At 59.5% G+C, this 47,213-nt stretch carries 40 protein-coding genes, 5 tRNA genes and 3 pseudogenes; 18 read left to right on the top strand and 30 right to left on the bottom strand.

The window, feature by feature from the left end:
- From RIFP1SYM_RS03735 to RIFP1SYM_RS03670, 14 genes are all read right to left on the bottom strand, one after another.
- Positions 1 to 395 (bottom strand): putative Ig domain-containing protein (locus tag RIFP1SYM_RS03735; RefSeq protein ID WP_039959679.1); only part of this gene is annotated, 395 nt, incomplete at its 3' end.
- A gap of 372 nt (positions 396 to 767) precedes the next feature.
- Positions 768 to 977: a hypothetical protein gene (locus RIFP1SYM_RS03730; protein ID WP_005959787.1), complete on the bottom strand. Its 210-nt coding sequence runs from the start codon at positions 975 to 977 to the stop codon at positions 768 to 770.
- 132 nt (positions 978 to 1,109) lie between these two features.
- Positions 1,110 to 1,340 carry a BolA family protein gene (locus tag RIFP1SYM_RS03725; protein ID WP_005959786.1) on the bottom strand — a complete coding sequence of 77 codons (231 nt, stop codon included), beginning with the start codon at positions 1,338 to 1,340 and terminating at the stop codon, positions 1,110 to 1,112.
- A 103-nt stretch (positions 1,341 to 1,443) separates the two neighbouring features.
- Positions 1,444 to 3,027: a peptide chain release factor 3 gene (locus RIFP1SYM_RS03720; protein ID WP_005959785.1), complete on the bottom strand. Its 1,584-nt coding sequence runs from the start codon at positions 3,025 to 3,027 to the stop codon at positions 1,444 to 1,446.
- A 73-nt stretch (positions 3,028 to 3,100) separates the two neighbouring features.
- Positions 3,101 to 3,565 (bottom strand): ribosomal protein S18-alanine N-acetyltransferase, encoded by a 465-nt coding sequence (rimI, locus tag RIFP1SYM_RS03715; protein WP_005959784.1) that lies wholly within the window; start codon positions 3,563 to 3,565, stop codon positions 3,101 to 3,103.
- A complete protein-coding gene (locus RIFP1SYM_RS03710) occupies positions 3,562 to 4,431 on the bottom strand; it encodes a uracil-DNA glycosylase (RefSeq protein WP_005959783.1) in 870 nt (289 codons plus the stop codon). The genes rimI and RIFP1SYM_RS03710 overlap by 4 nt, the downstream gene beginning before the upstream one ends.
- 15 nt (positions 4,432 to 4,446) lie before the next feature.
- Positions 4,447 to 5,997, bottom strand: coding sequence for a 2-isopropylmalate synthase (locus tag RIFP1SYM_RS03705; RefSeq protein ID WP_005959782.1), 1,551 nt, complete (start codon positions 5,995 to 5,997; stop codon positions 4,447 to 4,449).
- Positions 5,998 to 6,332: 335 nt separating this feature from the next.
- Positions 6,333 to 7,127 carry a CDP-diacylglycerol--serine O-phosphatidyltransferase gene (gene pssA, locus RIFP1SYM_RS03700; RefSeq protein WP_005959780.1) on the bottom strand — a complete coding sequence of 265 codons (795 nt, stop codon included), beginning with the start codon at positions 7,125 to 7,127 and terminating at the stop codon, positions 6,333 to 6,335.
- 135 nt (positions 7,128 to 7,262) lie between these two features.
- The gene (locus tag RIFP1SYM_RS03695; protein WP_006474777.1) at positions 7,263 to 7,955 is read right to left on the bottom strand and encodes a rhodanese-like domain-containing protein; all 693 of its coding nucleotides are present in this window, start codon (positions 7,953 to 7,955) and stop codon (positions 7,263 to 7,265) included.
- Between the two features lie 51 nt (positions 7,956 to 8,006).
- Positions 8,007 to 8,720 carry an SDR family NAD(P)-dependent oxidoreductase gene (locus tag RIFP1SYM_RS03690; RefSeq protein ID WP_005959778.1) on the bottom strand — a complete coding sequence of 238 codons (714 nt, stop codon included), beginning with the start codon at positions 8,718 to 8,720 and terminating at the stop codon, positions 8,007 to 8,009.
- Positions 8,721 to 8,805: 85 nt separating this feature from the next.
- Positions 8,806 to 11,667 (bottom strand): bifunctional diguanylate cyclase/phosphodiesterase, encoded by a 2,862-nt coding sequence (locus RIFP1SYM_RS03685; RefSeq protein WP_005959777.1) that lies wholly within the window; start codon positions 11,665 to 11,667, stop codon positions 8,806 to 8,808.
- Positions 11,668 to 11,672: 5 nt separating this feature from the next.
- Positions 11,673 to 12,887 carry a TonB-dependent receptor gene (locus RIFP1SYM_RS03680; protein ID WP_139042053.1) on the bottom strand — a complete coding sequence of 405 codons (1,215 nt, stop codon included), beginning with the start codon at positions 12,885 to 12,887 and terminating at the stop codon, positions 11,673 to 11,675.
- Positions 12,874 to 13,296, bottom strand: coding sequence for a substrate-binding domain-containing protein (locus tag RIFP1SYM_RS17320; RefSeq protein ID WP_240992008.1), 423 nt, complete (start codon positions 13,294 to 13,296; stop codon positions 12,874 to 12,876). Before RIFP1SYM_RS17320 ends, RIFP1SYM_RS03680 begins: the two co-directional genes overlap by 14 nt.
- Positions 13,297 to 13,380: 84 nt before the next feature.
- Positions 13,381 to 13,884 carry a 2-thiouracil desulfurase family protein gene (locus RIFP1SYM_RS03670; protein ID WP_138921836.1) on the bottom strand — a complete coding sequence of 168 codons (504 nt, stop codon included), beginning with the start codon at positions 13,882 to 13,884 and terminating at the stop codon, positions 13,381 to 13,383.
- A 123-nt stretch (positions 13,885 to 14,007) separates the two neighbouring features.
- Here RIFP1SYM_RS03670 and RIFP1SYM_RS03665 point away from each other — a divergent pair, with 123 nt between their 5' ends.
- From RIFP1SYM_RS03665 to RIFP1SYM_RS03655, 3 genes are read left to right on the top strand one after another with little or no spacing between them, the layout of a single operon-like run.
- Positions 14,008 to 14,934 carry a hypothetical protein gene (locus RIFP1SYM_RS03665; protein WP_139042052.1) on the top strand — a complete coding sequence of 309 codons (927 nt, stop codon included), beginning with the start codon at positions 14,008 to 14,010 and terminating at the stop codon, positions 14,932 to 14,934.
- Between the two features lie 6 nt (positions 14,935 to 14,940).
- Entirely contained in the window at positions 14,941 to 15,993 is a 1,053-nt protein-coding gene (gene hemH / locus RIFP1SYM_RS03660) for a ferrochelatase (protein WP_005959772.1), read from the top strand.
- Positions 15,993 to 16,382 (top strand): gamma-butyrobetaine hydroxylase family protein, encoded by a 390-nt coding sequence (locus RIFP1SYM_RS03655; RefSeq protein WP_005959771.1) that lies wholly within the window; start codon positions 15,993 to 15,995, stop codon positions 16,380 to 16,382. Before hemH ends, RIFP1SYM_RS03655 begins: the two co-directional genes overlap by 1 nt.
- On the opposite strand, the gene RIFP1SYM_RS03650 is transcribed toward RIFP1SYM_RS03655, so the two are convergent.
- Positions 16,379 to 18,703 carry a putative bifunctional diguanylate cyclase/phosphodiesterase gene (locus RIFP1SYM_RS03650; protein ID WP_139042051.1) on the bottom strand — a complete coding sequence of 775 codons (2,325 nt, stop codon included), beginning with the start codon at positions 18,701 to 18,703 and terminating at the stop codon, positions 16,379 to 16,381. The genes RIFP1SYM_RS03655 and RIFP1SYM_RS03650 overlap by 4 nt on opposite strands.
- Positions 18,704 to 19,552: 849 nt before the next feature.
- Positions 19,553 to 20,773, bottom strand: a complete 1,221-nt coding sequence (locus tag RIFP1SYM_RS03640; protein ID WP_005959766.1) for an argininosuccinate synthase — start codon at positions 20,771 to 20,773, stop codon at positions 19,553 to 19,555.
- A 226-nt stretch (positions 20,774 to 20,999) separates the two neighbouring features.
- Here RIFP1SYM_RS03640 and RIFP1SYM_RS03635 point away from each other — a divergent pair, with 226 nt between their 5' ends.
- From RIFP1SYM_RS03635 to RIFP1SYM_RS03615, 5 genes are read left to right on the top strand one after another with little or no spacing between them, the layout of a single operon-like run.
- On the top strand, positions 21,000 to 23,789 hold the full coding sequence (locus RIFP1SYM_RS03635) for a sensor domain-containing protein (RefSeq protein WP_005959765.1): 2,790 nt from the start codon (positions 21,000 to 21,002) through the stop codon (positions 23,787 to 23,789).
- Complete coding sequence (locus tag RIFP1SYM_RS03630) at positions 23,786 to 25,054, top strand: urea ABC transporter substrate-binding protein (protein WP_005959764.1); 1,269 nt, start codon at positions 23,786 to 23,788, stop codon at positions 25,052 to 25,054. The genes RIFP1SYM_RS03635 and RIFP1SYM_RS03630 overlap by 4 nt, the downstream gene beginning before the upstream one ends.
- Positions 25,051 to 27,384, top strand: coding sequence for a PAS domain-containing sensor histidine kinase (locus tag RIFP1SYM_RS03625; RefSeq protein ID WP_240992007.1), 2,334 nt, complete (start codon positions 25,051 to 25,053; stop codon positions 27,382 to 27,384). The genes RIFP1SYM_RS03630 and RIFP1SYM_RS03625 overlap by 4 nt, the downstream gene beginning before the upstream one ends.
- Positions 27,385 to 27,435: 51 nt before the next feature.
- A complete protein-coding gene (locus tag RIFP1SYM_RS03620) occupies positions 27,436 to 27,822 on the top strand; it encodes a response regulator (protein WP_005959762.1) in 387 nt (128 codons plus the stop codon).
- Between the two features lie 12 nt (positions 27,823 to 27,834).
- Entirely contained in the window at positions 27,835 to 28,134 is a 300-nt protein-coding gene (locus RIFP1SYM_RS03615) for a circadian clock KaiB family protein (protein ID WP_005959761.1), read from the top strand.
- Here RIFP1SYM_RS03615 and RIFP1SYM_RS03610 read toward each other — a convergent pair.
- Genes RIFP1SYM_RS03610 through RIFP1SYM_RS03595 form a run of 4 tightly spaced genes read right to left on the bottom strand, consistent with a single transcriptional unit; the run spans position 28,131 to position 29,691 of the window.
- Positions 28,131 to 28,634 carry a DUF3106 domain-containing protein gene (locus RIFP1SYM_RS03610; protein ID WP_005959760.1) on the bottom strand — a complete coding sequence of 168 codons (504 nt, stop codon included), beginning with the start codon at positions 28,632 to 28,634 and terminating at the stop codon, positions 28,131 to 28,133. The genes RIFP1SYM_RS03615 and RIFP1SYM_RS03610 overlap by 4 nt on opposite strands.
- Positions 28,627 to 28,824, bottom strand: coding sequence for a hypothetical protein (locus tag RIFP1SYM_RS03605; RefSeq protein WP_006474765.1), 198 nt, complete (start codon positions 28,822 to 28,824; stop codon positions 28,627 to 28,629). Before RIFP1SYM_RS03605 ends, RIFP1SYM_RS03610 begins: the two co-directional genes overlap by 8 nt.
- On the bottom strand, positions 28,811 to 29,161 hold the full coding sequence (locus RIFP1SYM_RS03600; protein ID WP_005959759.1) for a hypothetical protein: 351 nt from the start codon (positions 29,159 to 29,161) through the stop codon (positions 28,811 to 28,813). The genes RIFP1SYM_RS03605 and RIFP1SYM_RS03600 overlap by 14 nt, the downstream gene beginning before the upstream one ends.
- The gene (locus tag RIFP1SYM_RS03595; RefSeq protein ID WP_005959758.1) at positions 29,158 to 29,691 is read right to left on the bottom strand and encodes an RNA polymerase sigma factor; all 534 of its coding nucleotides are present in this window, start codon (positions 29,689 to 29,691) and stop codon (positions 29,158 to 29,160) included. Before RIFP1SYM_RS03595 ends, RIFP1SYM_RS03600 begins: the two co-directional genes overlap by 4 nt.
- A gap of 247 nt (positions 29,692 to 29,938) precedes the next feature.
- On the opposite strand from RIFP1SYM_RS03595, the gene RIFP1SYM_RS03590 reads away from it, so the two are divergent.
- The 3 genes from RIFP1SYM_RS03590 to RIFP1SYM_RS18960 all read left to right on the top strand — a co-directional run bounded on the left by RIFP1SYM_RS03590 (position 29,939) and on the right by RIFP1SYM_RS18960 (position 32,142).
- Positions 29,939 to 30,265, top strand: coding sequence for a hypothetical protein (locus tag RIFP1SYM_RS03590; protein ID WP_139042050.1), 327 nt, complete (start codon positions 29,939 to 29,941; stop codon positions 30,263 to 30,265).
- Positions 30,266 to 30,956: 691 nt separating this feature from the next.
- Positions 30,957 to 31,640, top strand: a complete 684-nt coding sequence (locus RIFP1SYM_RS03585) for a hypothetical protein (protein ID WP_005959755.1) — start codon at positions 30,957 to 30,959, stop codon at positions 31,638 to 31,640.
- 202 nt (positions 31,641 to 31,842) lie between these two features.
- The gene (locus RIFP1SYM_RS18960; RefSeq protein ID WP_420887024.1) at positions 31,843 to 32,142 is read left to right on the top strand and encodes a hypothetical protein; all 300 of its coding nucleotides are present in this window, start codon (positions 31,843 to 31,845) and stop codon (positions 32,140 to 32,142) included.
- Here the strand turns inward: RIFP1SYM_RS18960 and RIFP1SYM_RS03580 are convergent.
- The 4 genes from RIFP1SYM_RS03580 to RIFP1SYM_RS03565 form a co-directional block, all read right to left on the bottom strand.
- Positions 32,101 to 32,176: transfer RNA gene (locus RIFP1SYM_RS03580), tRNA-Lys, on the bottom strand. The two genes, RIFP1SYM_RS18960 and RIFP1SYM_RS03580, sit on opposite strands and share 42 nt — an antisense overlap.
- A 54-nt stretch (positions 32,177 to 32,230) precedes the next feature.
- Positions 32,231 to 32,306, bottom strand: a tRNA-His gene (locus RIFP1SYM_RS03575).
- A gap of 28 nt (positions 32,307 to 32,334) precedes the next feature.
- A tRNA-Arg gene (locus RIFP1SYM_RS03570) sits at positions 32,335 to 32,411 on the bottom strand.
- A 9-nt stretch (positions 32,412 to 32,420) separates the two neighbouring features.
- Positions 32,421 to 32,497, bottom strand: a tRNA-Pro gene (locus RIFP1SYM_RS03565).
- Between the two features lie 174 nt (positions 32,498 to 32,671).
- On the opposite strand from RIFP1SYM_RS03565, the gene RIFP1SYM_RS03560 reads away from it, so the two are divergent.
- A tRNA-Arg gene (locus RIFP1SYM_RS03560) sits at positions 32,672 to 32,748 on the top strand.
- 18 nt (positions 32,749 to 32,766) lie between these two features.
- The gene (locus tag RIFP1SYM_RS03555) at positions 32,767 to 33,216 is read left to right on the top strand and encodes a thermonuclease family protein (RefSeq protein WP_005959754.1); all 450 of its coding nucleotides are present in this window, start codon (positions 32,767 to 32,769) and stop codon (positions 33,214 to 33,216) included.
- A 13-nt stretch (positions 33,217 to 33,229) separates the two neighbouring features.
- Here the strand turns inward: RIFP1SYM_RS03555 and RIFP1SYM_RS03550 are convergent, their stop codons facing one another.
- Positions 33,230 to 33,451 (bottom strand): hypothetical protein, encoded by a 222-nt coding sequence (locus RIFP1SYM_RS03550; RefSeq protein WP_006474759.1) that lies wholly within the window; start codon positions 33,449 to 33,451, stop codon positions 33,230 to 33,232.
- 171 nt (positions 33,452 to 33,622) lie between these two features.
- Between RIFP1SYM_RS03550 and RIFP1SYM_RS03545 the strand changes: the two genes are divergently transcribed.
- The 5 genes and pseudogenes from RIFP1SYM_RS03545 to RIFP1SYM_RS03525 all read left to right on the top strand — a co-directional run bounded on the left by RIFP1SYM_RS03545 (position 33,623) and on the right by RIFP1SYM_RS03525 (position 40,890).
- A complete protein-coding gene (locus RIFP1SYM_RS03545; RefSeq protein ID WP_050798699.1) occupies positions 33,623 to 36,475 on the top strand; it encodes a 2-oxoglutarate dehydrogenase E1 component in 2,853 nt (950 codons plus the stop codon).
- Positions 36,472 to 37,644 (top strand): 2-oxoglutarate dehydrogenase complex dihydrolipoyllysine-residue succinyltransferase, encoded by a 1,173-nt coding sequence (gene odhB / locus RIFP1SYM_RS03540; protein WP_005959751.1) that lies wholly within the window; start codon positions 36,472 to 36,474, stop codon positions 37,642 to 37,644. Before RIFP1SYM_RS03545 ends, odhB begins: the two co-directional genes overlap by 4 nt.
- A gap of 30 nt (positions 37,645 to 37,674) precedes the next feature.
- Positions 37,675 to 39,197: pseudogene (locus RIFP1SYM_RS03535) on the top strand (fumarate hydratase).
- Positions 39,198 to 39,201: 4 nt separating this feature from the next.
- Positions 39,202 to 40,190 (top strand): annotated as a pseudogene (locus RIFP1SYM_RS03530) (oxidoreductase).
- Positions 40,191 to 40,272: 82 nt separating this feature from the next.
- Positions 40,273 to 40,890: a c-type cytochrome gene (locus RIFP1SYM_RS03525; RefSeq protein WP_005959746.1), complete on the top strand. Its 618-nt coding sequence runs from the start codon at positions 40,273 to 40,275 to the stop codon at positions 40,888 to 40,890.
- A gap of 169 nt (positions 40,891 to 41,059) precedes the next feature.
- On the opposite strand, the gene RIFP1SYM_RS03520 is transcribed toward RIFP1SYM_RS03525, so the two are convergent.
- The 5 genes and pseudogenes from RIFP1SYM_RS03520 to RIFP1SYM_RS03490 all read right to left on the bottom strand — a co-directional run.
- On the bottom strand, positions 41,060 to 41,539 hold the full coding sequence (locus tag RIFP1SYM_RS03520; protein WP_005959745.1) for a type IV pilin protein: 480 nt from the start codon (positions 41,537 to 41,539) through the stop codon (positions 41,060 to 41,062).
- 19 nt (positions 41,540 to 41,558) lie between these two features.
- Entirely contained in the window at positions 41,559 to 41,924 is a 366-nt protein-coding gene (locus RIFP1SYM_RS03515) for a hypothetical protein (protein ID WP_005959744.1), read from the bottom strand.
- A 41-nt stretch (positions 41,925 to 41,965) separates the two neighbouring features.
- Positions 41,966 to 43,776, bottom strand: a pseudogene (locus RIFP1SYM_RS03510) (pilus assembly protein).
- A gap of 2,028 nt (positions 43,777 to 45,804) precedes the next feature.
- Positions 45,805 to 46,485 (bottom strand): pilus assembly PilX family protein, encoded by a 681-nt coding sequence (locus RIFP1SYM_RS03495; protein WP_005959740.1) that lies wholly within the window; start codon positions 46,483 to 46,485, stop codon positions 45,805 to 45,807.
- Positions 46,482 to 47,213 (bottom strand): PilW family protein (locus RIFP1SYM_RS03490; protein ID WP_139042048.1); only part of this gene is annotated, 732 nt, incomplete at its 5' end. The genes RIFP1SYM_RS03490 and RIFP1SYM_RS03495, both read right to left, overlap by 4 nt.

The following is a 47,213-nucleotide window of genomic DNA, read 5'->3' as shown; positions in this document are numbered from 1 at the left end:
CCTGCATCAACAACAATCCGAAACCGGCTGCTGCTGATCTCACCATTGGCCAAGATGCTGACGGTGAACTCATAGGTTCCCGCCTGATTCGGTATACCGGAGATGCGCAGGCGATCTGCAGTGGCGCCTGGCGCGTATGTGAGTCCCGGCGGCATACCGCTGGAGACACTCCAGCTCATGCCGCTGACGAGCGTGGATGCCTGCAACTCGACTTCGTAGGAGCGCCCGGCGGTGCCGGAGGCGAGGGACGCGGGCATCGTTGCCGCGGTGCCGCCTGACTCGCCACTTAAATCAGTGCCGGAAGAGGCATCAGGCTGGCTGCTACTAACCGCCGTTGCGGCAGTCTCGCTCACACTGCCACCGCCACAGGCGCTCAGACCAAACAGGAGCAGCACTGTAAGCGCCAGCCTGGTCCCGTTCGATAACACTCTTCTACACTTCAACATATCTGCTTCCCAATTTGGTTTCCCGCCTGATCCACCACACCCCGAACCAGGGGTGAAATACCCTCTGATACCGCCTGTAGCGATCGATGCATTTCATTCTGAATGCAGTAATGGCGGAAGTTAAAAGGGAGTCTTCCAAACAGCGATGGAGGTCCGAGCCAAGCATCGAGCCTGTAGCAGTTTCAGTCGTTTTGTGCGCTGCGTTGTCAGCGTATTTTTCCGATTAGAAGGCAGGCAATGGGGAAAATCTGCAACACGCAGAGACAAAAAAACCGGCGGACATTGCTGCCCCCCGGCCCTTGGATTCAACTGTGAAACTCTCTAATGCTCACGATAGCGGACATCTGTCCAGCACCTCGGCAGCGTCTCTCCGGAAGGAAAGATTAGATCACCTTTGGTGAAGCTTTCCGGATCCTGCATCTCTTCGCCGGCATGCATACGACCGACGATCTCCGTGTGGTTGGGGTCGAAGAGATCAACCTGCGTCAGCACCTCAACCAGCTTTTCCGTGTTTTTCTGCATCAGGAACATGGCATACCTCCTAGCAAATGGAAAAGGGCCGAATCGACTTACCTTGTACTTTAATTATGGGGTCCCCCGTTCATTTTTCAAATGCTCCAGGTCCTTGAAACCAGCCAGCAGGCAAATTCAGCCTTGCTGCGCCTACCACTCCTCGGGGGTACAGGCCTTCTTGATAGAGAGCGCGTGCAGCTCATCATTGGCGATCTGTTCCTGCACCGTCGCCAGCACCATGCGGTGTTTCTGGATCAGGGATTTCCCCGCAAACTCGGCGCTGATCACCACCGCCTCAAAGTGGCGACCATCACCCGTCACTGTCACCTCAGCACCCGACAGCCCGGCGCGGATGAGCTCTTCAACCCTTGTGGTTTCCATCTTGTTCCTCCAAATAGAATCGTGGTGAGAAAATATCCCATCGGCAGGCTTCAGCTGGTGACGGGTCCCATCGACGCACCGCCTCCCCTAGCGTCCCCCGCTTCTAAAGCTCGCGGGTGGCGAGGAAGCGCACCTCGGGCCAGCGCTCCTCCGCCAGGCTCAGGTTGACCCGGGTCGGCGCCAGATAGACCAGCTGATCGTCGCCGTCGAGAGCCAAGTTTGCCTGGTTCTTCTCCTTGAATTTTTGCAACATCTTCTCGTCATCGCACTCCACCCAGCGGGTGGTGGCGACGCTGACCGACTCAACTATCGCCTCCACGTTGTACTCGCCCTTCAGGCGCTGCACCGCCACCTCAAACTGCAGCACGCCCACCGCGCCGAGGATCAGATCGTTGTTCTTCAGCGGCCGAAACACCTGAGTGGCGCCCTCCTCGCAGAGCTGCAGCACCCCCTTCAGCAGCGCCTTCTGCCGCAGCGGATCTTTCAGCACCACCCGGCGAAACAGCTCTGGCGCAAAGTAAGGGATGCCCTCGTATTTCAGCTCTTCGCCCTCGGTGAAAGTATCACCGATCTGGATCGTGCCGTGGTTGTGCAGGCCGATGATGTCGCCGGGCCAGGCCTCCTCCACGTGCTTGCGCTGGTCGGCCTGGAAGGTGATGGCGTTGCTCACCTGCACCGTCTTGCCGATGCGCACATGCTTCATCTTCATGCCCTTGCGGTAACTACCGGAGCAAACCCGCAGGAAGGCGACCCGGTCACGGTGCTGTGGGTCCATATTCGCCTGGATCTTGAACACAAACCCGGTGAACTTCTTCTCCGACGGTGCCACTTCGCGCTGCTGGGTGTTGCGCGACAATGGGCATGGGGAGTACTCAACGAAGGCGTCGAGCAACTCCTTGACACCGAAGTTATTGATCGCCGAGCCAAAGAAGACCGGAGTCTGCTCGCCGCGGGCGTAGGCCTCCAGATCCAGCTCATTGGAGGCGCCGCGCACTAGTTCGATCTCCTCACGCAACTCATCAGCCATGTCGCCGATCATCTCATCCAGTTTGGGGTTGTCGAGCCCCTCGATCACCTCGCCCAGCTGGATCTTACCGCCGTGGGTGGCACTGAACAGATGGGTGGTGTCGGAACGCAGATCGTAGACCCCCTTCAGACGCTTGCCCATGCCGATCGGCCAGGAGACCGGCGCGCACTGAATCTTCAGCACATCCTCGATCTCGTCCAGGATCTCCAGCGGGTCGCGCCCCTCCCGATCGAGCTTGTTGACGAAGGTGAGGATGGGGGTGTCACGCATGCGACAGACCTCCATCAGCTTGATGGTGCGTTCCTCCACGCCCTTCGCCACGTCGATCACCATCAGGGCCGAGTCCACCGCCGTGAGGGTGCGATAGGTATCCTCTGAGAAGTCCTCGTGGCCGGGAGTGTCAAGCAGGTTGACGATCTCGTTGCGGTAGGGGAACTGCATCACCGAGGAGGTCACCGAGATGCCGCGCTCCTTCTCCATCTCCATCCAGTCGGAGGTGGCGTGGCGCGCCGCCTTGCGCCCCTTCACCGTACCCGCCATCTGGATCGCGCCGCCGTAGAGCAGCAGCTTCTCGGTGAGAGTGGTCTTACCGGCATCCGGATGGGAGATGATAGCGAAGGTGCGCCGCCGGCTGAGTTGTTCGAGCAGTTCGTCTGACATGGTGCTGAATCGGGTCGGGAAAACAGAGCATTATAGCGCAATAGGCACTGCTGCGAGCCCCCGGCCCGTTCGCTCAGAAAGACAGGGTCAGCAGCAGCGCATCCTCACGCCCGCCGATGGCCGGGTAGTAGTCGCGCCGCCGCCCCACCTCGACGAAACCGATCTGCCGATAGAGCCGGTGCGCCGGGCGGTTGCTCTCGCGCACCTCCAGGTAGGCCGCCTCGGCGCCATGCTGCCGCCCCAGTTGCAGCAGCCGTTCGACCAGTCTGCGCCCCAGTCCAAGCCGCTGCCAGCCGGGGTCGATACAGATGTTGAGCAGGTGGCACTCGTCCACCACCACCGACATCACCCCGTAGCCAACAATCTGCTGATCCACTGTCACCACCCAGCAGCAGTATCCCACCTTGAGGCAGTCGCGCAGAATGCCGAGGGTCCAGGGGAAGGGGTAGACGCGCTGCTCGATCTGTAATACCTGCTCCAAATCCTCTGCCTGCATCGGCCGCAGATCGAGCAGCGGGTCCTGCAGTTGGGTACTCACCGGGCGACCCCACGCAATACTGACAGTGCCAACTGCAGGTCGGCCCAGGCTTTGCCCTTCTGCTCCGGTGAACGCAGCAGGTAGGCCGGGTGATAGGTCACCACCAGTGGGATCGCGCTGCTGCCAAAGTTATGGATGCGGCCACGCAGCTTGCCCACGGCGATCTCGGTCTTGAGCAGATTCTGCGCCGAGATGCGTCCCACCGAGAGGATCACCCGCGGACGAATCAGGGCGATCTGGCGCAGCAGATAGGGCTCGCATTTAAGCGCCTCCTCCGATCGTGGATCGCGGTTGCCCGGCGGTCGGCACTTGAGGATATTGGCGATGAAGACCTGCTGGCGCTTGAGACCCATCGCCAGCAGCATCTCGTTAAGTAGCTGACCGGCACGACCGACGAAGGGCTCGCCCTGACGATCCTCGTCGGCACCCGGCGCCTCGCCGATAATCAGCAGATCGGCCTGGCGGTTACCAACACCAAACACGGTCTGGGTGCAACCCTCGCGCAACTGACAGAGACGGCATCCTTTGACCCGTTTTTCCAGGGCAGGCCAGTCGAGCCCGGCCACATCCGACTCGGCAGGCGAAGCCTGATAAGCCTCCTCCGGCACCACCGGCTCGATCTCCAGCGGCTCCCAGTTCCCCTCCAGCGGCGGGGCCTCGTCGAGCCAGGCGGGCGGCATCTCTCCACTTTCCGCAGGCGGGGCCACGACCGGCTCTGGCGCGGGCGGCGAAGCGAGCTGTGGCTTGTCCAACGCAGGCGGCTCAGCCGGTTCAGGCTGAAGCTCCGTCAGGGAGTCACGGCGCTGCCACACCGTGATCCCAATGGTCTCGAGATAGCGCCGGCGAGTCGCCTCATCCATCGACATCAGGGCCTCCCCGGATCAGACATCACCGCCCTGCGGGTGCGCCTTCTCCACCGGCTCCATAATCTTGTTCACCGCGTTGATATAGGCCTTGGCGGAGGCGATCACGATGTCGGTGTCGGCTCCCTGACCGTTAACGATATGCCCGCCACGCTCCAGCCGCACTGTCACCTCGCCCTGGGCATCGGTGCCGCTGGTGATGTTGTTGACCGAGTAGAGCAGCAGCTCGGTTTCGCTATTGACCAGCGCTTCGATCGCCTTGAAGGCGGCATCCACCGGGCCACCGCCAGCGGCGCTGTCGGCACGCTCCTCGCCGTCGATGCAGATCACCACATCGGCGTGGGGGGTCTCGCCGGTCTCGGAGCAGACCTTCAGCGAGACCAGCTTGACCCGCTCGTTCTTCGCCTTGGTCGCTGCATCGGTGACCAACGCCTGCAGATCCTCATCGAAGATCTCATGCTTCTTGTCGGCGATATCCTTGAAACGGGAGAAGGCGGCGTTCAGCTCCTCCTCGGAGCCGAAGCTGATGCCCAACTCATCCAGGTGGGAGCGGAAGGCGTTGCGCCCGGAGTGCTTGCCCAACACCATCCGGTTCCGGCTCCAGCCCACATCCTCGGCACGCATGATCTCGTAAGTCTCGCGGGACTTGAGCACACCATCCTGATGGATACCCGACTCGTGGGCGAAGGCGTTGGCGCCGACGATCGCCTTGTTCGGCTGCACCGGAAAGCCGGTGATATTGGAGACCAGCTTGGAGCAGGCGACGATCTGGGTGGCATCCAGGCCGCTGTTGCAGGTGAAGTAGTCGGCACGGGTGCGCACCGCCATCACCACCTCCTCCAGGGAGGCATTGCCGGCCCGTTCGCCGAGGCCGTTGATGGTGCACTCCACCTGACGTGCGCCGTTGGCCACCGCCGCCAGGGAGTTGGCCACCGCCAGCCCGAGGTCATTGTGGCAGTGCACCGAGAAGATCGCCTTGTCCGCATTGGGGATACGCTCGCGCAGGGCACGGATGGTCTCGCCAAACTGATCCGGCATCGCATAGCCCACGGTATCGGGCACATTGAGGGTGGTGGCACCGGCATCGATTACCGCCTCGAAGATCCGGCACAGAAAGTCGAGCTCGGAACGGCCTGCATCCTCAGCGGAGAACTCCACGTCGTCGGTGTAGTTGCGCGCCCGCTTGACCGCCGCCACCGCCTGCTCTACCACCTGATCCGGCGACATGCGCAGCTTCTGCTCCATATGGATCGGCGAGGTGGCAATGAAGGTATGGATACGCCCTGAGTTGGCCTCTTTCAGCGCCTCGCCGGCGCGCTCGATATCCTTGTCCAAGGCGCGCGCCAGGCCGCACACGGTGGAGTCCTTGATCGCGCAGGCCACCGCCTGCACCGCCTCAAAATCACCTTGGCTGGCGATCGGGAAACCGGCCTCGATCACGTCCACCCGCAGCTTCTCCAACGCCTTGGCGATGCGCACCTTCTCCTCTTTGGTCATCGAGGCACCGGGGCTCTGCTCACCATCTCGAAGGGTGGTATCAAAAATGATCAATCTGTCTGGGTTGCTCATGCTTCAACTCCATCTATGACGCGCCTGACTGGAATACGCCACAGGTTTAATTCTGTCGATTGGGATGTTGCTCTAGTTGTGGCGTAGATTCTGGCCCCCGCCGGGGCATCGTCAGTTGCATGCCCCTCAGGGCAGCAGTCGCAGCAACAGAGAAAAGAGGAGGTCAGTCAGACGCGCAGCAGACACCGCCCCCTGGAAGGGCAGGTCAAACAGCTTGTGATGCGCAATCTGATTCATCAATCGAGTGTCCGCTCAAGAGGCTTCGAATATAACCCAAGCCCCCAGTATTGCCAACCGTCCAGGCAAGCGTCTAGGCAATCTGCCACAAACCAAACTCAGCCCTTCTTTTCAGGCTTCTGTGGCTCGGCCACTTCACCCTCCGCACCGGCCGTCCGCCGGGAGCGCCACTCGCGCAATTGGCTCAGGGTCATTACCGGTCCGGAGATAGCGTAGACGAAGAAGATCAGAAACAGCACCACCGGCGGCTTGGCGAGCAGGATCGCAAAACCCAGCATCACCACCACCAGCACGATGAAGGGGACTTTGCCGTGGAAGTCGATCTCTTTGAAGCTGTTGTAGCGCACATTGCTCACCATCAGCAGCCCAACCACGATAGTCAGCGGCGCCACCAGCCATTCGACGGCACCCCCGGCGATCCCGTAATCGACACCCAGCCAGACGCTGCCGGCGATGATTGCGGCCGCTGAGGGGCTCGGCAGCCCCTGAAAGTAACGTTTGTCCGCCACCCCAATCTGGGTGTTGAAACGGGCCAACCTCAGCGCCGTACCGGCAGTGTAGACAAAGGCCGAGATCCAGCCCAGCTTACCCAGGTCGGTAAGAGCCCAGAGATAGATCACCAACGACGGTGCCAACCCAAACGCCACCATGTCGGCAAGGCTGTCGTACTCTGCGCCAAACGCGGTCTGGGTGTTGGTCATGCGCGCCACCCGGCCATCCAGCCCGTCCATCAGCATCGCCACAAAGATCGCAATCGCCGCCGCTTCAAAGCGATCATTCATCGCTGCGAGGATCGCGTAGAAGCCGGCAAACAGGGTTGCAGTAGTAAACAGGTTGGGCAACAGATAGATGCCGCGGCTGCGCTTTTTCGGTTTCTCTGGAGCTGTCTCCATCTGGCTGATCCTGTTTTGGTGGGGGGCTCAGTATAAACGACTGCGCCATGGGCTCGAAGTACGACGGCACCCCCAGAAACCCGCCAGCGCCGAACCGAAGAGATTATGCCAGATCGAGAAGAGCGTGCTTCAGGCTCACTCCGGAACCACAACCGGCAGGCCAAAGATCTGCCACAGCTGCATACCGCCGCGATAGTAGAGGATCTTCTCGGCCGGGTAGCCGATGCTCAGCAACCCTTTGATGGCGGTGGGAGACTGGCCGCACCAGGGGCCATTGCACCAGAGCACCAAATATTTCGCCGCGGAAAAGTCCCAGCCATCGTCCTTTAGCTCTACCCCAAGCCGGGCCAGCGAATCCTCCAGGGTCAGATCATCCGCGCCCTGGCTGGGGTTGAGCTGGGTGAACGGCAGGTTGATGGAGCCGGGGATGGTGCCGCGCTCGTACCAGTCGGAGGTGCGAGCATCGATCAACAGGCCGGAGCCATCAGCCAGTCGCGTCCGCATGAACTCGACCAACTCCACTTCACCGATGGTCTCCACCCCCGCCGCCAGCTGCATCGGCTGAGCGCAGAACGGCGGACAGGGCCGGGAGGTACGGGCGAAGTCGAATTCGAGCATCGCCTCGGTATCCTGGTTGCGTCTGATAGTCAGCGGCTTACCCGCATGCTCGACCTGGAACTCACCGAGCTCAGGGGTGATATTCACCTCGAGGGCGAGGGCCTGATGGGAGCAGGCCAACAGGACCATCGCGATCAACAACAGGCGCGTCCACGACATCGCTGCGGTGCAGTCAGCTTCGACAGGGTTGTGCAGAAAAGGTCTGGGCATGGAGTGTGCTCCCGGCATTATCAAAATGGTATCAGCCACTGACTGACCTATTCACATTGTGCGGATATCAACAAACTCCCCGCTGGGATAGTCGTAAAGATGGGGGATTGCAGCGGCGATCCGTGCCGCGGCCTCATCGGCTGGGGGTGTGCCCCCGGTGTCGCGAGAGTCGCGCAGCCGCTGCACCGCCGGGAACTCTGCCGGATCAGGCTGGCTGCAGAGATACTCCATCATGCCAGTGTCAATCAGCCCCGGCGCCAGTGCACTCAGATGGCTGGCGGGAAATTCATGGGCGTAGAGCTTGATCAGCATGTTGAGCGCCGTTTTGGAGAGGGCATAGCCGGCCCAGCCCTTGCTGCCGTTGACCGCCGCACCGGAGGAGATGGCGACGATCTGACGCAGCGGCTTGTCCCAACCCTGCAGCCAGTCGAGGATCACCTTGTTGGCCCAGAGGTTGACGTCCATCACCTGCCGCGCATCCTCTAGCGAGACCTTATGGAATGCCTCCAGCTCACCCAAGATGCCGGCGTTGAGGATCACCAGGTCGAGCCCCTCGGCGGGTTCCAGCAACACATCCATCATGCCTGGGATGGCATCAAAGTCACTCAGGTCGCAGTGGATATCCTGCAGCGGCTCGGCCTGTTCCGCACAGCCCCGCCGGCTGCAACCGTAGACGTTCCAGCCCTGCGCCAAATAGAAGCGGGTCAACGCCTCGCCCAGTCCGCTGCTATTGCCGGTGATCAATAGATTTTTTCCGCCGCTCATCGCTGCCCTCTCTGCATGTTGTGCATCGAAGCCCTAGTCTTTTCCCCCGCGGCGAAAAAAACAACCCCGGCTGCGCCGCTGGCCCCTATCCGGTCGGCAGTTCGATCTCCGCCTGCGGCCGGCCGATGAAGTAGCCCTGCGCATAGTCGACCCCAATCTCTTCGAGCATGTGCAGGGTCGCCTCATCTTCAACAAACTCGGCGATGGTCTTTTTGCCTAGTCCAGAGGCCATCTCAACCAACGCCTTGACGAACACCTGATCCTTGCGGTTCTGCGGCAGCTGGCGGATGAAAGAGCCATCGATCTTGACGATGTCCAGCGGCAGCTCGCGCAGATAGTAGAAGGAGGAGAAACCGACACCGAAGTCATCCATGGCGAAGCGGCAGCCCAGCTCCTGCAGCTCACGGATAAAACTCTCAGCGGCGGCCATGTCGGCCAACGCCGCCGTTTCGGTGATCTCAAACACCAGCTGCTGTGGCCTCACACCGCGCAGCTGCAGCAGCTGTTTCAGCAACGGCAACAACTCCGGATCATCGACCGCCCAACCCGACAGGTTGACCGAAAGGTTGATCAACTGCTGCCCAGCCTTACCCAGCTCAGCCAGCCGGTTGATCGCCTCGCGCAGCACCAGGCGATCGATGCTGTGGATCAGCCCAGTCTTCTCGGCCACCGGGATAAAGTCACCAGGCATAACAATGCGAGCATCCGCCTCCCGCAGCCGTAGCAGCACCTCATAGTGGGAGATACGCCGTGAGGCGATCTCCATGATCGGCTGGTAGTGGAGCAAGAATCCACCCTCCGCCAGCGCCCACTCGATCTTGCCCTTCAAAGAGACGCTGTCGCTCATCTGTTCGCGGATCTGCTCATCCTGGGCGAACAGGTGCCAGCGGTCGCGGCCGCGCTCCTTGGCCTGATACATCGCCAGATCTGCATTCGCCATCAGATCCTGCAGATTGACGCCATGATCGGGGAACAGCACCACCCCGATACTGGCGGAGATCCTCTGGCTGGCCTCCTTGCTCGGCAGTTCAATCCCCTTCATCACATCCAGCAACTTGCCAGCCACATCCACCGCCGCGCTGACATCCGCATTCGGCAGCAGCATGGCAAACTCATCACCACCAATGCGCGCTAGGATGTCACTGCTGCGGGTGGCCTGTGCCAGTTGCCGGGCAATGATCTTGAGCAGCGCGTCGCCGGCCTGATGGCCGCTGATGTCGTTGACATACTTGAACTGATCTAGGTCGATGAAGAGCAACGCGCCACTCTCATCATAGCGCTCGGAACGCTCCAGCAGGCGTTCCAGCTCAGCGACCAGACGACGGCGATTGAACAGCTCGGTGAGGGGATCGTGGTCGGCCAGCCACGCCAGGTTCCTCTCCGCCACCTTACGCTCGGTTACATCCAGGCCGATCGAAAGCAGCAGCGGCAAATCATCGGCATCTTTGGCGGGCAGCCGCGAGTGGACCCAGGAGATGCTGAACTGGCGGCCGTCGTCTGACACAACCCGGCTGTCATGCTGATAGACATCGATCTCTCCCCGTTTGAGCCGCTGCAGATAGGGCTCCGGGTCATCCATCTCCCCTGCTACTTCGATCAGTTCGAGGAAACTCAGTTTGCCCGCCTGCTCCTCCCGACAGCCGAACACCCGCTCACCTTCGGGGTTGATCGACAACAGCTGGCCTTGACTGCCTTGGGTGAGAATCACCACCTGGGCGTTATGCAACAGGCTGGTGACAAAATCGCGCTCACGCGCCAGCTCTTCGCTGCGTTCGATCAGGCTGATGGCGCGCTTCCTGACCTCAAGATTCAGTGCCTCAAGCCGTGCGGCAAGATCGAGTACAGCGCCTCCCGCCACATCAATCTCGTCGGCGGCAATCCACTTTATCGGCCTTGCCAGCTTGTGCTGCACCTCGGCAAAGGCATTCTGCGCCAGCAGCGGAAGGGCTCGCGACAACAGACGCAGGCGCCGCATCGGGCTCCACAGCAGGAGCAACAGCACGGCCTCCGACAACAACAGCCCCAGCAGCCCGGCGATGACGGCAGTACGGATCGAGTGCTCGATCTGTTCAACCGAGCGGGTGATGTCGTTGATGATCAGAAACTGCGGCCTGTGCACACCACTGCTGGCACTCAGCGGAACGATCTGCAGGGCATAGCGGTTGCCGGCGTATGTTAGCTGTTGCGGCTCCTCCTGCAACTGCGTCAGCGCGATCCGGGATGCCGCCGCGTTGAGCATCGGCAGCAGCTGATCTGCCTGGGAGCGTGCAACCACCCCCACTCCCCAATGGGCCGCCAGCGTCCCCGCGAGCGGATCAGGACCCGGCTGGGCTGATTGACTGAGGAGCGCGATATCGGCGCCGGTGATGCTATTGAAGGCGAGGATCAGGTCTGAGATTGGCCGTCCCAGCAGGGTCACACCGGCATACTCCGCCCGGTCGAGCAGGGGCTCCGCCACAAACTGCCGGCAGCCCCGCTGGCAGTCGATCCAATGGAATGGCTGCTGAGTGCGGTTGACCTGTGCGACCTGCGGCTTGAAGTACGCCAGGGTCTGCTCTGACTGCCAGTGGTAGAGCGGCTCCCCGCTGCTGGAGAAGAAGGCGGCGAAGTCGAGCCCCCAGTCGATTTCCAGGGTTGCCGCATTCTGTTCAAACACCATCTCCAGCCGTTTTGCCAGCCTGCTTTCGCCCGACTGGCTGGCAGCAATCACCGGGGTCAGGGCTGCCACCTGCTCCAATTGCTGAAAGCGATCCAGCACCAGGGCCCGCAACTCCTCGGCCTGCTGTTGATTGATCTCACGCTGATGTTGGACAAACTGGTGCTGTAACTGCAGATAGCCGAGCGCCGCCAGTCCGCCATTGACGCCAATCAGGATCAGACTGAAGAGGAGTCCCGCCTTCCATTTGAGGCTAAAAAATCGAGCGCTCTCTTTTGCCTGTCCTGCCATGGTGCCTAAAAACCATATGAGACCAGCAGACTGAACATATTCCAGTGCTGCGTCATCGAGAGCAGATCTGGATTCTCGACACTTGAGAGGAACATGGTGCCATTCGCACGGCCGTATTCAGCGCGCAGGATCAACTGCTCTGTCGGTTCCCACAACAGACCCAGGGTGGTCAACTTACTAAAGCTGGTGTGGGCCGGCCGGCCAAATATCGCACTGCGCCCGCTGCCGTCGGGGTCATCCTTGTCAAAGTGGCCCTCTTCATAGCGCAGCAGCAGTTCCCAGTCAGCGGCAAGACGGTAACTCCCCTGCAGGTAGTAACCATCAACCGTTGTGTTGTTGCTGTCTAGAATCGAGCCAAAGCCACTGTATTCGAGGGGCTCCTGCATATATTCCAGGGTCAGGCTCCAGGGGCCTTCGTTGTACTGCGCAGAGGCGAGCCAGTACTCGATCCCCAGACTACCGCTGAGGGTTGGAGGCAATGGCGAGGGCAGACCTGACATCGTGCCATTCAGATCGAGCTTTACACCACTCAATGCTATACGCAGCCGCCCACCCTGCCATTCGTAGAGTAGACGACCGATTAGATTGAGCCCCTGCTGGCTCAGGTCCGGATTAAAATCGTTGATCAGATAGGTTGACTCCATGTTCTCATCGATCAGCGATTTACCTGAACCAAAGTTCAGATAGAGACTATGGTCGCCCTGATGAAGCTCTCCATAGAGCCGTATGCCATCGTTGGAGAGCACCGTATTGCGCACCCGGTCCCAATAGATGACCTGGGGCAGGAAGATGCTGGGCCGGGTGGAGGCCACATCACGGGTGTCGTTGTAGAAACCCAGCACATTCTTGTAGCGCCCGACAATAATGCCGGCGCGCCCAGTCTCAGAGATATAGGGCGAATAGTCGAACTGCGCATAGTCGACCGCCGGTGAGCCGTCATACATGCCGCCGGCACGACGCGACAACAGCTGTCCGGAAGCCATAAGTTTCGGGCTGATGCGATAGGAGAGATTGACGCCAATCTCGCGGAATTCAGTACTGCCATCTTCACTGTTACCAAAGAAACTATTGTCGCTGGTCTTCACATAGCCCTGGGTGAGAAAGCCGTGGATCTGCAACGGCGAATCATCATCGAAAAGGCTCCCGGCGGCGCAGAGCTGCATCTGCCCGGTAAGAAGGAACAGCAACAGGACCAATGTCAGAGGATTATTCGATCTCAATGATCCGGACCTCCCCATCAACCAGCCCTTCCGACAGATAACCGATAGCTCCCGGGGTTACCGACAACCGCAGATACATCTCCGCCTCCGATCCCACGCGGATCGGCGCCTGCCCCGTACCTGAGTAGATGCGCCGGTTCCAGGCGCGGCGCAACTGGTGGGGAAACACCCCCAACACCTGCTTGGTGAACTCCACATGCAGCGGCACCTTGTCTCCCAGTACAAACACCCGGACCGGAGTGCCATCTGGCCACTCGGTCATGCGCATAGTGAAGATGCTACGAAGCGTGGCGCGGGAGAGAGTCCTGATTGAATTCCCGCTGTTGGCAGCGAGCTCAACAGCACCGCACTGTAGCGGCAGGCAGGTCATCAACAGAGCGAAGATGGTGAATTGAAATCGTGCTTCCATCACGTACAGCAGAGTGAGCCAAATATCATTTGGCTTATCGGGATCAGCTCCCACAATTTTAGACGACAAAATCCCGCAATTAAATCATGGTAATTTTGAATGCCTTATCACTTCTGCCAGAAACGACTCCTGCTGCTCCGGGGTAACCAACTCAGACTCCTCTCGCAATGGCAGGGCAGGCAGGGCCCGACGCAGTTGATCGGCAAACAGACCGGCACCGAACTGACCAGATGGGTAATGAGGGGTGGAGTGCAGACCACAGCTGGGCGAGCGGCTCTTGAGGATGAAACCATCAAGCCGACTGACCTGTTCAAGCCAGTCGGCCGCAAACACCAGCAACCGTTCTGTCACATCCAGTGTGCGCACTTCGACACCAACCGCCCGCGCCCTGCCTGGCTCTCCCACCAGCCGCACCGCAGGCCGCGGCACCCCCAGCCCGGCCCCCACCTCAGGGCAGACCGGCAGCCACTCCACCCGGCCTGATAGCCCCTCGATGATCACTGTGGCCCGCTTCTCTCGAGCATCGTAGCGCACCCGCTCCCCCAGCAGGCAGGCGCTGATACCGACGACTGGACGCCGCCGCATCATCCGTTCACCCACAACCTATCAAAACGATATCTGTGCATAGCGGGAATAGGCCTGAGCGATATCAAAAAGTCCAGTCCCGACTAACGCTGCCTCTCCCCGCGGCCCATGCTAGGATCGCCCGAGATGGATCAACCAAAACCACAAGCCTACTGCCTGCGCCGGCTCAACCCGTTCAACGGTACCCTGCAGGTGTTTGAAAGCGACCATGCACGTGCCTTCAGCGCCGATGGCAGGCGCTGGGAGATCCAGGTGCTGAGCCACCAACCCCAGGGGCTCTGGGCCAACACCCCGCTCGGCGACAAGGCCTTCTTTCGCTTTGGCATCTGGTCTGCCGCAAAGGGACTAAAACAGGTGCCGATCAATCCCCTGTTCGACATCCAGCAGATGATCGATGCCGCCGCACAGCTGATCGAACCGTTGCAGCTCGCCCTGCTGCACCTGCCCTTCCCGCCAGGTGATCCTTATGAACTCTGGTCCCTCGACGAAAACAGCGCTCAACCCATCGCCTTGCTCGCCAGCGTGGTCACTGACGCATCCCGGCAGAGCATAGAGGCCAGCCGCTGGGTCGCCGCCCAGCAGGGAGATTTCTCCTTCATCTCTCCCACCCTGAGTGGCAAACAGGTACCAAACAACGACAGCCATAATCCCCGGGTGCACGCCTCGATTCTGGAGGCGATGGTGCGCGGCCGGGCTGGGCCGAATCACCGGCGCGGCTGGTTCCTGCGCCAGCCCGGAGAGCCTGTGCTCGCCTGCGATGCCGGGCAATCCAGCCCATCGGCCGATGCCTTTCCACCACTGCCGCTGAGCGACGCCTGGGAACATCCAGATGACTGCGCCCTGTTCGAAGAGTACCTCGACTGGAAGGCGCCAAGACTGCTGCAACTGCCACAGATCCCCGATGCCTGGCGCGCAGAGTTGGAGCAACGGGCAGTGAAGAGCGCCATCGAGGTGGAGCGCTGCTGGCGCCTCTACCCCAAAATCCTCGACAAACAGCTGTTGAATCGGGCCCGGGTTGAGGCAAAAATCCGCACATCCGCGGTCAACGAATAGGGTGTCATGAAATACAAAGACCAATCAGACCAACCCCTCGATGGGGCAGGCCGTCTTGGTGTGCTGCTGGTCAACCTAGGCACTCCCGACGCCCCTACTACCGCCAGCGTGCGCCGCTATCTGGCCGAGTTCCTCAGCGACCCGCGGGTGGTAGAGCTACCCCGGCTGCTGTGGATGCTGATCCTGCACGGCATCATCCTGCGCACCCGGCCAAAACACTCCGCCGCCGCCTATCGCGGCGTCTGGGGTGAGCAGGGCTCACCGCTGATGGAGATCTCACGGCAACAGGAGAGCGCCCTGCGCAGTCGGCTGCAGCAGCGCCTCAACGGTCAGGTCGAACTGGAGCTGGCGATGCGCTACGGCAACCCATCCATCGCCAGCGCACTGGAGAGACTACGCAAAAAGAACCTGCAGCGCCTGCTGGTGCTGCCGCTCTACCCGCAATATTCAGCCACCACCACCGCCTCGACTTTCGATGCCGTGACCAGCGAACTACAGCACTGGCGCCGCCTGCCGGAGCTGCGTTTCATCAACCGCTACTGGAATCAGGCCGACTACATTCAGCTGCTGGCCGACAACATCCGCCACTTTCGCCAGGCCAAGGGGGAACCGCAGCGGCTGCTCTTCTCCTTCCACGGCATCCCCCAGAGCTATGCCGACCAGGGCGACCCCTACCCCAGCGAGTGTCTGCAGACCGCCCGCCGCACCGCCGAGGCTCTCGGACTGGATGAGGATGAGTGGGCACTAAGCTTCCAGTCCCGCTTCGGTCGTCAGGAGTGGATCAAACCCTATACCGATGTCACCCTGAAAGCCTGGGGGACAGAACGACTGCAGCGGGTGCATGTGGTCAGCCCCGGCTTCTCCGCCGACTGCCTGGAGACTCTGGAGGAGCTGGGTGAAGAGAACCGACACTATTTTCAACAGGCCGGCGGCGGCGAATACGCCTACATCCCCGCCCTCAACGAGCATCCCGACCATATCGGAATGCTCGCCAATCTAGTCTGCCGCCACCTACGCGGCTGGCCTGAGGCCGAACAGAATCGAGGAGAGAAAGACTGATGGAAAAACACTATCGCCCCACCGAGATCAAGCTGCATCAGGCATCACGCTTTCTCGATATCGCGTTTGATGACGGCCGCCACTTCTCCCTGCCCTGCGAATACCTGCGCGTCTACTCCCCCTCGGCGGAGACCCGCGGCCACACTCCAGAGCAGGCAAAACTGGAGACTGGAAAAGAGATGGTGACTATTCTCGACCTGAAACCGGTCGGCAACTACGCAGTGAAGATTATCTTCGATGATGGTCACGACTCCGGCCTCTACGACTGGAAATATCTCTACAATTTGGGGAAGTTCCACGATGAATTATGGCAGGCCTATCTCGACAAGCTGGCGGCGATTGGCTATCAACGCAAGGAGCCGGAACTCCCGCCGCCGCGTCAAGCCTAAACTAGTTCGACAGAGGCATCGACGGGCACTTCACGTTGCTGGGCCAGATAGTCGCGAAAGTTGTCAGCAGAGAGGGGTTTGCTCAGCAGAAAACCCTGCACGATATCCACCTCACGCTGGCGCAGAAACTCCAGCTGCTCATCACACTCCACGCCCTCGGCCACCACCTCGATATTCAGCCCATGGGCCATCGCCACGATGGCCGTAACCAGGGATTGATCATTCTGGTCGGTATGCAGTTCACGAATGAAGCTCTGGTCGATCTTCAGGGTGTGGATCGGAAAGCGTTTGAGATAGCTAAGAGATGAGTAACCGGTACCAAAATCATCCAGTGACAATTTCACTCCAAGATCCAGTAATTGCTGAAACAGTCCCATCAGGTTGCTTGACTCTGCCATCAGCAGACTCTCGGTGATCTCCAGCTCCAGGTACTCTGGCGGCAAACAACTCTTCTCCAACGACTCCTTCACTTTCTCCACCAGTCCACCATCCTGAAACTGGGGCGATGAGACATTCACCGCCACCCGCAGCGGTCGCCCCAACGTCTGCGGCCAGCGTGCCGCCTCCATACAAGCTTGCTCCAGCACCCAGTTACCGAGCGGTAAAATCAGGCCGGAATTCTCCGCCACCGGGATGAATTCACCGGGAGAAACTTGGCCTAACACTTGGTTGTTCCAACGCAGCAGTGCCTCCGCACCCAACAGTATTCCGCTGCTGGTATCCAACTGTGGCTGAAAATGGATCTCAAGTTCATCCAGCTCCAAGGCTTTGCGTAATTTCGATTCGATCAGCAGATGGCGCGCCGCCATCTCCTTCATCTCACGGGAGAAAAACTGAAAATTGTTCTTGCCCTGCGCCTTGGCGTTATACATCGCGGTATCCGCATGCTGCAGTAGCTTCTCGGCCGTATTGCCATCATCAGGAAAGAAGCTGATACCAATGCTGGCAGTCACATACAGCTCACGATTGTCCAACAAAAAGGGGGGAGTGATGGTATCAATAATCTTATGTGCAACCTTTTCCACACAGCTCAGCTCAACCACATCGGGGATCAGGATGATGAATTCATCACCACCGATCCGCGCCGCTGTATCACTGGTACGTAGCACCTGGTTGAGCCGTTCTGCCACCATCTGCAAAAGCTGATCACCGGTCTTGTGCCCCAGGGTGTCATTAATGGTTTTAAAGTTGTCCAGGTCGAGAAACATCAATGCCAGCTTGGTATTGTTGTTCAGGCAGCGTTCAAATGCCTGACTTGCACGAGTCAACGCCAGCACCTTGTTGGGCAAGCCAGTCAGCTGATCATAGTTGGCCTGATAGCGCAGTTTCTCTTCGTAGTGGAACCGTTCCGACATATCGAGCATGGTCACCAAGCAGATCGGCGGGTCTTCCGATGTCACTACCTGCAGACGCATCTCCACCGGATAGAGAGTGCCGTCACGTCGGCGATTGTCGCCACGGAATGCAACCGCACCCTGATCGGCCTCTGAGCTGGATTCAACAAGCCCAAGAAAAACCGCCTGATCGATCCCCGGATGGACATCAGAGAGGCTCAGCTGCAACAGCTCTTGCTCGCTATAACCCAGGTTACGCGAAGCCCCCGCGTTGCTCTGCAAGATATCGAGTGTGTTCAGATCAACCAGATAGATCTCCGAAGAGAAATCCTGCAGGATTCGCGTCAGGCGGTTATCGAGGCGTTTTTTCTCACACTCCAACTGCTGCATCAGCTCTCGGTTTTCGTAACGAAGATGGAGCGAAGTTTTGATCGATCCGTTGAACCGTTTGGCGGCCCGCAAGAGAAAGATCAACATCGAAAAGGTCAATACGCTGATGGCGATATGCAGTCGATCGGCATAGATAGCAGAGTTGACTGTCACCGGTAACAGAGTGGTGCAGGCATACGCAGCATAAGAGGGAAAATCAGCCGCGAGGACCGTCAACGCACCGGCAGCGAGGCCGGCCAACACCAACACGGTAAACACCTGCAGCGCAATGGAGTTACTGGGGAAAAAGACCAGTCCGGCAGCGCCCCAGACCAGTCCTGTGGATACAGCACCAATAAAAAATCTGCGCCCCCACTTGCGCAGATCACTATTCATCGGGGCTTTTCTGGCAAACCTCAGCCCCAACCAGAAACGCCCGATCAGCACCAGAAGCTGCACAAGAATCCAGCTGGTGAGGATCGAGTGTGCTGCTACGTCATATTGAATGGACGCCAATACCAAAATTACCATCAGGGTAACCAGAATACTCTGGTTGAGATTGGCATAGAGGATATTCAGCCGGTCCGCATAACAATCTATTTTAAATTGGTTTTCCATAACATAACTTTTCGGAAGAAGAATCCAAGAATGTTTATTGGACTTAGGCTGACGGCACTCCACCAGATCACCCCGTCTACCCGACCCTATCGGCCGGTTAAACACAATCTGGAATTTCGATAGACACAAGAAAAAATGGATTACTGTTTACACTCAGTAAAGCTCCACCTCATCACGCTCAGGCGTCGCTGCCACAGTCTTCGCCTTGTCGGCTATCAGAAACTATGAAACCAGGCCCTCCAACGGCTTGGCCAGCAACATAAACTCCTTGCCCGAAGCCGCTACCTGCACCGAAGAGCTGGCCGTCTCTTGCGCTAGATCACACAACCCCGTCCGCCCGCACCACTCCAGGCCGCCTCAATAGCGACATTCAGGACCTGCAGTTTGGCCTGTTCAGCGATACCATTGATTAGTTTGATCACCTCACCAAGGCCGCCTGCTCTTGCGCAGAGACATCAGCGATTATTCCTCAGCCGCCTAGGGGATACGCTGCAGACCCTTCCTGATGCGCTCAAAATATTTGTCACTGCCACGCAACACATAGTTTTTGAAGTTGTGGATGCCCACCTCATAACCAAGTGCCGGGCACATTTCCAATAGTAGCTTGTGGCGTTTTGCCACATACTCGCGATAAATTTTTGTTTTATGCGCATCCGGAAAGCTTTTCCCCAGCACAAATGCAGTCTTCCGGATTGCAAACATGCAACTCAAAAGCTTTAGCGACTATAGCGAACCCTTAAGCTTACAGCCGCAGACACCAATCACTACGCAAAAAAAGGCCCGAACCGCCAAGCGGCCGGGCCTCTACCATCAAGCTGGGGGGAATGACTAGGGTTGCTTAGGGCTTCCCTAGGCTTTTTTCGACGCCGCCACCCGCAGCCGCAGGGCGTTGAGTTTGATGAAGCCCTCGGCATCCTTCTGATCGTAGGCACCAGCATCATCTTCGAAGGTGGCAATCGACTCATCAAACAGGCTGTTGGTGTCCGACTTGCGACCAGCAACGTAGACGTTGCCCTTGTAGAGCTTGAGACGCACCACACCGTTGACCACCTGCTGGGTGTTATCGATGGCCGCCTGCAGCATCTCGCGCTCGGGAGCGAACCAGTAGCCGTTGTAGATCAGCTTGGCGTAGCGCGGCATCAGCTCGTCCTTCATGTGGGCCGCCTCGCGATCCAGGGTGAGGGACTCCATCGCCCGATGAGCCTTCAGCAGGATGGTGCCGCCGGGAGTCTCGTAGCAACCGCGGGACTTCATGCCGACATAGCGGTTCTCAACGATGTCAGCACGGCCGATGCCGTTGGCACCGCCCAGCTTGTTGAGGCTCTCGAGCACCGTTGCCGGGCTCATCGCCTCGCCGTTGATGGCGACCACATCGCCCTGCTCGAAGGTCAGCTCGATGTAAGTCGGATCATCCGGCGCTTGCTCGGGAGAGACCGACCAGCGCCACATATCCTCGCCGGGCTCGGTCCAGGGGTCTTCCAGGTCGTAACCCTCATAGGAGATGTGCAGCAGGTTGGCGTCCATCGAGTAGGGGGACTTCTTACCCTCTCGCTTCTGCTCCACCGAAATGCCATGCTCCTCGGCGTATCTCATCAGCTTCTCGCGGGAGAGCAGATCCCACTCACGCCAGGGGGCGATGATCTTGACGTCTGGCATCAGCGCGTAGGCGCCCAGCTCAAAGCGGACCTGGTCGTTGCCCTTGCCGGTGGCGCCGTGGGAGATAGCATCGGCACCGGTCTCTCTGGCGATCTCTACCAACCGCTTGGCGATCAGCGGGCGGGCGATGGAGGTGCCGAGCAGGTACTCGCCCTCATAGATGGCGTTGGCACGGAACATCGGAAAGACAAAGTCGCGCACGAACTCCTCGCGCAGATCCTCGATGTAGATCTCCTTGATACCGGCGGCCTCCGCCTTAGCGCGGGCCGGCTCGACCTCCTCGCCCTGGCCGATATCGGCAGTGAAGGTTACCACCTCGCACTGATACTCATCCTGCAGCCATTTAACGATGATGGAGGTATCCAGACCGCCCGAGTAGGCCAGTACAACTTTCTTCACGCCGTCTTTGGACATCGCGTTGCATCTCCCAATGGTGAAAACTACGGGGATCTCCCGAAAAACGGCGCAGTATAACCGATTTTCAGTGGCCTTGAATCGACGTCAGCGCCACCTGTCAGAGAAGACATCAACTACACTCGGGACAACAGCGGACCAAACAGCACTCTCACCCACTTCTGAATCCAGATTCAACTATCCAGCGCAACCGCTGAAATAGGAACAGAAGCCCCGAGCCGATGCAATGACACCACCCACACAAGAGTGTACCTCGAGCCACGACGCCCCTTTTCTCGATTTTCAGCGGCTGTTCGAACAGGCCCCGCTACCCTATCAGTCACTGGATGGCAAAGGAAACGTCCTGGCAGTCAACCAGGCCTGGCTCAACACACTGGGTTATCAGCGAGATGAGGTGGTCGGGCGCTGGTTCGGTGATTTTCTGCACGCTGACGACAGCACACTGTTCAGAACCCACTTCGCCAAATTCAAGCAGAACGGTCAGACCCACCAGACAGAGCTCCGCATACGCCACAAGGACGGTAGTGAACGACTGGTCGCCTTCGAGGGACGCATCGCCAGCAACCCACAGGGGCAGCTGCAGAGCTACTGCATCTTCACCGACATCACCAAGCAGCACGCGATACTGCAGGCCCTGCAGGAGAGCCAGCAACGCTTCCAGCACTTCATGGACCTGATCCCAGCGCAGGCCTTCATTCGTGATGCGCAGGGACGCTATCTCTATGGCAACCGCGCCTGGCAGGCGCAGTTCGAGCTGCCGCTGGAGCAGCTGCTAGGCATGACCGACCGCGACCTCTACCCCCTGCCCACCGCTATCGAATTCGAACGCACCGACCGCCAGGCGATGCAACAGAACGAACCACTCAGAACCGAACAGCTCGGCATTGGCGCTGACCACCAGCCCCACGCCTGGCGGGTCTGCAAGTTTCCGATCCAGGGGCAGGATGGAAATGGCTGCCTAGGCGGTCTGCTATTCGACATCACTGCCGAGAAGGAGTCGGCAGTACGCCTGCAGCTGTTCCGCGACCTGCTCGACCAGAGCATGGAGGCGATCCTGGTCCTCGCCTATGAAGATGGCCGGCTGATCGATGTCAACGTGCGTACCTGCCACTACACCGGTCACAGTAATGAACAGATACTCACGCTGCGGCTGCCGCAGATCTCCACCTATATCAGTGACTGGGACCAGTTCCGCGAGCAGATCACCCATGCAGGCTCGCTCTACTTCCTCGACCGCCTGCGCTGCCGCGACGGCAACCTGCTTGATGTCGAAGTCTACGCCACCCAGGTGGACCTAGATCAGAGCCGTTACATCATCGCCACCGCTCGCGACATCACCGAGCGCAAAGCCACCGACGAGAAGCTGCGCCAGGCCGCCGCCGTGTTCGAGAGCACCGCCGAAGGGGTCATGATCTGCGACCCGCAGGACCGCATCGTGGCGGTCAACCGCGCCTTCACCGAGATCACCGGCTACAGCCTCGAGGAGATGGTGGGTCAGAAGCCATCGATCCTCTCTTCCGGACTGCACGACAACGAGTTCTTTCAGCAGATCCGTTCCGCGCTGCACAACAGCGGCCGCTGGCAGGGCGAGATCTGGAACCGCCGCATGAATGGCGAATCCTTCCCCGAGTGGCTCACCATCTCTGAAGTCCGCGACCCCAACGGCGAGTTGACCCACTATGTCTCGGTCTTCTCCGATATCACCACCGTCAAGCAGGCACAGCAGAAACTCGAACACCTGGCGCAACACGACCCGCTCACCGGCCTACCCAACCGGCTGCTGATCGACGAAATGCTGGAACACACCATCGGCGGGGCGCGGCGCGAGGATAAGCGCAGCGCGGTGATGTTCCTCGACCTAGACGGCTTCAAGACCATCAACGACAGCCTCGGCCACCGCGTCGGCGACCGGGTGCTGCAGAAGGTGGCAGATCGCCTGCGGCGGGCACTACGCGGCCCCGACATGGTGGCACGGCTCGGAGGTGACGAGTTCCTGGTGGTAATCGAACGCCTCGACCAGCAGGCAGATGTGGCGATCATCGCAGAGAAGCTGCTGGCGCAGTTCCGCGAGGCGTTCCCGGTGGAGGGACGTGAGCTGTTTATCACAGCCAGTATTGGCATCAGCCTGTTTCCCGGAGACGGCGCCACTGCCGCTGATCTGATCCAGCACGCCGACAGCGCCATGTACCGCGCAAAGGAGAGCGGCCGCAACGCCTACCAGTTCTACGAGACCGCACTCACCACCAACGCCCAACGCCACCTCGACACCGCCTCGCAACTGCGCCATGCGATTGCCCGGAAGCAGTTTGTGGTCCACTACCAACCCCAGTTCGATCTGCTGAGCGGCGCCCTCAGCGGCATGGAGGCACTGGTGCGCTGGCAGCAGACCGATAGCCGACTGGTCGGGCCAGGAGAGTTCATCACAATCGCCGAGCAGAGCGGCCTAATCGGCGAGATCGGCGCCCAGGTGATGCAGCAGGCCTGCCATCAGGCAGCCCGCTGGCTCAAGGCCGGCGCCCGCTTTGAACGCATCGCGATCAACCTCTCGGCGATCCAGATCACCCGCGGCAATCTCCAGCTCCAGGTCAAACAGTGTCTGCAGCGGACCGGCCTGCCACCAGAAAACCTCGAGCTGGAGATCACCGAGAGCCTGTTCATCGATGCGTCGGAAGCAATCCTGGAACAGATCAACGCCCTGCGTGCGCTGGGCATCACCTTCTCCATCGACGACTTCGGCACCGGCTACTCCTCGCTGGCCTACCTCAAACGCCTGCCGGTGGAGCGGCTTAAAATCGACCAGTCGTTTATCCACGACATCCCCGGCGACCCGGGTAACGCCGCGATTGCCTCAGCGGTGATCGGCATCGGCCAGAGTCTGGGATTGCGGGTCATCGCCGAGGGGATAGAAACCGAACAGCAACGGCTGTTTCTGCTCCAGCACAACTGCCCCTACGGCCAGGGCTACCTGCTGGGCCGCCCCGTTCCAACAGAGCACTTTGCTAAGCAGTTTCTATGAAACGCTACGCCACCCTGCTCAGCCTGCTGCTGTCGAGCGCGACAGCACTCGGGCTCTGGTATCTCTACACTGACCAACGCCCGTTTCAGGAGCCGATCCGCATTGGCATCCTGCACTCCTTCACTGGCACCATGACTCTCAGCGAACGTCCGGTGGCGGATGCAATGAAATTGGCGGTGGAGGAGATCAACGCCGCTGGTGGTCTGCTCGGCCGACCGCTGGAGGCGATCGAGGCGGATGGCCGCTCTGACTGGCCTACCTTCGCCCGCGAGGCAGAGCGGTTGATCACCCAGGAGCAGGTCGCCGCCCTGTTTGGCTGCTGGAACTCCGGCTGCCGCAAACGGGTCAAGGCGGTGGTGGAACGCCACAACCATCTGCTCTTCTACCCGGTACAGTATGAGGGGCTGGAGCAATCACCCAACATCATCTACCTGGGCGCAGCACCCAACCAGCAGATCATCCCGGCGGTCAAATGGGCGCTCGACAACCTCGGCCAGCGGCTCTTCCTAGTGGGATCTGACTCTATCTTTCCCCACACCGCCAACGCCATTATCCGCGACCTGAGCAGCGCGCTCGGTGGCGAGATCGTCGGCGAATACTATCTGCCACTGGGAGGGCACCAGGTCGATAAACTGGTGGAGGAAATCAGCAAGACCCGCCCAAATGTGATCCTCAACACCATCACTGGCGACAGCAATATCAGCTTCTTCCGCGCCCTGCGCCGCGCTGGCATCAGCACCGAACAGATCCCCACCCTCTCCTTCAGCATCGACGAGAATATGCTGGAGTTCATCGGCCTGCCGCAGGTGGCCGGCGACTACGCCGCCTGGAACTACTTTGAGAGCATCGAAAACGGGGCGAATCAGGCCTTCATCGAGCGCTTCCGCAAACGCTACAGCGCCGGGCGGCGCATCACCGATCCGATGGAAGCCGGCTATCTGGCGGTGCAGCTATGGGCCGCGGCGGTCAGGGAGGCGCATACCGCCAATGTAGAGGTGGTGCGCTCAATGATCCTCAACCAGGCATTCGACGCCCCCAGCGGCATGGTCTACGTCGATCCGATCAGCCGCCACCTCTGGAAGACGCCGCGCATCGGCCGAATCAACAGCGAGGGTGATTTCGATATCGTCTGGAGCGCCGGCCGCCCCAGTCAACCCAACCCCTATCCGCTGTCGCGCAACCGCGCCGAGTGGAACCGCTTTCTGGATCAGTTGCAGCGGCGCTGGCAGGGCAACTGGCAGGCCCCCAAGGCGACCACCCCATGAAGCGCCGCTGGCCGCTGTCCCGGGGTCTCTACCCCCGTCTCCTCACGACAGTGCTGGCGGTGGCGCTATTGCCACTGCTGCTGATCACTGTGCTCGGTTTCACCACTGCCCGAGAGACACTTTACCGCCAGACCTTCGACGATCTCACTGCCGCCGCCGAAGCCAGGGCCGCCCTCATCAACCGCTTCTTCCTGGAGCGCAAGCAGGACATCTCAATCCTCGCCAGCAGTCCCCTGGTGGCCGAGTCGATCGCCCGACTGGAACCGATCTTTCACGATTCCGGCATCGGCTCGCCTGACTACCAGCAGGCCACAGCACGGATCCAGCCCTATCTGTACACCCTCAAAGAGAACTCGGGCGACGACGCTCTGTTCCTCATCGCCGCCGATGGCGACATCATCCTGACTCTGGCTGGCGAGGATACTCTGGGCACCAATCTGCTCAACGGCCCCTACCGGGAAAGCGAGCTGGCCGCAGCCTTCAAGCGCGCCTTCACCCTGCTCGACGTGGCCTTCTCCGACTTCAAATACTATGCCCCCTCCAACCGCCCGGCCTCTTTCATCGCCGCTCCAGTCTACGACGTCCACCGGTTTATCGGCGTGGTCGCCATCCAGATCAATGCGGATTCGATCTACACATTCAGCCGTGACACTCGCGGGCTGGGTGAGAGCGGCGAAATTGTGCTCGCGCAACGCAGCACGGATGCAGCAACCATCCTGGCACCGCTCAAGTTCGCCCCGGACGCTGCGTTTAAGATGCAGATCGCTTTTGACTCAAAGGCAGGCATGCCGATCCAGAAGGCGGTTCAGGGAGAACGGGGTGCTGCGCTTTCGGTCGACTATCGCGACGAGCCGATCCTCGCGGTCTGGCGCTACCTTCCCTATCCGAACTGGGGACTGGTGGCGAAGATTGATGCCCGCGAGGCGTTTGCCCCAATCCGGCAGCTGCAGCGCTGGACCATCGCAATTCTGATCACGCTGGTGCTGGCAGTGGTGTTTGCGGCGATGCGTCTCGCACACAGCATCACTGGACCGATCCAGCAGCTAGCACGCGGGGCCGAGCGCATCGGCAGTGGCGATCTGGAACATCGCCTGGCCACCGATGCACAAGATGAAGTGGGCGAGATGTCGCGCAGTTTCGACACCATGGTGACCAATCTGAAGGCGCTCACCGCCGCCCAGGTAGAGACAGAGGCGCGGCGTCAGGAGTCTGAACGGGCACGGGCCGAGTGGCACCGGGTGTTCGACACCATTCGCTCACCCCTGTTTCTGCATGACCAGGCGGGACGGGTGGTGCGCGCCAATCGGGCCTATGTGGTGGAGGCTAAGGCAGAGCACGATCGGGTGCTGGGCAAACTCTACTGGGAACTCTTTCCAAAAGGCGACGGCCCACTGCCCGACTGTGCGGCCGGTGGCTCAGACCCCAAGCCAAGCACAGTCGACCAGCACCGGGAGGAACTCACCCTGGCAGATGGGCGCACCTTCCTCTCCCACTCCATGTCTGCTGGCAGTGGCCCCCAAGGTGAACCGCTCTATGTCCATTGGATGTATGAGATCACCGAACTGCGCAACACTGAGGCGGCCCTCGAGGCGAGCAACTATGAGTTGAACAGCGCCTTGGCGGAGCTCCACCGCACCCAGTCGGCGCTAGTGCAGACCGAAAAGCTCTCCGCCCTCGGCACCCTCGCCGCCGGCGTCGCCCATGAGATCAACAACCCCTTGATGGCATTGGTTAACTATGTGCAGTACGCCTGCAGGCACACCGAACACGCCAGATCAGCAGAGATCCTCGGCAAGGCGGAGGATGAACTGCACCGTATCAAGACTATCGTGCAGAACATGCTGATCTTCGCACACCCCAGCGACGGAGGGAGTCAGGCGGTTAATCTGATCGAGACCCTGCAACAAACCCTGGCCCTGATCAGCGCCGACCTTCATCATCACCAGATTACCGTCAAGATCGATTTTCCTGAGGCCCTGCCTGCTGTCGATGCCCGTAAAAACGCGATCCAGCAGGTGCTACTCAACCTGCTGATCAATGCCCGCGACGCCATTGACGAGAGTGACAAACGCGAGATTCTGGTCGAATCCAGCGTCGAGGAGAGGCAGGTCTGCCTGGCAATCAGCGACAGCGGGCCAGGCATCGCAACGGAGGTGGCAGAGCGGCTGTTCGATCCCTTTGTCACCACCAAGCCGGCGGGCAAGGGCACCGGCCTGGGTCTGTCGGTCTCACGCAGCATCATCGAAGGCTTTGGTGGAACCCTGCAGGCTGAAAACAACACCACCGGGGGCGCCTGTTTCCACATCTGCCTACCAAAGTGGAACCATTGATGCGGCAAAAAACTATACTTATGAGACAAATCCAACAGGAAGAGAGAAGCGGTGAGCAAACAGATCCTGATCATTGACGATGATGCAGCAGTGCGCGAAGCCTTCGAGCTGGCCCTGGAAGAGACCGGCTATGAGGTTAGCAGCGCCGCTGGCGGCGCCGCAGGTATCGACCAGGTCAAACAGCGGGTGCCTGACTTCATCTTTCTCGACCTGAAGATGCCCGGCATGGACGGTGTCGAGACCCTGCGCCGAATCCGCCAGGGCATGGCGCCAGATATCCCTATCTACATCGTCACCGCCTTCATGCCGGAATTTCTGCAGGAGCTCGCCGCCGCCGCCAAAGAGGGGCTGCAATTCGGGCTGGGGCAGAAGCCCCTCAGTGGAGAGCAGATCCGCCTGATCGTCCAGGGTGTACTGGAACAGGCCCAGAGCTACTGAGCCGGAGCCCCCATGAGCACGCATTATCTGTTGAAACTCTATGTCGCCAATGGCGACCCGGTGGTCGAGAAACTCGCCAGGGCCTTAAGTCATGCACTGGAGAAGTCCGAACTGGTGCAGTTTGACCTGCAGGTGACTGACATCCTCAAAGACGTACAAAAGGCCGTTGCCGACGGAGTGTTCGCCACCCCTACGCTGATCAGAGAGCTGCCGGCTCCCACCCAACGCCTGATCGGTGATCTGAGTGATCCCCACCACATCCTTCTGCTGCTGGGGCTGATTCAACAGGATTCACCGGGCCACAACGATTAAGGGAGGCTGCGCTTGATGCGCCGCTTGAAGGCTTTGCGCTGCTCTGGTGACATCCGCTGCACACGCTCCTGCAACCGCTTCTTGCGCTCCGGGGGGAGCTTGTTCCAGCGTTCACGCAGCTTCTTGCGCTTATCCGCTGGCAGCGCCTGGAACTGCCTGAAACTCTTCCGCAGGGCCTTCTTCTTCTCCGCAGGCAGTGCCCTGAAACGCTTGAGTTTCTGACGGATCTTTTTACGTTTTTCTGGGGAGAGATTTTGCCAACGCTTGAGACGTTTTTTGGCCCGCTTACGCTGTTCCGGTGTCATCTTCTGCCAGCGCTCAATGCCACGCAGCAGGTTTTCCCGACGCTTTTCTGGCAGAGCATCCCATTCGGACTGCAACGAGCCAAGCGCCTTTTGTTGCTCACCACTCAGCGCATCCCAACTCGGAGCCGCTGCCAGCGGAGCGGCACCACAACTCAAACAGAACAGCAGTGACAGAATCGTGCGTCGATTAATCATGGTCGTCTCTCACTGATACCGGAGCCATCTCTTCAATCTCATCTTCGATCATGTTGCGCTCCTCATCGTCGTAGCTGCCGAGAAACTCCAGCAACTCTAGCGCCGGCATCTCCTCCGCTCTGAGCGGTGTGACGATCAGCCAGCACGCCAGCACACAGACAATTTCAAGCTGCCACTCAACCCGTGCCACGTTCACTCTCCAGCCAGAGATAGAATTCCAGCTCACTGGAGAGCTCCAAATCCTCACTGCTGAGCAACTCCAGGTCATCCAGCAGCAACCCCTCATCAACAGCCACCGGTGTACCAACCCAAAGGTAGAGCACCAGCAGCGTGACCGAGGCGGTGGCCATGACTCCACCCAGCAGCGGGCTCTGCCACCAGACACGGGGTTGCGGCAGTGTCTCCAGGGCTGTGTGACGCATCTGCCGCAAACGCTCACGGGTGTCGCTGTCGAGCTGCTCCACGCCTTCATCAAGACGACGCTGCAATAACTGAATCAGCGCTTGTTCATCACTCTGTTTGTTCATCGATACACCTCCAGGCTCCCCCGCAAGGCCGCCAGCGCACGCGAATAGTGAGTCTTAACACTGCCCGCGGAACAGCCCATGGCATCGGCCGTGGCGGCAGTATCTAGCCCCTCCCAGGCGCGTAGCATAAACGCCTGTTGCTGGCGCAACGGCAGTCGTCTGAGCGCCAGCTCCAGGGTCTCGGCCAGCGCCTCCCGCTGCAACCCCCGCTCCGGCTGCTCACTGCGTGGGTCAGGCAGACTCTCCAGGGGCTCGCCCGCCACATCCTCCTCGTTGCCTATCTTCAGCCAGGTAAAGACCTTCTGGCGCACACTGCGACGGCGCTGCCAATCGCGGATCTGATTCTGCAGGATGCGGTGGAAGAGCGGCGCCCACTGCGCCTCGGGCCGGTCCGAATATTTCCGCACCAGCGCCAGCATCGCATCCTGCACGATGTCCAGAGCCTCTTCACGATTCCCTGTGGCGATTTCACTCATACGATAGGCGCGTCGTTCGACGCCCCCCAGAAACCGCTCCATTTCGGCGCGCATGGACCGTTAGGCTCCTCTTCTCTCTCGACATCCATTCTTCCCACATTCACCAGCGGGGATAGTGCCGGCACCATACTCCAACTGAACGAGCAACGGCTAGTGCTCCATCCCAAGGCATCTCTACCTCTAATAACGCGCCATTCATTCCACGGTTGACATGGGATGCCCCCTGAAAAAAACCTCAATACCCTGTCAACCTTTCAGTACATGCTGCGTTATCTGGAGTGAACCGTTACAGGAGTTATCCATGTGCAGAAAAATCCTCACCATCACTCTGTTAGGCTTGCTCAGCATCCTACCAGCAGCAGGGGCATCAGCCCCGCCACTCCACCAGCTTGATCCTGAAGCACGGAAGAACCTGTTTGAGCGATTCAAGGCGACCGAATCAGAGAGCCACCTGGAGCGGATAAAGATCCTGGAGAGCGCCGAGCAATGCATTCAACAGGCAGCAGATCGCCACGCCTATCGCGCCTGCGAGCAAACGGAAGGCGAGGCCAGAAAAGCCCTGCGCCAGCACATCAAAGCAGAACGACTGGAATTGCGCGAAGAGTTGGCAAGACTGCGTCAGCAGTAAGCTGGCAACAGGACGGATTGCACCTATCCGTAAAAAGGCACCAATCAATAGTGTCATTGACTCCGGGTAACATCCGGCGACTTTTATACTTGGAAGAGGCGACCAGCCAGCATTTGTTCCATTAAGGATGCTGTGCCCCTTAAGGAGCCTCTAATCAAGTCATGAACTCGTATTTTGGCAGCAAGATGTAGGTCCATGACTTGTTCAGAGGCTTCCTAGTCTATGCTCTCAGCCAGATTGATTCATTTGTAGATGTCACGAAAGAGATGTAAGTGTATCTACCAACTCGGAACCAAATTCCGATGATAGAGGCTCCTTAACAACACTATGCACTCGGACTCGGAACTTGCCCGATATAGTGGGCACCTCATTAATTCTGGAGAATTAGAGGTGAACCATAAGAAATGAGTATGGCGACAAGCGGGGACAATAATGGCAGATATGGACGATGATCGGATCGAACTTCTGGAACGGCAACTCGCCGAGAGGGTAACCGAACGGGTCCGTTCCGCATTATTCCGGCTCTATGCAACTGTTGGGATTGGCCGTTATCGGTGCGCTCGGATTCGTAAGCTGGGATATTGTTTCTGACATCAAGTCCGAGATTAAATCGGAGATCGCAGATTCAATCGACAAAGAAATAAAAGCCAAGCGTGCCGAAATCACAGAACGGGTGGCCGAGACTTGATTCATGGCCAAGCGTGCTAACCAAGTCATCCAGCGCCTAGAAAAACAGCTAGATGAATTCCAACCTCAGGCGGAAAACCTAGATGAGACTATTGAAAGGGTAAAAGCACTAAATGTTACTGCACAGAATCTAATAGCCGTATATTCGCAAGAAATACAACCGCTTGCCTCAAGCGTAAAGTCCCTTTCAAGCCAACTGAAAGTGCTGGCGGAACAGGTGAATCAACTGAACACCATCACCACAGCCGCTGACTTTGGTTCCGAGAGTGAACTAGCACAAACACCAAATCAAAGAACCGCCGCTATTTTGACTGTAATTTCAGATGCCACGAAGGCAGAGCAGCGTCTCATACAGGCGCGCAACAAGACGACAGTGTTTTTCCAGTTCGCTGGAGGACATCGCGAACAGGCTGAGGCCCTGTCAGCCGCTCTAAAGGCAAAGGGCTACTATGTTCCTGGAGAGGACCGCGAAGGCGGAGCAGCCAGAAAGCATGAGGTCCGTTATTTCCATCTCGACGACAAGGAGACCGCAGAGCGCCTCGCGGATGAGGTCACCGCTGCCCTGCAAAGCTTAGGGTATTCTGATCACGACGTACTCAATGTCGTGGCGGAATCGTTCATCTCCTACCGCGGGAAGAAACCGCGTCCTGGCGTCGTTGAATTGTGGCTCGAAATTCCTCCAAGGTAGATTGGCGATGGAATGTCGACTAAATAGAGCAGCTTGTAAAACAATAAGGCGCTGAGGTTGCGGAGTTTTCCACCCGCAGGCTTTGGACCTATAGCCAGGAGCGGCTAAATATGATCTTGGGTAGGAGAACCGTGAAGGATAATCCTTCAGCTCTTGAGTCCGTTTACCTACACCCCAGATTCAGCTCTGTATCGTCCATCAGGTGCACCACTCCTTGCGTTACATCAACTGGAAGCAGCGCAAAAGAGTTGCTGCCAAGCCGCACTGGATTTACGCAACCGTAACATTGGCGAACACCGAACAAGTCCTCGATGCATTCGCCGATAAACGAGATGAGCACACCCGACTGTCAGCCAATCCTCGCACAGTAACTAGGAGCACAAGAACATATCCTTCGATCCCCCATCTCACAAAACAAAAAAGGCTTACATCAAAAAATGATGTAAGCCTTTTATTCTATTGGTGGGCCGTGAAGGATTCGAACCTTCGACCAATGGATTAAGAGTCCACTGCTCTACCAACTGAGCTAACGGCCCAATAAGCTGAATATTCTAACGGTTCGCAGCGTAGCTGAAAGCCGTATTGTCACCTGGGGTGGACGATGGGTCTCGAACCCACGACCGCCGGAATCACAATCCGGAGCTCTACCAACTGAGCTACGTCCACCATAAAACTGTCGTCGCCTGGAGCGAACTGGCACGCCCGGCAGGACTCGAACCTGCTACCCTCGGCTTAGAAGGCCGATGCTCTATCCAGATGAGCTACGGGCGCAGAGTTAATTGGTCGGGGTAGAGAGATTCGAACTCCCGACATCCTGCTCCCAAAGCAGGCGCGCTACCAGACTGCGCTATACCCCGAATCCTGGGCCTTGCCTCACAACCCACCCAGGGAGCGCGAAGAGCCGGCATCATACTGATCTGACTCGACCAGGTCAAATCTGTTTTTACTAGCCGCATCGGAATCTCTTTTTTCGGGCTTGCCCGATCACCTACCGCACGATAAACTACTGTTTCTTCTGATAATTGTTGCCTGCCCTCGTAGCTCAGCAGGATAGAGCAATCGCCTCCTAAGCGATAGGTCAGAGGTTCGAATCCTCTCGAGGGCGCCAATCTAAGGCTGAAGCGACATGCATCTTTTTTTGCTCTTTCTCCTGCTGCTGCCCGGGCTGGTCGCAGCAGAGACATCTGCCAGCATCACCGGCCAGGTCATCGCTGTCGAGAGCGGCAACCAGCTGCACCTTTCGACTCAAGATGGCCGGCAGCGCATTATTCTGCTGGCTCATATCGAACCACCAACCACCTCCCACTCGGCCAACAACGCCCGCAAGCTGCTCCAGACACTGGTCGCTGGACGTTTTGTCACGGTCATCTACTCATCACTGATGCCAGACGGCGCGCTGCTGGGAACGCTGTTTCATGGGGGAGCTGAGATTAATCTGCGAATGGTCCAGGCGGGACTTGCCAGATTTGTACCGGATTCGACGCTCGATCCAGCCCACGCTCGGCGTTATCGGCAGGCTGAGTCACGGGCACGTCAGTACGGTATGGGAATCTGGAAATCGGGGCGCAGGCGCTAGCAAAAACAGGGGGTTATCCAGCGCGCTCCGAGTCTCCGCGCAACCGGTCAATCATCTCCTGCAGTGAATCACACAACGCCAGATAGGCCTTGCGCTGGGCAACTTCATAAGCGGTACTAGGCTCTCCCACCAATTCGAGGCGAGCCTCAAAAAACGCCACATCGGCCTCCAGCGCAGCGGGATTAAGCCGCACCCAGGAGGCATCCGCAACGCCCGGTTTCTTCTTCTCAGACACCTGCCCCACCGTTGGCAGCACATGCAATTCGTCTATACATTACAGGAGCGGTTCCTATTTTTTCAGCAGCCCGACCCGTCCAAACCATGTTCGATCCCTGTGCTAACATCCTAACCAATAGGCGACAGCAAAACGCGGCATTATACCCATTTCCAGCCTTTTCATGCCGAGATTTGTCATTTGTTCACACAACTCCAAATCGATTCTGCTTACTCCGGTGCCAATGCAGCATTTATCGAGGCTCTATACGAAGAGTATCTTCGTGACCCGGAGAGCGTACCAGAGGACTGGCGAAGCCGGTTCGCACGGCTGAATAGACGCGAAGAGGTCGACACTCCACACGCCCCAGTCCGCGAGACCTTTCGCAAACTAGCTCGCGAGCGCGCCAACACCAGCTCAGCCCAACACTGCCTGTCGCCACTAGCGGCAGAACAGCAGACCGCAGTGCTCAGACTGATCAACGGCTACCGGGTGCGCGGTCATCAGAACGCCAACCTCGATCCACTCAAACTGCGCCCCCAACCCGCGGTCCCCGACCTCGACCCGGCCTTCCTGCAACTCGACCGGCTCGATCCCGCCACCCACTTCAACACCGGCTCCCTGGCGGCCCCCGACCGGATGCCGCTGAAACAGATCATCGAGCTAGTCCGGCGCGTCTACTGCGGCACCATCGGTGCGGAGTACATGCACATCACCAACACCCACGAGAAGCGTTGGATTCAGGAGCGTATCGAGGGCCGCCCCCGAATCGAGGGGGCCAGTGTCGATGAGAAACGCTGGCTACTGACCCTGCTCACCGCCGCCGAGGGGATCGAAAAACACCTCCACTCCCGCTACGTGGGGCAGAAGCGTTTCTCCCTCGAAGGCGGCGAGAGCCTGATCCCGCTGCTCGATGAGCTGATCCAGCACGCCGGGCGCAATGGAGTCGAAGAGACAGTGATCGGCATGGCCCATCGCGGCCGGATCAACGTGCTGACCAACATCCTCGGCAAGCCGCCACAGGAGATCTTCGACGAGTTCGAAGGCCGCATTGAGCGTGACCCAGCGCGCTACGTCGGTGACGTCAAATACCACCAGGGCTTCTCCACCGACATCGACACCCCCGGCGGCATCGTACATATCGCCCTCGGCTTCAACCCCTCCCATCTGGAGATCATCAACCCGGTGATCGAGGGCTCGGTGCGCGCCCGTCAGCAGCGCCGCGGCGATCGCAAGGGCGAACAGGTGCTGCCGGTGCAGATCCACGGCGACTCTGCCTTCGCCGGCCAAGGGGTGGTGATGGAGACCCTCAACCTCTCCCAGACCCGCGGCTTTAGCACCGGCGGCACCGTCCACATCATCATCAACAACCAGATCGGCTTCACCACCAGCAATCCCCTCGACACCCGCTCCACCCTCTACTGCACCGATGTAGCAAAGATGGTGCAGGCTCCCATCTTCCACGTGAATGGCGATGACCCGGAGGCGGTACTGTTTGTCACCCGACTGGCGCTCGACTTCCGTTTCCGCTTCAACAAGGACGTGCTGATCGACATGGTCTGCTACCGTCGCCTCGGCCACAATGAAGCGGACGAACCGGCGGTCACCCAGCCGGAGATGTATAAGAAGATCCGCCGCCATCCCACGGTGCGCGAGATCTACACTCAGCAACTGATAGCCGACAGCATCATCAGCCCATCCCAGGCCCAGGCAATGGTGGAAAACTATCGCAAATCACTGGAGCAGGGACGGGTGGTATCCCGCCCGGTGATCTGCGCGGTGAAGAACCGCTTTGCGGTGGACTGGAGGCATTTTCACAGTGTGGCCTGGACCTGCCCAGCCACGACCTCACTACCGACAGAGCAGTTCAAATCCCTCGCTCAGCGACTGCTCGAACTTCCCAGCGGGTTTGAACTGCACCCCCGAGTGGAGAAGATCTGGCGCGAGCGCCAGCGCATGGCCAACGGCGACCAGCTGATCGACTGGGGCTTCGGTGAGACCCTCGCCTACGCCTCGCTGCTCACCGAGGGCTGCCCGGTGCGCCTCTCCGGTCAGGATGCAGGGCGTGGCACCTTTTTTCACCGCCACGCGGTGATCCATAATCAGGTCGACGGCACTCCCCATATCCCCCTGCAGCATCTGGCCGACGACCAGGCAAACTTTCTGGTGATCGACTCACTGCTCTCGGAGGAGGCGGTGCTCGGCTACGAGTATGGCTACGCCACCGCCGAGCCTAACGCCCTGACCCTGTGGGAGGCCCAGTTCGGCGACTTCGCCAACGGCGCCCAGGTGGTGATCGACCAGTTCATCTCCTCCGGCGGCGAGAAGTGGGGGCTGCTGTGCGGCCTGGTGATGCTGCTGCCCCACGGCTACGAAGGCCAGGGCGCAGAACACTCCTCGGCCCGCCTGGAGCGCTATCTGCAGCTCTGCGCCAACGCCAACATGCAGGTCTGCGTGCCGACCACGCCAGCGCAGATATTTCATATGCTGCGGCGCCAAATCCTGCGCCCGTTCCGTCATCCGCTGATCGTGATGACACCGAAGAGCCTGCTACGCCACCGGCTCGCCACCTCCCCGATCCAGGCCTTTACCGAAGATGGCTTCCTCAACGTCATCGGCGAGATCGACGCAATCGACCCTGAATCAGTCAAGCGCATCGTGCTCTGCGCTGGGAAGCTCTATTATGAACTGCTGGAGACGCGCCGTTCCCGCGGCATCACCGACACCGCCATCATCCGCATCGAACAACTCTATCCCTTCCCCAGCGACGATTTCGCCCAAGCCATTGCCCCCTATCGAAACGCTGAGGAGCTAATCTGGTGCCAGGAGGAGCCGCTCAACCAGGGCGCCTGGAATCAGATCAAACACCGCTTTGCTGAGCAGGTTGCCGCTGGGCTGCGGCTCTGGTTTGTCGGCCGCCCACGCACCGCCGCACCGGCAGTGGGCTACCGCCCGGTGCATGTACAGCAGCAGCAGACCCTGATCGACGAGGCCCTCACAGGCCGCATCAACCCCGAGATGAATCCCATGGTGAATCAACTATGAGCCGAGAACTCCTGGTCCCCGAACTGCCCGAATCGGTGGCCGATGCCACCATCCTCAGCTGGCACAAACAACCGGGCGAGGCGATTACAGAGGGCGAATCCCTGGTCGACCTGGAGACCGACAAGGTAGTGCTCGAGGTGCCCTCCCCTGCCAGCGGCATACTCAGCGAGATTCGTGTTGCCGAGGGAGAGACGGTCAAGGCCAACGAGCTGCTAGCACTGATCGAGGTTGGCGAGTCAGCCGTCAGCAGCAAGGCTGAAACACCAATCAGCGAAGAGGAGCCGGCACTCTCCCCCGCGGTGCGCCGCCTGATCAATGAGCATCGGCTCGATTTTCATCAGATCACAGGCTCAGGCAAGCATGGGCGGATACTCAAGAGTGACGTGGAGGCCCACCTTGCAGCCAGTCGCCAGAGCGCCCCGCCTGCGCTAGCGGACTCCCACGAGACACTCGACATAATCGACAGCGACCGGCCGGAGCAGCGGGTGGCAATGACCCGGCTACGTCAGCGAATCGCAGAGCGGTTGCTGCAGGTGCAGCAGAGCGCCGCCATCCTCACCACCTTCAACGAGGTCAACCTGCAGACCGTCACCGAGCTGCGCGCCCGCTACCGGGAGCGCTTCGAACAACAGCACGAGGTGCGCCTCGGCTTCATGTCGTTCTTCGTCCGCGCGGCGGTAGAGGCACTGAAACAGTTCCCGGTGGTAAACGCCTCAGTGGACGGTAGCGACATCATCTACCACGGCTACTACGATATCGGCATCGCGGTCGCCTCACCGCGTGGCCTGGTGGTACCAATCCTGCGCAATGCCGATCAGCTCAGCTTTGCGCAGATCGAAAAGGGCATCAAGGCGTTCGGCCATAAGGCCAAGAGCGGCACCCTGAGCTTTGATGAACTCTCCGGCGGCACCTTCTCCATCACCAACGGTGGGGTGTTCGGCTCGATGCTCTCGACACCGATCCTCAACCCACCGCAGAGCGCAATCCTCGGCATGCATGTGATCCAGCAGCGGCCGGTGGCGGAGAACGGTAAGGTGGTGATCCGGCCGATGATGTATCTGGCACTCTCCTACGACCACCGCATCATCGATGGCAGCGAGGCGGTGCAGTTCCTGGTCACCATCAAACAACATCTGGAAGATCCGGCCAGGCTGCTGTTGCAGGTATAATGCGTCCATTCGCACAACAGGAGCCGTCGCATGACCACTATCCGCCAGGAAGACTTCATCCAGAGCATCGCCGACGCGCTGCAGTTCATCTCCTACTACCACCCCGCTGACTTTCTGCACGCCTTGGGCGAGGCCTGGGAGCGGGAGGAGTCCCCCGCCGCCAAAGATGCGATGGCGCAGATCCTGGTCAACTCACGGATGTGCGCCGAGGGCCACCGGCCAATCTGCCAGGATACCGGCATGGCCGTGGTGTTTCTCAAGATCGGCATGGAACTGCAGTGGGATGCGCAGATGAGCGTGGAAGCGATGGTCAACGAAGGGGTACGGCGCGCCTACAGCCACCCCGACAACCTGCTCCGCTACTCCATGGTCACAGACCCCGCCGGCGCCCGCACCAATACCAAGGACAACACCCCAGCGATCATCCACATGGAGCTGGTTCCCGGCGACAAACTGGAGGTGAAGCTGGCGGCGAAGGGGGGCGGCTCGGAGAACAAGAGCCGCTTTGCGGTGCTCACCCCCTCTGCCTCGGTGGTCGACTGGGTGCTGGAGCAGGTGCCACTGATGGGGGCCGGCTGGTGCCCACCGGGGATGCTCGGCATCGGCATCGGCGGCTCGGCAGAGAAGGCGATGCTGCTGGCGAAGGAGTCGCTGATGGCGCCGATCAACATCCACGAACTGCAGGCGCGTGGGCCCGCCAACCGCGCCGAGGAGCTGCGCCTGGAGCTGCATGAGAAGATAATGCGCTGGGCATCGGCGCCCAGGGACTAGGCGGACTAACCACGGTGCTGGACGTAAAGGTCAGCGACTACCCCACTCACGCCACCTCGCTGCCGGTGGCGATCATCCCCAACTGCGCCGCCACCCGGCATATCGAGTTCACCCTCGATGGCTCTGGCCCGGCCGAGCTGACCCCACCCCAAGCGGAGGATTGGCCCGCGGTCACCTGGGAGGCCTCCGACGACGCCCGCCGGGTCGATCTCAACAACCTGACCAAGGCAGAGATCGCCGACTGGCGGCCCGGCGAGCGCATCCTGCTCTCCGGCAAGCTGCTCACCGGCCGCGACGCCGCCCACAAGCGCATCGCTGATTTGCTAACCAGGGGCGAACCGCTACCCGATGGGGTCGACCTGCGGAACCGTTTCATCTACTACGTCGGCCCGGTTGATCCGGTGGGCGACGAGGTGGTCGGCCCCGCCGGTCCCACCACCGCCAGCCGCATGGACAAATTCTCCGAGATGATGCTGGGCGAGTTGGGGCTGATCGGCATGGTCGGCAAGTCGGAGCGCGGCCCGAGTGGCATCGAGTCGATCAAAAAGCACCAGGCGGTCTATCTGATGGCGGTGGGCGGCGCCGCTTATCTGGTCTCCAAGGCGATCCGCAGCTCGCGCCTGGTCGCCTTCGAGGAACTCGGCATGGAGGCGATCCGCGAGTTCGAGGTGAAAGACTTCCCGGTCACCGTGGCGGTGGATAGCCGGGGTGAGTCAGTCCATACCAGCGGCCCTGCCGAGTGGCGGGCGCGGATCGGCAAGATCCCAGTGATTGAGGAGTAGCAAGATGCCCCACTACAACGCCTTCCGCATCCACAACGATCAGGGTAAACACAGCGCCGGCATCGAGCAGCTCGAGGTGGTCGAACCCGAGCAAGGCGAGATCCTGATCCGCACCCGTTACTCCAGTATCAACTACAAAGATGCCCTGGCAGGTACCGGGCGCGGCAAGATCCTGCACCATTTCCCGCTCACCGGCGGCATCGACAGCTGTGGCGAGGTGGCACAGTCGAACGATCCGCGCTTCAGCGAGGGGGACGAGGTGATCGTCACCGGCTATGGCCTCTCCGCCACCGACGACGGCGGCTATGCCGAATACCTGAAGGTTCCAGCAGAGTGGGCGGTGCCCATGCCGGAGGGATTGGGGCCTCTCGAGTCGATGGCGCTGGGCACTGCTGGCTTCACCGCCGCGCTGGCGCTGCACCGCATGGAGGCCAACGGTCAGACCCCGGAGATGGGGCCGATCCTGGTCACCGGCGCCAGCGGTGGGGTTGGCAGCCTGGCGGTGAATATCTTCGACGGCGAAGGCTATGCGGTGACGGCTGTCAGCGGCAAGCCGCAGCAGCATGCCTGGCTGGAGCATCTGGGCGCCAGCGAGGTAATCACCCCGAGCAGTTGCAACTGGGGCATCATGCCTTGGAGAAAGGGGTCTGGGGCGGAATTGTCGACACGGTGGGCGGTGCCATGCTCTCCGGCCTGACCCGGTCGGTGCGGCCCTGGGGCTCCATTGCTGCTATTGGTCTGGCCGGCGGCCACGAACTCAATACCACGGTGATGCCGTTCATTCTCCGTGGTATCAGCCTGCTCGGCATCAACAGCGCTGACTGCCCCTATTCGATTCGCGAAGAGATCTGGCAACGGCTTGCCACAGACCTGCACCCGCGCCATCTGGAGGATATTGTCGGCCAGGTTGTAACTCTGGAAGAGCTGCCCAAAATCTTCGAAAAGATGCTCAATGGCGAGACCCACGGACGCACACTGGTTCAAACAAATTGAGACTAATCAACAATCAGAGGGAATTTTTAAGTATACTACTACCCTTAAAGTAGTAGAGTGGAGTCCATGACCAAGCAGTACCATGATCAGGATAAAACCGAACATCGCTGTCGTCAGCACCCTGTTGCTGCTGGCCTCAATACCCATCACCACTCAGGCAGACCTGCCCGCACTCACTGATAAGTGTCTAGAGTGCCACGGCACAGCAGGTAACAGCGATCGCCCCCAGATCCCATCGATTGCTGGCTTCTCCACCAACAACCTGCTCGACTCCCTGCTCTCTTACAAGTATGGCGACCGGAAGGGAAAGAGCATTCAAACCCCCCACCTGGGCAAGACCGACATGAACCGGGTCACCCAATCCCTGAGGCCGGAAGAGATCAAAGCGCTGGGTGAGTTTTTTGCCAAGCAGCCATTCAGGCCAGCAACACAGAAGTATGACGCGGATCTGGCTGCGCTGGGCGCGCGTATCCACGAAGAGAAGTGCGAAGAGTGCCACCATGATGGCGGCGCCTTTCCTGAGGACGACACCGGTATCATCGCCGGTCAGTGGAAACCCTATCTGGAGCGGCAGTTCGAGCTGTTCATCGCAAACGCACGCCCAACCACCAAAAAGATGGCGCGCCGCTTCAACACACTCGATGAGAGCGACCGGCGCGCCTTGGTTGAATTCTATGCCAGCCGCCAACAGATCAACTGAGGTCTATAACACCGCATCGGGCTGCGGGTCACCCTCTTCCCAACCCGGCAATTGAACATGGCACATGTATAGGTTGGGCTGCGCCCAACACCATCCTTGATTCAATCTATGATACGCGGCGGCCACCAGCCGCCCTATATCTGAGCCCGGCGGCCCTCACCCTAAGGCCCTACCAGCACCTGGCCGTATTGTCATCGCCAGCACTATTCGTCGCCGACTTGGCCCCCGTCTCAGTGATCGTGAAGGTATCGCAGTCAGTATCGCCGCTATCTCCCGCCTGGGCACCGACACGAGTAGCGGTGATGCTGTAGTCGGGAGTGGCAGCATCCCCATCGGGATCAAGGGTGATGCTGAAACTGTAGTAGTCAGGATTGCCATCCACATCGTTATCGTAATCGAGTTCGCTCATGATCTTGGTGAATTCGTTGCCCAGAGCCACCTGAGAGGCATAGCTGCCGTTCAGAGCGTAGAAGCGTTCTTCCGCCATCGCCAACCGCATCAGGCCGCTGCGCGCATCCACCCGGCGGGCCTTCTGCAACTGTTCGCTGTAGAGCGGATAGCCAATGCCCACCAGAATCACCAGCACCGCAATGGTGATCATCAGTTCGATCAGGGTGAAGCCCTGGTTGGCGCGATCAAATCTCATCATTGTCTCTCCTTATCCCGGCCTATTGGCGGCGGATCTCCAGCACTTCCCGCAGGCCATTTTTATCTTCTCCACGAGTCACCAGGGCCTTGATCGCTTCACCCTGACGCAGGTCAGAGAGCAGCCCCAGCTTCTTCGATGTGCCCACCACCCTGAGCTTTCTCGACATAGAAAAGACGGTATCATCAATCCAGATCCGTCGTCTCTTGAGGTTAACCCCATCAAAGGGACCAGAGATCTCGACTCCCTGCGCCGCAGGCATACCCGGCATGCCTGCCATGGGCCTGACCGCATAGTTGCCTGCCACAGCAGGCAACGCCGCACTCATCAGCAAGGCCGCCGCCAGCAGCCAGCAGCCTCGGCCTATTCTGCGCTTATTGCCATTCATGTGCTTCTCCTATCCAACTGGCCCGATGCCGGCCAAGCAGATCAAAACTGGTAGTGGGCCCAGGATGAGCGGGTGCCTGTACTGCTGCCACCCTGCACATCCATCGAATCGACGGTCACATTGTCGCTACCACCACCGCCTCCGCCACCATTAGCATCATTTTGCTCCCGGTCGGTGGGCAGCTCGATAGTGCCCTCCTCACCGGGACCCGACTTCACGATCGAGGGCTGCCACCAGATATTGTCAGACTTCACACCTGCCACCTCTCTGCCGTTCACCGTGTCTTCCGCGCCATAATTGCTGTTACCCGAGACATCGAGGGCTACAAAACTAGGCTCACCGCCACTGGCAAGATCATGCACCATCAACCAGCTGTAGCCAGCACCGGTGCCGCATAGATTCTCCGCCGGCACAAGGGTGGTATAGAAAACCAGATCACCGAAGATGCCTGGATTGACAATGACCCGCTCTCTACTGTTGGAGGAGGCTGTGTTGAAATCGACATACCAGCCCTTCTTTGTATCATAATCGACCGGATTGCTGCTCAGCAGGCGCACCGTCAACTCAACGGCATCCGCCCCCTCACCGAAGGTTTGCAGGGACTCTTCAAGGGTCTGCTCGATCAGTTGGTCTCTTGAATTGGTCAGGACCCCGTCCAAACCCAGAGTGCCGACGCTCGCACCCGCATCCCAGACACCGTAGAAGCTCTGCACACCGGTGCTGCTGGGGTCACCCTCCGCGACATACTGACCAGTACCGATGAACACCATCACGTTGGGCTCGGTGGAGAGGCCCCGTTCGGTTGGGTGGAAAGCCACCGCCGGCTGGGTGGTGATCGGTTGTCTGTTACCGAATTCATCCTGAGCGCTGAACAGCCGGTAGTGTTGATCCGCATCATCCCAGCGGGCCGAGGTGGCATTGGAGATATCGAACACCCAGAGATTGCCATGCAGATCACCAACATAGACCCGGTCGGCAATACCATCGCCGTTCAGATCGATCACCGACGGGGTGGAGAGACCGTTGCAGTCACTGGCCGCACTCTGGCAATCACCATTGACGATCGACCCCACTCCGGTGTCGATCACAATCTCTGATGGTAAAGCGTTGTCGAGGAACTTGATAAACAGTTTGGCCCTGCCATCAGATGCTGGTCCCGGCTCATAGCCACTGCCGAAGATGACCGCCCAGCGTCCAGTATTCACCCCATCCACAATGGGGCCGTTGGTCTTGACGATGGTCGGTTCGCTGTAGGTATAGCCCAGATCATCATGGGTGAACTCCCAAAGCACATTCGCTGCAGCGCCGGCAGTAGTAGTGAACTCACTGGGATCGGAGACATCCAGGGCGAAAAAGCCACGGCCACCACCGCGCACCCACCCACCAGAATGGTGTGCCAACTCGCACCGGCACCATCACCGGTATCGATGAACACATCCGCCACCGTCGGCGTCATATCGACATAGTAGCGGTGGCTATAGCCCTGCTCAGCCAGCCAATGCAGCCCTTTACCGGTCGCGCTGGAGAACAGCTGCTGCGGAAAGTAACCGAACACCTCCTCACCATCCTCTGCACGGAAGCCGTGCAGCATGCCGTCATTGGCCCCCACATAGACCATCGGGATACGATTGGCTGCATCAACATTTGCCCACTGATAGTAGGAGTTAACACCGCCCCCCTCTATGCCGTCGGGATAGAGCCCAGGATTGGGGGCTCCAACAAACACCGGCGAGGAGTGGATGATGTCACCGAGCAGACCGCCGCGCGCACGGAACTGGCCGCTACTGTCNACCTTCGTTGGCGGTTGCTCCAGCCAGATAGGCAACCAGACTCTCGCCAAACGCTTGTTCATCGGCAAAACTGGAGCGATCGGTATCGGCCGCCAGGATATCGGCCACCTGGGCAGCGGTCATCTCGTTTGCTGCCGGTGCGGTATAGTCCGCCGGAAAGGCAAACGGGATACCACCGGTGTCATTGCGAGTGATCAGCACCCGTGGTGAAGCACGGTTTGCCAGCAGCTCATGGGCAGCCCAGACATCCGCCCCCACACCATTGGCATCGATAACGGCGGCATAGAGTTCGCCACTCCAATCTGATGAGTTGAAGCGCCCCTGAAAGATCCTGCCACCACCGCTGACATCCACCGTGTCCACCGCCACCGCTGCCGCCGAAGAGGAGTCGCGGGAGGTGATCTCCTGAATCGCCCGGTTGAGGCTGGCGATCAGGTCTTCGGGATTCTTCGCATTGAGATAAAGGCCACGACCGTTCCAGGCGGCGTGCAGCATGTCATCCACGGCGGTGCTTGTATCGCCGACAGCCTCCGGCCAGCCGGTGGCGAGAGTCGGGTCGCACTCGCTGGGCCAGTTCTGGGTGGCCAGGCTGTCGGTACGGTTACCGGGCAGACAGTCGCTGCCATCTGCCTTTTTCAAGGGGATGTTGCCGGTGACGCCAAAGGCCACCGTGAAGGTCACCAGATGTTGTTGTGGATTACTGTCCGTACCAATATCGAGATCAACCTCACCCACATTATTGGCAAGATTCCCGTTCAGATCCCGCTCATAGTAGTGCATGGCGACATCAGCCAGGGTGTTGCTGAAGGCATCGCCATAGGAGGCCTGATCATAGCCTCCAGGCACACCATCATTGTCGGCATTGCCCACGCCGGGGTCATCCCCGTTCCAGAAGCCATCGGAGAGCAGCACTGCAAAATTCTGCTGGCAGGTGCCGCCCAGATCGGCCTTTAAGATCGGCGAAAAGCCGTTGGCGCTGTTTGGATCATCACCCAGCGTGAAGCCAAACAGATCTCTATCTGCCCCGCTTGAGCCGATGAAATACTCACCGACCCGGGCCAAGCCGCGGCGCAGCGGTGTCGAACCACCGACTCGGCCGCGCAGCAGGTTCGCCATGATCTGAGCCTTGTTGGCCGTCTCGGTGGCATTATTATCGGGGTTGGTAAACGTATCCACCGAGGCGACCGGGGTGCCTACCTCACGTGAACCACTGCCCGGCACACTATCGTTCTGATTGATCAGCCCCAAGCCGAGGCGAGCCCGCGAATCTTCGATCACCTCGGAGATCGCCCGCTTCATTACATAGTGGCGTTTACGATAGTAGCTAAACCAATTAGCGAAATTGGTCTGCTGCTCAGCGGTGAGATCGGTATTGACCCAGACCCTCGCGTTATCGTCAGCAATGGGGCACTCACCCTCGTCATACTCCCCATCACCATCTGCATCGTTCCAAGGGTAGTAGAAGACACCGCCGGGGTTGAATTCGCTGGTCAGGTCGCACGTATAGCCCGCATTACCTGTAGTATCTTTGATGTCTTTGGCGCTACCAGCGAATGAAAAGTTATTGCTGGTCGACTCACAGCTTAGGCCGGCCCTGGCCTCACCGGTAAAGGGGTGGATCCGGGCATTGGTGATCGACTGGTCGGTGAAGGCGTTTCCATCGATATCGACACCACGCCAAGGGGTATAGGTCTTACTCGGATCATAGGCCATGACGTTGAAGCCGGCGCACAGGGTTAGTTTGGCGTACTCCCGCTCCGTAGCGCTAAACGAATCATGGTAAGGATTGAAACGGATGTTGTAGCGGTTGTAAGTACGGGGTGACCACCTGTTGGTATCGACCCCCTCCCGAAACAACACTTCCCAACTCATACTTCCCGAGTCGTCGAGCATGAAGAAGATATTCGGCTGCACTGATTGCGCCAGAAACAGTGGAACCTGCGCCAGCGGACCGGGGGCCGCCTGCCCTTGGCTGCTGCAGATCACCAACAGTGCGGCGCCAGCCAGACGCGAAAAACGGCGTGCGGAAACGGCCCGCCAGCTTGGTCGATAGGTCTGTCTGCTTTTCATTCCGCCCTCCTCCTATTTATTCACAAGGGCATCAAAACGTGGCTCTGCAACACCTGCCGGGCGGCGCGGTCCTGCCCCCAGCCGATGGCGGTGATGCGAAAGGCCTGCCTGGCACTGGTACTGGCACTCACCTTGCCCATGGTCAGATCGATCTTGACGTCGGCCGGACCGACATACTCGATGATAAAGCGTGGCTGCTGTGCCACCTGTTGGTCGAAGCTGGGCAGCACTCCGGTACCCAAGTCATCCTGTCCCAGGGTGACATAGCCCTTGCCAAGCGGGCAGGTGGGAGGACTCGCATCGTTGCACCAGTGCTCCTCACGGATCGGATCGAATCTGCAGCCGCCCGACTCGGTGCCGGCACAGATCCGGTCTGAGTCTTCCGCCTGTAGTGGCGGGGAGATATTGACCGTATGCCGCATCGCCGAATAGAGGCCGGTGCTACCACTCTTGAAACTACTCAGGTTTGCCGTGCTGGTGATGTTGGCCGTCAGCCAGCGCTCCGCCACTCGCAGCGCCACCTCCGCCGCCTGCAACGCGGTATTCGACTGATGGAAGTTGCCCGCCATGCGCTGTTCCAGCACCGAGTTGCCGATGCCCGAGATGCCCAACACGGTCATTATCACCAGCAGCATCAGCGCCAGCACCAGCACCGCGCCACGCTGCTGCCGATGCGGTTTGATTACGGATGGAAACCTCATATGGTGCCTCCACGGTTACGCAGTTTGATGGTGAAGGTGAACTCGCGGGTCTCATCGTCGGCCATCTTGCCTTGGCTATCCGCCACAGGCGTGCCCGGATTGATCTCGAGAAAGATCCGCAGACTGGTGATTAAATCGAGATTGGCACTGCCCACTGAGTCCCAGTCGGTATATCGATCGGCAGAGCCATCATTGTCCTGATCCACCCCATAGGTGATCTGAAAATCCTGCACCCCGGCAATCAGCAGCTGCCGCTCGCCCCCCAGGCGTGTGGCAAACAGGCCGCTAATCTTGCTACCGACCGGCCCCGTGGCGAGCACCTGATAGTTGACCGCCTCCATCTCGTAGACCGTGGCGGCCGAGAAGCGGGTATCACCAAATACATGCTGGATCCCCGCCTCACTATTGCTGACGTTATTGAGGGTGGTGTTTGTGTCGTGGGCCAGCAGACCGCTGTTGCCCGGATCATTGGTCAACATGAAGATCGCCAGCGCGTCACAGTCGCTAACGGAGATGATATCCCCCGCCTCCAGCTCACTGTATGTGGCCACATTCTGGTCGACTGGCACCGATCCGGTCTGTGAACCCATACTCGTGGTAACCGGCACTGCCACCCCCGCCTTGGCGTAGTGCATGGTCAGCGAATCGGGAGCACCGCTGGCACCCTCCACACCGATCAGCGGCTGCGCGAAGTCATAGAGAGGCGTCTTCCAGTCATCGCCACCAGA

It is taken from the genome of endosymbiont of Riftia pachyptila (vent Ph05) (assembly GCF_000224455.1).
GTDB lineage: Bacteria > Pseudomonadota > Gammaproteobacteria > Chromatiales > Chromatiaceae > Endoriftia > Endoriftia persephonae.
Note: the sequence above shows the minus strand (reverse complement) of the source record. Positions and strands in the feature narration are given on the sequence as shown.

Excerpts from the sequence above, each read along its gene's own strand:
- RIFP1SYM_RS03730 (WP_005959787.1), bottom strand. The coding sequence starts at position 977 with ATGTTCCTGATGCAGAAAAACACGGAAAAGCTGGTTGAGGTGCTGACG.
- RIFP1SYM_RS03725 (WP_005959786.1), bottom strand. The coding sequence starts at position 1,340 with ATGGAAACCACAAGGGTTGAAGAGCTCATCCGCGCCGGGCTGTCGGGT.
- RIFP1SYM_RS03720 (WP_005959785.1), bottom strand. The coding sequence starts at position 3,027 with ATGTCAGACGAACTGCTCGAACAACTCAGCCGGCGGCGCACCTTCGCT.
- RIFP1SYM_RS03710 (WP_005959783.1), bottom strand. The coding sequence starts at position 4,431 with ATGTCGATGGATGAGGCGACTCGCCGGCGCTATCTCGAGACCATTGGG.
- RIFP1SYM_RS03705 (WP_005959782.1), bottom strand. The coding sequence starts at position 5,997 with ATGAGCAACCCAGACAGATTGATCATTTTTGATACCACCCTTCGAGAT.
- pssA (WP_005959780.1), bottom strand. The coding sequence starts at position 7,127 with ATGGAGACAGCTCCAGAGAAACCGAAAAAGCGCAGCCGCGGCATCTAT.
- RIFP1SYM_RS03695 (WP_006474777.1), bottom strand. The coding sequence starts at position 7,955 with ATGCCCAGACCTTTTCTGCACAACCCTGTCGAAGCTGACTGCACCGCA.
- RIFP1SYM_RS03690 (WP_005959778.1), bottom strand. The coding sequence starts at position 8,720 with ATGAGCGGCGGAAAAAATCTATTGATCACCGGCAATAGCAGCGGACTG.
- RIFP1SYM_RS03685 (WP_005959777.1), bottom strand. The coding sequence starts at position 11,667 with ATGGCAGGACAGGCAAAAGAGAGCGCTCGATTTTTTAGCCTCAAATGG.
- RIFP1SYM_RS17320 (WP_240992008.1), bottom strand. The coding sequence starts at position 13,296 with ATGGAAGCACGATTTCAATTCACCATCTTCGCTCTGTTGATGACCTGC.
- RIFP1SYM_RS03670 (WP_138921836.1), bottom strand. The coding sequence starts at position 13,884 with ATGATGCGGCGGCGTCCAGTCGTCGGTATCAGCGCCTGCCTGCTGGGG.
- RIFP1SYM_RS03665 (WP_139042052.1), top strand. The coding sequence starts at position 14,008 with ATGGATCAACCAAAACCACAAGCCTACTGCCTGCGCCGGCTCAACCCG.
- hemH (WP_005959772.1), top strand. The coding sequence starts at position 14,941 with ATGAAATACAAAGACCAATCAGACCAACCCCTCGATGGGGCAGGCCGT.
- RIFP1SYM_RS03655 (WP_005959771.1), top strand. The coding sequence starts at position 15,993 with ATGGAAAAACACTATCGCCCCACCGAGATCAAGCTGCATCAGGCATCA.
- RIFP1SYM_RS03650 (WP_139042051.1), bottom strand. The coding sequence starts at position 18,703 with ATGGAAAACCAATTTAAAATAGATTGTTATGCGGACCGGCTGAATATC.
- RIFP1SYM_RS03640 (WP_005959766.1), bottom strand. The coding sequence starts at position 20,773 with ATGTCCAAAGACGGCGTGAAGAAAGTTGTACTGGCCTACTCGGGCGGT.
- RIFP1SYM_RS03635 (WP_005959765.1), top strand. The coding sequence starts at position 21,000 with ATGACACCACCCACACAAGAGTGTACCTCGAGCCACGACGCCCCTTTT.
- RIFP1SYM_RS03630 (WP_005959764.1), top strand. The coding sequence starts at position 23,786 with ATGAAACGCTACGCCACCCTGCTCAGCCTGCTGCTGTCGAGCGCGACA.
- RIFP1SYM_RS03625 (WP_240992007.1), top strand. The coding sequence starts at position 25,051 with ATGAAGCGCCGCTGGCCGCTGTCCCGGGGTCTCTACCCCCGTCTCCTC.
- RIFP1SYM_RS03615 (WP_005959761.1), top strand. The coding sequence starts at position 27,835 with ATGAGCACGCATTATCTGTTGAAACTCTATGTCGCCAATGGCGACCCG.
- RIFP1SYM_RS03610 (WP_005959760.1), bottom strand. The coding sequence starts at position 28,634 with ATGATTAATCGACGCACGATTCTGTCACTGCTGTTCTGTTTGAGTTGT.
- RIFP1SYM_RS03600 (WP_005959759.1), bottom strand. The coding sequence starts at position 29,161 with ATGAACAAACAGAGTGATGAACAAGCGCTGATTCAGTTATTGCAGCGT.
- RIFP1SYM_RS03595 (WP_005959758.1), bottom strand. The coding sequence starts at position 29,691 with ATGCGCGCCGAAATGGAGCGGTTTCTGGGGGGCGTCGAACGACGCGCC.
- RIFP1SYM_RS03590 (WP_139042050.1), top strand. The coding sequence starts at position 29,939 with ATGTGCAGAAAAATCCTCACCATCACTCTGTTAGGCTTGCTCAGCATC.
- RIFP1SYM_RS03585 (WP_005959755.1), top strand. The coding sequence starts at position 30,957 with ATGGCCAAGCGTGCTAACCAAGTCATCCAGCGCCTAGAAAAACAGCTA.
- RIFP1SYM_RS03555 (WP_005959754.1), top strand. The coding sequence starts at position 32,767 with ATGCATCTTTTTTTGCTCTTTCTCCTGCTGCTGCCCGGGCTGGTCGCA.
- odhB (WP_005959751.1), top strand. The coding sequence starts at position 36,472 with ATGAGCCGAGAACTCCTGGTCCCCGAACTGCCCGAATCGGTGGCCGAT.
- RIFP1SYM_RS03525 (WP_005959746.1), top strand. The coding sequence starts at position 40,273 with ATGATCAGGATAAAACCGAACATCGCTGTCGTCAGCACCCTGTTGCTG.
- RIFP1SYM_RS03520 (WP_005959745.1), bottom strand. The coding sequence starts at position 41,539 with ATGATGAGATTTGATCGCGCCAACCAGGGCTTCACCCTGATCGAACTG.
- RIFP1SYM_RS03515 (WP_005959744.1), bottom strand. The coding sequence starts at position 41,924 with ATGAATGGCAATAAGCGCAGAATAGGCCGAGGCTGCTGGCTGCTGGCG.
- RIFP1SYM_RS03495 (WP_005959740.1), bottom strand. The coding sequence starts at position 46,485 with ATGAGGTTTCCATCCGTAATCAAACCGCATCGGCAGCAGCGTGGCGCG.